At 26.7% G+C, this 57,671-nt stretch carries 66 protein-coding genes, 2 tRNA genes, 1 other RNA gene and 1 pseudogene (1 of these 70 running past the window's edge); 13 read left to right on the top strand and 57 right to left on the bottom strand.

What is annotated here, in order from left to right; all coding sequences use genetic code 11:
• The 5 genes from QZ321_RS10485 to QZ321_RS10465 form a co-directional block, all read right to left on the bottom strand.
• Positions 1 to 162 carry the 5' end (the start) of a DUF1015 family protein gene (locus tag QZ321_RS10485; protein ID WP_291748011.1) on the bottom strand. Its footprint begins 1,077 nt before the window's first position, so the window shows 162 of its 1,239 coding nt (coding positions 1-162); the start codon lies at positions 160 to 162; its stop codon lies beyond the left edge, outside the window.
• 25 nt (positions 163 to 187) lie between these two features.
• A complete protein-coding gene (locus QZ321_RS10480; protein WP_291743598.1) occupies positions 188 to 1,111 on the bottom strand; it encodes a D-2-hydroxyacid dehydrogenase in 924 nt (307 codons plus the stop codon).
• 262 nt (positions 1,112 to 1,373) lie between these two features.
• The gene (locus QZ321_RS10475) at positions 1,374 to 1,553 is read right to left on the bottom strand and encodes a hypothetical protein (RefSeq protein ID WP_291748008.1); all 180 of its coding nucleotides are present in this window, start codon (positions 1,551 to 1,553) and stop codon (positions 1,374 to 1,376) included.
• 369 nt (positions 1,554 to 1,922) lie between these two features.
• Positions 1,923 to 2,171, bottom strand: a complete 249-nt coding sequence (locus QZ321_RS10470; protein WP_291748005.1) for a pro-sigmaK processing inhibitor BofA family protein — start codon at positions 2,169 to 2,171, stop codon at positions 1,923 to 1,925.
• A 68-nt stretch (positions 2,172 to 2,239) separates the two neighbouring features.
• On the bottom strand, positions 2,240 to 2,509 hold the full coding sequence (locus QZ321_RS10465) for a DUF2508 family protein (RefSeq protein ID WP_291741996.1): 270 nt from the start codon (positions 2,507 to 2,509) through the stop codon (positions 2,240 to 2,242).
• A gap of 177 nt (positions 2,510 to 2,686) precedes the next feature.
• Between QZ321_RS10465 and QZ321_RS10460 the strand changes: the two genes are divergently transcribed.
• Complete coding sequence (locus QZ321_RS10460; RefSeq protein WP_291748003.1) at positions 2,687 to 3,535, top strand: DegV family protein; 849 nt, start codon at positions 2,687 to 2,689, stop codon at positions 3,533 to 3,535.
• 97 nt (positions 3,536 to 3,632) lie between these two features.
• Here the strand turns inward: QZ321_RS10460 and recR are convergent, their stop codons facing one another.
• The 3 genes from recR to dnaX all read right to left on the bottom strand — a co-directional run bounded on the left by recR (position 3,633) and on the right by dnaX (position 6,387).
• Positions 3,633 to 4,229 carry a recombination mediator RecR gene (recR, locus tag QZ321_RS10455; protein WP_291742001.1) on the bottom strand — a complete coding sequence of 199 codons (597 nt, stop codon included), beginning with the start codon at positions 4,227 to 4,229 and terminating at the stop codon, positions 3,633 to 3,635.
• A gap of 92 nt (positions 4,230 to 4,321) precedes the next feature.
• Positions 4,322 to 4,666: a YbaB/EbfC family nucleoid-associated protein gene (locus QZ321_RS10450; protein WP_291742004.1), complete on the bottom strand. Its 345-nt coding sequence runs from the start codon at positions 4,664 to 4,666 to the stop codon at positions 4,322 to 4,324.
• A gap of 86 nt (positions 4,667 to 4,752) precedes the next feature.
• Positions 4,753 to 6,387 (bottom strand): DNA polymerase III subunit gamma/tau, encoded by a 1,635-nt coding sequence (gene dnaX / locus QZ321_RS10445; RefSeq protein ID WP_291748000.1) that lies wholly within the window; start codon positions 6,385 to 6,387, stop codon positions 4,753 to 4,755.
• A 177-nt stretch (positions 6,388 to 6,564) separates the two neighbouring features.
• On the opposite strand from dnaX, the gene QZ321_RS10440 reads away from it, so the two are divergent.
• Entirely contained in the window at positions 6,565 to 7,356 is a 792-nt protein-coding gene (locus QZ321_RS10440) for a thymidylate synthase (protein WP_291747997.1), read from the top strand.
• Positions 7,356 to 7,847 (top strand): dihydrofolate reductase, encoded by a 492-nt coding sequence (locus QZ321_RS10435; RefSeq protein ID WP_291742013.1) that lies wholly within the window; start codon positions 7,356 to 7,358, stop codon positions 7,845 to 7,847. Before QZ321_RS10440 ends, QZ321_RS10435 begins: the two co-directional genes overlap by 1 nt.
• A 47-nt stretch (positions 7,848 to 7,894) precedes the next feature.
• On the opposite strand, the gene ppcA is transcribed toward QZ321_RS10435, so the two are convergent.
• The 6 genes from ppcA to QZ321_RS10405 form a co-directional block, all read right to left on the bottom strand.
• Positions 7,895 to 9,511 carry a phosphoenolpyruvate carboxylase gene (gene ppcA / locus QZ321_RS10430; RefSeq protein ID WP_291747994.1) on the bottom strand — a complete coding sequence of 539 codons (1,617 nt, stop codon included), beginning with the start codon at positions 9,509 to 9,511 and terminating at the stop codon, positions 7,895 to 7,897.
• Between the two features lie 410 nt (positions 9,512 to 9,921).
• An RNA gene (gene ffs, locus QZ321_RS10425) (signal recognition particle sRNA large type) lies at positions 9,922 to 10,185 on the bottom strand.
• A 3-nt stretch (positions 10,186 to 10,188) separates the two neighbouring features.
• A tRNA-Ser gene (locus tag QZ321_RS10420) sits at positions 10,189 to 10,278 on the bottom strand.
• Positions 10,279 to 10,446: 168 nt separating this feature from the next.
• Positions 10,447 to 11,220 (bottom strand): prolipoprotein diacylglyceryl transferase, encoded by a 774-nt coding sequence (gene lgt / locus QZ321_RS10415; protein ID WP_291747990.1) that lies wholly within the window; start codon positions 11,218 to 11,220, stop codon positions 10,447 to 10,449.
• Between the two features lie 27 nt (positions 11,221 to 11,247).
• A complete protein-coding gene (locus QZ321_RS10410; protein WP_291747988.1) occupies positions 11,248 to 11,685 on the bottom strand; it encodes a nucleoside deaminase in 438 nt (145 codons plus the stop codon).
• Between the two features lie 138 nt (positions 11,686 to 11,823).
• On the bottom strand, positions 11,824 to 13,068 hold the full coding sequence (locus QZ321_RS10405; protein WP_291747986.1) for a hemolysin family protein: 1,245 nt from the start codon (positions 13,066 to 13,068) through the stop codon (positions 11,824 to 11,826).
• Between the two features lie 212 nt (positions 13,069 to 13,280).
• Here QZ321_RS10405 and QZ321_RS10400 point away from each other — a divergent pair, with 212 nt between their 5' ends.
• Positions 13,281 to 14,174: a DUF368 domain-containing protein gene (locus tag QZ321_RS10400; RefSeq protein WP_291747983.1), complete on the top strand. Its 894-nt coding sequence runs from the start codon at positions 13,281 to 13,283 to the stop codon at positions 14,172 to 14,174.
• A 43-nt stretch (positions 14,175 to 14,217) separates the two neighbouring features.
• Here QZ321_RS10400 and QZ321_RS10395 read toward each other — a convergent pair.
• Positions 14,218 to 14,292, bottom strand: a tRNA-Arg gene (locus QZ321_RS10395).
• Positions 14,293 to 14,349: 57 nt separating this feature from the next.
• On the bottom strand, positions 14,350 to 15,192 hold the full coding sequence (locus QZ321_RS10390) for a staygreen family protein (protein WP_291747981.1): 843 nt from the start codon (positions 15,190 to 15,192) through the stop codon (positions 14,350 to 14,352).
• A gap of 146 nt (positions 15,193 to 15,338) precedes the next feature.
• On the opposite strand from QZ321_RS10390, the gene QZ321_RS10385 reads away from it, so the two are divergent.
• Together QZ321_RS10385 and QZ321_RS10380 are read left to right on the top strand one after the other, a co-directional pair.
• Positions 15,339 to 16,058 carry a lysophospholipid acyltransferase family protein gene (locus tag QZ321_RS10385; RefSeq protein ID WP_291747978.1) on the top strand — a complete coding sequence of 240 codons (720 nt, stop codon included), beginning with the start codon at positions 15,339 to 15,341 and terminating at the stop codon, positions 16,056 to 16,058.
• 514 nt (positions 16,059 to 16,572) lie between these two features.
• Positions 16,573 to 18,180 carry a DEAD/DEAH box helicase gene (locus tag QZ321_RS10380; RefSeq protein WP_291747975.1) on the top strand — a complete coding sequence of 536 codons (1,608 nt, stop codon included), beginning with the start codon at positions 16,573 to 16,575 and terminating at the stop codon, positions 18,178 to 18,180.
• Positions 18,181 to 18,203: 23 nt separating this feature from the next.
• On the opposite strand, the gene QZ321_RS10375 is transcribed toward QZ321_RS10380, so the two are convergent.
• The 3 genes from QZ321_RS10375 to QZ321_RS10365 form a co-directional block, all read right to left on the bottom strand.
• Positions 18,204 to 18,509 (bottom strand): hypothetical protein, encoded by a 306-nt coding sequence (locus tag QZ321_RS10375; RefSeq protein WP_291747972.1) that lies wholly within the window; start codon positions 18,507 to 18,509, stop codon positions 18,204 to 18,206.
• Positions 18,510 to 19,253: 744 nt separating this feature from the next.
• Positions 19,254 to 19,436 (bottom strand): hypothetical protein, encoded by a 183-nt coding sequence (locus QZ321_RS10370; RefSeq protein ID WP_291743833.1) that lies wholly within the window; start codon positions 19,434 to 19,436, stop codon positions 19,254 to 19,256.
• A 128-nt stretch (positions 19,437 to 19,564) separates the two neighbouring features.
• Positions 19,565 to 19,906, bottom strand: coding sequence for a zinc ribbon domain-containing protein YjdM (locus tag QZ321_RS10365; RefSeq protein ID WP_291747969.1), 342 nt, complete (start codon positions 19,904 to 19,906; stop codon positions 19,565 to 19,567).
• Positions 19,907 to 20,140: 234 nt separating this feature from the next.
• Between QZ321_RS10365 and QZ321_RS10360 the strand changes: the two genes are divergently transcribed.
• On the top strand, positions 20,141 to 20,833 hold the full coding sequence (locus QZ321_RS10360) for a YjjG family noncanonical pyrimidine nucleotidase (RefSeq protein WP_291747966.1): 693 nt from the start codon (positions 20,141 to 20,143) through the stop codon (positions 20,831 to 20,833).
• Positions 20,834 to 20,914: 81 nt separating this feature from the next.
• On the opposite strand, the gene QZ321_RS10355 is transcribed toward QZ321_RS10360, so the two are convergent.
• From QZ321_RS10355 to QZ321_RS10305, 11 genes and pseudogenes are all read right to left on the bottom strand, one after another.
• The gene (locus QZ321_RS10355) at positions 20,915 to 21,532 is read right to left on the bottom strand and encodes a PepSY domain-containing protein (protein WP_291743839.1); all 618 of its coding nucleotides are present in this window, start codon (positions 21,530 to 21,532) and stop codon (positions 20,915 to 20,917) included.
• A 120-nt stretch (positions 21,533 to 21,652) separates the two neighbouring features.
• Entirely contained in the window at positions 21,653 to 21,859 is a 207-nt protein-coding gene (locus QZ321_RS10350) for an NINE protein (RefSeq protein ID WP_291747963.1), read from the bottom strand.
• A gap of 250 nt (positions 21,860 to 22,109) precedes the next feature.
• Positions 22,110 to 22,385: a Mor transcription activator family protein gene (locus tag QZ321_RS10345; protein ID WP_291747960.1), complete on the bottom strand. Its 276-nt coding sequence runs from the start codon at positions 22,383 to 22,385 to the stop codon at positions 22,110 to 22,112.
• 234 nt (positions 22,386 to 22,619) lie between these two features.
• On the bottom strand, positions 22,620 to 22,928 hold the full coding sequence (locus tag QZ321_RS10340; RefSeq protein ID WP_291747957.1) for a DUF960 family protein: 309 nt from the start codon (positions 22,926 to 22,928) through the stop codon (positions 22,620 to 22,622).
• A 141-nt stretch (positions 22,929 to 23,069) separates the two neighbouring features.
• Positions 23,070 to 23,375 (bottom strand): annotated as a pseudogene (locus QZ321_RS10335) (hypothetical protein).
• 16 nt (positions 23,376 to 23,391) lie between these two features.
• The gene (locus tag QZ321_RS10330) at positions 23,392 to 23,730 is read right to left on the bottom strand and encodes a hypothetical protein (RefSeq protein WP_291747955.1); all 339 of its coding nucleotides are present in this window, start codon (positions 23,728 to 23,730) and stop codon (positions 23,392 to 23,394) included.
• A 154-nt stretch (positions 23,731 to 23,884) separates the two neighbouring features.
• Positions 23,885 to 25,648, bottom strand: a complete 1,764-nt coding sequence (locus tag QZ321_RS10325) for a hypothetical protein (protein ID WP_291747953.1) — start codon at positions 25,646 to 25,648, stop codon at positions 23,885 to 23,887.
• Positions 25,641 to 26,072, bottom strand: a complete 432-nt coding sequence (locus QZ321_RS10320) for a hypothetical protein (protein WP_291747948.1) — start codon at positions 26,070 to 26,072, stop codon at positions 25,641 to 25,643. Before QZ321_RS10320 ends, QZ321_RS10325 begins: the two co-directional genes overlap by 8 nt.
• The gene (locus tag QZ321_RS10315; RefSeq protein ID WP_291747944.1) at positions 26,072 to 27,217 is read right to left on the bottom strand and encodes a hypothetical protein; all 1,146 of its coding nucleotides are present in this window, start codon (positions 27,215 to 27,217) and stop codon (positions 26,072 to 26,074) included. The genes QZ321_RS10320 and QZ321_RS10315 overlap by 1 nt, the downstream gene beginning before the upstream one ends.
• Positions 27,218 to 28,647: 1,430 nt before the next feature.
• A complete protein-coding gene (locus tag QZ321_RS10310) occupies positions 28,648 to 30,084 on the bottom strand; it encodes a sucrose-specific PTS transporter subunit IIBC (protein WP_042400207.1) in 1,437 nt (478 codons plus the stop codon).
• 114 nt (positions 30,085 to 30,198) lie between these two features.
• On the bottom strand, positions 30,199 to 31,836 hold the full coding sequence (locus QZ321_RS10305; RefSeq protein WP_291747940.1) for an alpha-glucosidase: 1,638 nt from the start codon (positions 31,834 to 31,836) through the stop codon (positions 30,199 to 30,201).
• 165 nt (positions 31,837 to 32,001) lie between these two features.
• Here QZ321_RS10305 and QZ321_RS10300 point away from each other — a divergent pair, with 165 nt between their 5' ends.
• Complete coding sequence (locus QZ321_RS10300) at positions 32,002 to 32,880, top strand: AraC family transcriptional regulator (protein WP_052330715.1); 879 nt, start codon at positions 32,002 to 32,004, stop codon at positions 32,878 to 32,880.
• Positions 32,881 to 33,097: 217 nt separating this feature from the next.
• On the opposite strand, the gene QZ321_RS10295 is transcribed toward QZ321_RS10300, so the two are convergent.
• From QZ321_RS10295 to QZ321_RS10170, 26 genes are all read right to left on the bottom strand, one after another.
• Positions 33,098 to 33,595 carry a hypothetical protein gene (locus tag QZ321_RS10295; RefSeq protein ID WP_291747937.1) on the bottom strand — a complete coding sequence of 166 codons (498 nt, stop codon included), beginning with the start codon at positions 33,593 to 33,595 and terminating at the stop codon, positions 33,098 to 33,100.
• An 8-nt stretch (positions 33,596 to 33,603) separates the two neighbouring features.
• Positions 33,604 to 33,861 carry a hypothetical protein gene (locus QZ321_RS10290; RefSeq protein ID WP_291747935.1) on the bottom strand — a complete coding sequence of 86 codons (258 nt, stop codon included), beginning with the start codon at positions 33,859 to 33,861 and terminating at the stop codon, positions 33,604 to 33,606.
• An 82-nt stretch (positions 33,862 to 33,943) separates the two neighbouring features.
• The gene (locus QZ321_RS10285) at positions 33,944 to 34,171 is read right to left on the bottom strand and encodes a DUF2188 domain-containing protein (RefSeq protein WP_291747932.1); all 228 of its coding nucleotides are present in this window, start codon (positions 34,169 to 34,171) and stop codon (positions 33,944 to 33,946) included.
• A 71-nt stretch (positions 34,172 to 34,242) separates the two neighbouring features.
• The gene (locus QZ321_RS10280) at positions 34,243 to 34,365 is read right to left on the bottom strand and encodes a hypothetical protein (RefSeq protein ID WP_291747930.1); all 123 of its coding nucleotides are present in this window, start codon (positions 34,363 to 34,365) and stop codon (positions 34,243 to 34,245) included.
• Between the two features lie 209 nt (positions 34,366 to 34,574).
• Positions 34,575 to 34,970, bottom strand: a complete 396-nt coding sequence (locus tag QZ321_RS10275) for a hypothetical protein (protein WP_133015182.1) — start codon at positions 34,968 to 34,970, stop codon at positions 34,575 to 34,577.
• A 334-nt stretch (positions 34,971 to 35,304) separates the two neighbouring features.
• A complete protein-coding gene (locus tag QZ321_RS10270) occupies positions 35,305 to 37,020 on the bottom strand; it encodes a recombinase family protein (protein ID WP_366665123.1) in 1,716 nt (571 codons plus the stop codon).
• A gap of 125 nt (positions 37,021 to 37,145) precedes the next feature.
• Entirely contained in the window at positions 37,146 to 37,268 is a 123-nt protein-coding gene (locus QZ321_RS10265) for a hypothetical protein (protein WP_291747926.1), read from the bottom strand.
• A 24-nt stretch (positions 37,269 to 37,292) separates the two neighbouring features.
• Complete coding sequence (locus tag QZ321_RS10260; protein ID WP_291747923.1) at positions 37,293 to 37,436, bottom strand: hypothetical protein; 144 nt, start codon at positions 37,434 to 37,436, stop codon at positions 37,293 to 37,295.
• 91 nt (positions 37,437 to 37,527) lie between these two features.
• Positions 37,528 to 38,025: an amidophosphoribosyltransferase gene (locus QZ321_RS10255; RefSeq protein ID WP_291747919.1), complete on the bottom strand. Its 498-nt coding sequence runs from the start codon at positions 38,023 to 38,025 to the stop codon at positions 37,528 to 37,530.
• Positions 38,026 to 38,284: 259 nt separating this feature from the next.
• A complete protein-coding gene (locus QZ321_RS10250; RefSeq protein WP_291747916.1) occupies positions 38,285 to 39,685 on the bottom strand; it encodes a phage/plasmid primase, P4 family in 1,401 nt (466 codons plus the stop codon).
• Between the two features lie 566 nt (positions 39,686 to 40,251).
• On the bottom strand, positions 40,252 to 41,052 hold the full coding sequence (locus QZ321_RS10245) for a hypothetical protein (protein ID WP_291747913.1): 801 nt from the start codon (positions 41,050 to 41,052) through the stop codon (positions 40,252 to 40,254).
• On the bottom strand, positions 41,036 to 41,359 hold the full coding sequence (locus QZ321_RS10240; protein WP_291747910.1) for a hypothetical protein: 324 nt from the start codon (positions 41,357 to 41,359) through the stop codon (positions 41,036 to 41,038). The genes QZ321_RS10245 and QZ321_RS10240 overlap by 17 nt, the downstream gene beginning before the upstream one ends.
• Entirely contained in the window at positions 41,359 to 41,634 is a 276-nt protein-coding gene (locus QZ321_RS10235; RefSeq protein WP_291747907.1) for a Mor transcription activator family protein, read from the bottom strand. Before QZ321_RS10235 ends, QZ321_RS10240 begins: the two co-directional genes overlap by 1 nt.
• A 271-nt stretch (positions 41,635 to 41,905) precedes the next feature.
• Positions 41,906 to 42,256 (bottom strand): hypothetical protein, encoded by a 351-nt coding sequence (locus QZ321_RS10230; RefSeq protein ID WP_291747904.1) that lies wholly within the window; start codon positions 42,254 to 42,256, stop codon positions 41,906 to 41,908.
• Positions 42,257 to 42,275: 19 nt separating this feature from the next.
• Positions 42,276 to 42,584, bottom strand: a complete 309-nt coding sequence (locus tag QZ321_RS10225; RefSeq protein WP_291747901.1) for a DUF960 family protein — start codon at positions 42,582 to 42,584, stop codon at positions 42,276 to 42,278.
• Positions 42,585 to 42,667: 83 nt separating this feature from the next.
• Positions 42,668 to 43,291 carry a hypothetical protein gene (locus QZ321_RS10220; RefSeq protein WP_291747897.1) on the bottom strand — a complete coding sequence of 208 codons (624 nt, stop codon included), beginning with the start codon at positions 43,289 to 43,291 and terminating at the stop codon, positions 42,668 to 42,670.
• A 17-nt stretch (positions 43,292 to 43,308) separates the two neighbouring features.
• A complete protein-coding gene (locus tag QZ321_RS10215) occupies positions 43,309 to 43,602 on the bottom strand; it encodes a hypothetical protein (RefSeq protein WP_291747894.1) in 294 nt (97 codons plus the stop codon).
• A gap of 12 nt (positions 43,603 to 43,614) precedes the next feature.
• The gene (locus tag QZ321_RS10210; protein ID WP_291747892.1) at positions 43,615 to 43,953 is read right to left on the bottom strand and encodes a hypothetical protein; all 339 of its coding nucleotides are present in this window, start codon (positions 43,951 to 43,953) and stop codon (positions 43,615 to 43,617) included.
• Between the two features lie 139 nt (positions 43,954 to 44,092).
• The gene (locus QZ321_RS10205) at positions 44,093 to 45,289 is read right to left on the bottom strand and encodes an HNH endonuclease (RefSeq protein ID WP_291747887.1); all 1,197 of its coding nucleotides are present in this window, start codon (positions 45,287 to 45,289) and stop codon (positions 44,093 to 44,095) included.
• Positions 45,279 to 47,141, bottom strand: a complete 1,863-nt coding sequence (locus tag QZ321_RS10200) for a DNA adenine methylase (RefSeq protein WP_291747884.1) — start codon at positions 47,139 to 47,141, stop codon at positions 45,279 to 45,281. Before QZ321_RS10200 ends, QZ321_RS10205 begins: the two co-directional genes overlap by 11 nt.
• Before the next feature lie 249 nt (positions 47,142 to 47,390).
• Positions 47,391 to 47,870 carry a 23S rRNA (pseudouridine(1915)-N(3))-methyltransferase RlmH gene (gene rlmH, locus QZ321_RS10195; protein WP_291747881.1) on the bottom strand — a complete coding sequence of 160 codons (480 nt, stop codon included), beginning with the start codon at positions 47,868 to 47,870 and terminating at the stop codon, positions 47,391 to 47,393.
• A gap of 64 nt (positions 47,871 to 47,934) precedes the next feature.
• Positions 47,935 to 48,408 carry an Hsp20 family protein gene (locus QZ321_RS10190; RefSeq protein ID WP_291747878.1) on the bottom strand — a complete coding sequence of 158 codons (474 nt, stop codon included), beginning with the start codon at positions 48,406 to 48,408 and terminating at the stop codon, positions 47,935 to 47,937.
• Positions 48,409 to 48,542: 134 nt separating this feature from the next.
• On the bottom strand, positions 48,543 to 49,040 hold the full coding sequence (locus QZ321_RS10185; RefSeq protein ID WP_291747874.1) for an SEC-C metal-binding domain-containing protein: 498 nt from the start codon (positions 49,038 to 49,040) through the stop codon (positions 48,543 to 48,545).
• A gap of 75 nt (positions 49,041 to 49,115) precedes the next feature.
• Positions 49,116 to 49,271 carry a CxxH/CxxC protein gene (locus QZ321_RS10180; protein WP_291747871.1) on the bottom strand — a complete coding sequence of 52 codons (156 nt, stop codon included), beginning with the start codon at positions 49,269 to 49,271 and terminating at the stop codon, positions 49,116 to 49,118.
• A 31-nt stretch (positions 49,272 to 49,302) separates the two neighbouring features.
• Positions 49,303 to 50,094, bottom strand: coding sequence for an MBL fold metallo-hydrolase (locus QZ321_RS10175; RefSeq protein ID WP_291747869.1), 792 nt, complete (start codon positions 50,092 to 50,094; stop codon positions 49,303 to 49,305).
• A 17-nt stretch (positions 50,095 to 50,111) separates the two neighbouring features.
• A complete protein-coding gene (locus QZ321_RS10170) occupies positions 50,112 to 51,371 on the bottom strand; it encodes a UDP-N-acetylglucosamine 1-carboxyvinyltransferase (protein WP_291747867.1) in 1,260 nt (419 codons plus the stop codon).
• A 294-nt stretch (positions 51,372 to 51,665) separates the two neighbouring features.
• On the opposite strand from QZ321_RS10170, the gene QZ321_RS10165 reads away from it, so the two are divergent.
• From QZ321_RS10165 to QZ321_RS10155, 3 genes are all read left to right on the top strand, one after another.
• Positions 51,666 to 52,193 carry a hypothetical protein gene (locus tag QZ321_RS10165; RefSeq protein ID WP_291747864.1) on the top strand — a complete coding sequence of 176 codons (528 nt, stop codon included), beginning with the start codon at positions 51,666 to 51,668 and terminating at the stop codon, positions 52,191 to 52,193.
• 171 nt (positions 52,194 to 52,364) lie between these two features.
• On the top strand, positions 52,365 to 52,817 hold the full coding sequence (locus QZ321_RS10160; protein ID WP_291743082.1) for a dUTP diphosphatase: 453 nt from the start codon (positions 52,365 to 52,367) through the stop codon (positions 52,815 to 52,817).
• A 129-nt stretch (positions 52,818 to 52,946) separates the two neighbouring features.
• Positions 52,947 to 54,146, top strand: coding sequence for a S8 family serine peptidase (locus QZ321_RS10155; RefSeq protein ID WP_291747862.1), 1,200 nt, complete (start codon positions 52,947 to 52,949; stop codon positions 54,144 to 54,146).
• Between the two features lie 26 nt (positions 54,147 to 54,172).
• Here the strand turns inward: QZ321_RS10155 and QZ321_RS10150 are convergent, their stop codons facing one another.
• Positions 54,173 to 55,306, bottom strand: a complete 1,134-nt coding sequence (locus QZ321_RS10150) for a M23 family metallopeptidase (protein ID WP_291747859.1) — start codon at positions 55,304 to 55,306, stop codon at positions 54,173 to 54,175.
• A 240-nt stretch (positions 55,307 to 55,546) separates the two neighbouring features.
• On the opposite strand from QZ321_RS10150, the gene QZ321_RS10145 reads away from it, so the two are divergent.
• Complete coding sequence (locus QZ321_RS10145) at positions 55,547 to 56,542, top strand: DnaD domain protein (protein WP_291744259.1); 996 nt, start codon at positions 55,547 to 55,549, stop codon at positions 56,540 to 56,542.
• Positions 56,535 to 57,515, top strand: a complete 981-nt coding sequence (locus QZ321_RS10140; RefSeq protein WP_291747857.1) for an ATP-binding protein — start codon at positions 56,535 to 56,537, stop codon at positions 57,513 to 57,515. The genes QZ321_RS10145 and QZ321_RS10140 overlap by 8 nt, the downstream gene beginning before the upstream one ends.
• Positions 57,516 to 57,671 lie beyond the last annotated feature (156 nt).

The raw sequence follows: 57,671 nt of genomic DNA, 5'->3' as shown, positions 1-57,671 counted from the left end.
TAAATTAACTTCTGCCCTATCTACATGTAAAAATGAATATTCATTATCTTTAACCATTTCACGAGCTTCTTCACTATTCATTACATCATAAGGTAACGCTGCTATTTTTGACGCTAAATTTTGTACTGGCCTAAGTGCTTTAAAAGATTTTATTATTGCCATTAGTCTTCCTCCTATAACTGTAACATTAAATAGTTACTAAATTATTAGCTACAAAATCAGATATAATAGTAACTACTTCTTCTCCAATTCTATTTTGAGCTTCTTTAGTAGCTGCTCCAATATGAGGAGTTACGCTTACTCTTGGATGATTTACTAAAATTTCATTTTTAGTAGGCTCTTCTGCAAAAACATCTATTCCTGCACCTGCAACCTTTCCATTATCTAAAGCTTCTAATAAAGCTAATTCATCAACAACCTTACCCCTAGCACAATTAATTAAATAAACTCCATCTTTCATAATATCAAATTGAGGTTTTCCTACTAAACATCCTTTTTCCTTATCATAAGGTACATGTAAAGAAATAAAATCTGAAGTTTTTAAAAGTTCGTCTAACTCAAAAAATCCGTATGATAATCCATCTTGCTTACCAAACATATCATTATAAATAACATTCATGCCTAATGCTTCTGCTTTTTTAGCTAAAGACTTTCCTATTCTTCCCATACCTATAATTCCTAGTGTTTTTCCACTAAGTTCTGTACCCTCATACTTTTTCTTATTCCACTGACCTTCTCTCATAGTATAATTTGATATAGCAATAAATCTTGCCAAAGCAAACATATGTCCTATTGCTAATTCTGCAACTGAGTTAGAACTTGCATTAGGAGTATTTTTTACAGCTACGCCTTTTTCCTTAGCATAATCAACATCTATATTATCAATTCCAACTCCTGCTCTTATTATTAATTTAAGCTTGCCTCCTTCTGACTTATCTAAAATGTCGGCAGTAACCTTTGTTGCAGATCTTATAACTAAAACATCAAAATCTTTTAATACAACACCTAATTCCCCTTTATCATAATGATTATTTACTACTTCAAAACCTAATGATGTCAGCTTATTTATTGCTCCTTTTTCTAAACCATCGTTCGCTAATACTCTTATCATTTAAAAACCCCCAATTAAAATTTTATTTATTGCTTTTTGATATTTTACTACTTATTTACATTTTATACAACTATTAACTAAACTATTTTATATTTTTTTATAAACTTGAATAGTTTTTTAAAATTTTTATATTTATATTCTATTTTATAAATAAAATAATATTATAGATATTCGATAAAAATTAAAAACCACAATCTACGTTCCATATCAAAAACTTAAAATAATTTCTTATAAATAAAAAAAGAGAGCTATATTAATAGCTCTAATTATAATCCTCATCAAAAATTAAAATTGATTCTGTTTCTCTACAATATTTCACACACTTACATTGTCCTAAATGTCTAGGACACTTATAGCATAAACATCCCTTATCATCACCATTACATCTTTTCTTCTCAAACTCTGGACAGTACTTACAATTGACTCCATTTCCTGCTGGCATAATTTTTCCTCCTAAAATTAAAAGTTTAAAGTGCTTAAACTCTATACATAATTACATTTTAAATGGTTATATTAATAGTATAGACGATACATTAATTATATTAGTGTATCATTTATATATAAAGGGTGTAAACGGATGTAGTGTTTACACCCTAGTTTATTTTTAAGGTATGTAACATTTTTTATTATTTTTAATATTATATATTATGCAGAAGCTTTTCAATTATAGCAATTAGGAAAATCTTCTAACTCCCGTCTATATAAATTTAGGGAATCCTCAATGACTAAGAGGATTCCCTATATCTTTAAATAAAATTCAAAAATTTAATCCTTATATACTTAAAAATTTATAAACTAAATAAAAAATATTTTAAAAAAATAATTGAAAAATTACTAAAAATATTACTCCTGGAATTCCTAAAAATCCTGCAATAAGAGCCGTTATAGGATTAATAGTTATATAAAAATTAAAATATTCTCCTATGTAATTTGCTACATATAATAATACAATTCCTATTATTCCATTAATTAATATTTTAATAGGCCATTTTAACAACTTTATAACTAAAAATAAAATTGCTAATCCCACCAAAGCATAAATTATCATTTCACCACTCACCTAAATTACCCCCTATTTAAAATAAAATAATATATATTATATTATTTTATTTTAAATAACAATATTACTTATACTTCAACTTCTTCACTTGTTTCTATCTTTTCTCTTAAATACTGTTCTTTTGCTACAGACAATAAATAATCAAACTTTCTTTTTGCTGCTTCTTCTCTATAAATAGCAGCTTCTATTAATTGTGGATCATCTACACTATTAAACATTGATTCTGCAACTTCCATCTCTTTTATTGATTCTCGTATTTCTCTTAGTACCTTATCGCTAATTTTATCGTCATTATTATACTTTACTAGAATCATACTTAATATATTTTTTATATTCATTTTTACCCTCCTAAAAGTACTTATCTAGATACTTTCCAAATTGCCAGAATCTTATTCATAATATATTTCTATATATATTCATTTCTACAAATTATTAGCATGTATTCTGTACTTAATTCCAATTCTTTGATATAATACCTTAAATAATATTAAATTTTAATTTGGAGGTGTGTTTCTATGAGCGTAAAAATAATAGCAGATAGTACTTGTTACTTACCCAAGGAATACATAGATAAATATAATGTATCTATAGCTTCTTTAAATGTTTTACTTAATGGCACTAGTTATAGAGAAACTGACTTATCAAACGAGTGGTTTTATAATGAAATGGCTAGGTCTTCAAAAATTCCAACTTCATCTCAACCTAGCATTGAAGAATTATATAATAAAGTAGAATCATTAGTAAAAGATAATTATGATGTTGTAGGAATATTCTTATCTTCAGATATGAGTGGTACCTTTTCAACTTCTAATTTAGTAAAAAATATGATTCTTGAAAATTACCCAGATGCTAAAATTGAAATGATAGATTCTAGAAGCAATTGTATGCAAGCTGGTTTTGCTATATTAGAAGCAGCTAAGGCTGCAAGTGAAAATAAATCTTTAGATGAAGTCGTAAATATTGCAAAAAATGTTATAGAAAATAGTAGATTTATATTTGCACCCGAAACATTAGATTACTTAAAAAAAGGTGGAAGAATTGGTAGTGCTTCTGCACTATTAGGTTCATTACTTCAAATAAAACCAATACTTACAGTTGAAAATGGAAAAACAACTGTATTTACTAAAGTAAGAACAAAGAAAAAAGCTGTTGATAAAATTGTAGATACTGTACTAGAACAAAACTCAAAAACACCAATAAAAGGTATAATAGTCCATCATATAAACTGTGAAAGTGAAGGATTAGAACTTGCTGATAGATTAAAGAAAAGCTTAAATTTAGAAAGTATAAAAATTCAATCAATAGGTCCAATTATAGGATTGCATGTAGGTCCAGGAAGTATTGGAGTTGCATATCACTATTAAAAAATATATATTTATATAAAAATTAAGAGCTACATTTAACATAATTAAACTTATTAATCTTGTTAAACGTAACTCTTAATTTTATTTAAAAATATTTTTAAATTTCTTTTCTACCTTCAAGTGCTTTTGAAAGCGTTACTTCATCCGCATATTCTAAATCTCCACCAACAGGTAAACCTGAGGCTATTCTTGTAACCTTAACCTCTAATGGTTTAAGTATTCTTGAAATATACATTGCTGTAGCTTCCCCTTCAACATTGGGATTTGTTGCAATTATAACTTCTTTAATATCTGCACTCATCCTAGCAACAAGTTCTCTTATCTTAATATCCTGAGGTCCTCTACCTTGCATTGGAGAAAGATTTCCATGGAGAACATGATATACTCCATTAAACTCTTTTACCTTTTCCATTGTCATAATATCTTTAGGTTGTTCTACAACACAAATAACATTCTTATCTCTATTTGGATTTCCACATATAGCACAAGGATCTTTATCTGTAAAATTTCCACATACAGAACAGTACTTTATAGTTCCCCTAGCCTTTACTAATGCACTAGCAAATTCTTTAACCTCTTCTTCTGGTAAATTTAAAATATGCAATGTAAGTCTTTGAGCTGTCTTTTGACCTATACTCGGCAATTTTGCAAACTCTTCAATTAATTTTTCTATAGCAACTGGATAAAAATCCATAATTACACCACTTTCTATTATTCTTTTGCTAAAAAATTATTATTTTAGTATCTTAAAAAATGAAGGACTGTTTAAAAAAACAGCCCTATATCTTAAAACATTCCTGGTATATTTAAACCCCCAGTTAATTTACCCATTTTATTTGAAGTTTCTTCGTCAGCTTTCTTTAATGCTTCATTAACTGCACTTAAAACTAAGTCTTCTAACATTTCAACATCATCTGGATCTACTACTTCTTCTTTTATATTTATAGCTAAAACTTCTTTCTTTCCATTAACCTTAACTACAACAGCACCACCACCAACTGATGCTTCAAATTCTTTAGCTTCTAGTTCCTTTTGTGCTTGTTCCATATCCTTTTGAAGCTTTTGAGCTTGCTTCATTAAGTTATTTATATTTCCTCCCCCAAAACCTCCTGGGAATCCACCTCTTGCCATAAAATATCCTCCTTTAAATAACTAAATCTATTTTTTATTATATAGTATTTTTTTAATATTTACTAGAATAAAGTAACCATATGATATTATTCATCTATAAAATCAATTAAGTCCTCTCCTAACGCCTCTCTTAAAATATCTTCTGTACTTTTCCCTCTATTATCATCAGATTGAACCTTAAAATTTACTTTAAGCTTTTCTCTAAATATCTCAAAGAAAACATCGTTTATAATATCTCTATTTTTAGCTTCACTTAATCTATTTTTAGCAAACTCATTTTGATCATCAAATTCTATGGTAACTATTCCGTTAGAACAATCAACAGGCTTTCCTATCATAATTAACGAACTTATTATCATTTCTCTTCTAGCCTTAAATCTTTCTATTATGTCTTTCCAAGATTTTTTAATATCATTTATAGTAACTTTAGAATCTGAATTAACTTCAATGTTTACTTCACTACTATCTACACTCTCTTCTTTAACTATATTTTTATTAGTTTCAATATTAACTATTTTACTATTATTTATTTTTTCAATTTCTTTTGATGCAGTAGAAACTTTAATACTACCATTTCTTAAACTTTCTTCTAATTTATTTAATCTAGTTAAAATTACTTCACTAGAAGTATCATACTCTATCTTACACATCTTAATAACAGCTAATTCACAATATAATCTTGATTGTTTACTTAACTTAGCATTATTTTCTGCTTCTTGAAGTATTCTTATACATCTCATTATCTCTTCGGCTCTTAATCTTGCACCTTGCTCTTTAATTAAAGCAATATTTTCTTCAGACATATCTAAAACTTCTTCTGGATTATTTGTTACCTTTACCATAAGCAAATTTCTATAATGAGCAATTAAATCTTTTATAAATAAGTATATATCCTTTCCTGAATATATTACCTCTTCTATAATTTCTATTCCCTTTTCTACACTTCTTTGAATAACTGCATTAGCTAATTTAAATAAATGCTCATTAGTAACTAACCCTAACATACTGACTACAGTTCCATAATCAACATTTCCATTTCCCATAGAAATAGCTTGATCTAATATACTTAAAGAATCTCTCATTGCACCATCAGAAACCCTAGCAATTAAATTTAAACTTCTTTCATCAGCTAAAACATTTTGCTCATTTACTATTTTTCTAAGTCTTGCTGTTATTTCACTATTGTTTATCCTCTTAAAATCAAACCTTTGACATCTTGAAAGAATAGTAATAGGTAATTTTTGTGGATCCGTTGTTGCTAAAATAAATATTACATTATTAGGTGGCTCTTCTAATGTTTTTAAAAAAGCATTAACTGCACCAGCAGATAGCATATGAACTTCATCCATTATGTAAACTTTATATTTTGCTTCTTGTGGAGGATATTTAACATCATCAATTATATCTCTAATCTTATCAACTCCATTATTTGAAGCTGCATCTAATTCTGTAACATCTATAGCTAAACCTTCATTTATCTTTTTGCACATTTCACATTCATTACATGGCTCTCCATCTTTTAAATTAAGACAATTAAGTGCCTTTGCAAATACCTTTGCAGTAGATGTTTTACCCGTTCCTCTAGTTCCACAAAAAAGATATGCATGAGCAATTCTATTATTTAAAATTTGATTTTTTAAAGTTGTTGTAATATGTTCTTGCCCAACAACATCATTAAATGTTCTTGGTCTCCATTCTCTATACAAAGCCGTATATGCCACATTTATCACCTCTTTTGCGTAATTGTTTATTTTTTATTATACCCAACTTCTAATGATAGTTAAAGATTTTTCCCTTTTAACTATTTTTGATACTTTTCTACTATTTTTTCTTTAATATTATTTTTTTATATATATTTGTAGTAAAATAGATAATATATATTTTTAGGAGGTGTTAAGATGAGTCTTTATGATAAAAAATATCTTAGCATAGTAGAAGACATTTTAAGTAATGGATACTATGATAATAATAGAACTGGTATGCCAACATATAAATTACCTCATCAAATAATGCAATTTAATTTAGAAAAGGAATTTCCTATTTTAACAACTAAGTTTGTAGCATTTAAAACTGCTATAAAAGAAATGTTATGGATTTATAAAGATCAATCTAATGACGTAACTAAATTACAAGAACAAAATGTTCATATTTGGGATGAATGGGTTGATGAAAATAATACTATTGGTAGAGGATATGGCTATCAAATAGCTAAATTTAATCAAGTTGATAAACTTATTGAAACTTTAAAAACAAATCCACAAGATAGAAGAATGCTTATGACTATGTGGAATATAGAAGATCTTCCTCATATGACACTTCAACCATGTTGCTTTATGACTATGTGGGACGTTACTGATGGTAAATTAAATTGTATGCTTATCCAACGTAGTGGAGACATACCTCTTGGTGTTCCATTTAATACTTCACAATATGCAGTATTAGTTCACCTAATTGCACAAGTAACAGGACTTAAACCAGGATTATTTACTCATGTAATTAATAATGCTCATATATATGAAAATCAAATAGATGGAATGAAACTTCAATTAACTAGAGCTAATGATGAATATGAAGCTCCTAAACTTTGGATTAATCCTGAAATAACTAACTTCTATGACTTTACAGCAGATGATATAAAACTTATAGATTATAAATATCATCCAGCAATAAAAATGGAGGTTTCCGTTTAATGCTTTCTATTATAGTTGCTGTATCAGAAAATAATATTATTGGTGGAGATAATAAATTATTATGGCACATACCTGAAGATTTAAAAAGATTTAAAGCAATTACTTCAGGACATACAATTATAATGGGTAGAAAAACCTTTGAATCTTTGCCTGGTATTTTGCCTAATAGAAAACATGTTATAATTACTAGAGATAAAAATTACAATATAAAAAGTGATAATGTAAAAGTTATCCACAGCCTAGAAGAAGTTATCAACACATACAAAAACTCCACTGAAACTGCATTTGTTATAGGTGGAGGTGAAATTTATTCACAACTTATCCACACTGTTGATAAAATATTTTTAACAAAAGTTTTTAAATCATTTGATGGTGATACAAGTTTTCCACAGATAGATTTTAAAGAATTTAATTTAGAGTTTGAATCTGAAGTACTTACTTGTGAAAAAAATGGACTAAGATATCAATTTATTGATTTAGTAAGAAAATAATATATTTAATGAAAAATAAAAAAGTCGGTTTTACCGACTTTTTTATTTTATCCAATACTTCCTCTAACTTTACCCATTCTAATAATCCACTCATTTAAAATCTTTAACTCTTCAGTTTTACTTTGGATTATATCGGATTCTATTCCTATTAAGTGCATTATTATTGGTCTTGTAGTCTTTAGTAATGTATGATAGAAGTCATTATCATTCATAAACTCATAATCTAAACCTAAGTTTAATATTTCATTAACATACTTCATATCTTCTTTATATTCTTGTCTTGCAGTTTCATCAATTATTTTCTTACTAACTCCAGCATTTGCAAATTTAGCTGCAAATCCTAAATCTTCTTTTAACATAGGATAGAATTCTAATAATTTATCTATTCCTTCTTGACCAAACTTATCCTTTATTTCTTTAAGACCTCTACCCATACCTAAAAGCTCTGGTGGCATACCTAATGTATACATAGCTCCAGTAAATGATATTGCTCTTGGTACAGCATACTCAATAGAATTATCTATACTTAATATTTCTTTCTTCAACTCTTCATCACTTACTAAGTTTGCTATATTATCAAGATTAGCAACTTCTCTATTATATTCTAATCCTGTCTTTGCTTTAGTTAATCTATCTCTATTCTTTGGAATAAAGTCAGATACAAATGAAACAGTATTTATTACTTTTAAGAATGTAGTTAAGTAATGTTTAGATAATATTCCTATAAACTCCTTCATTAGGGATATATCTTCCTCCGAAAAGCTTCTATGTTCATACATATCAACCTTTTCTTTAAGTTCTCTAGCTGCTTGTTTAGTTTCTTCTTCACCATGGTCATATCTTAGTGCTGATTGAAAAGTAAATGTCTTTACTCCAGCATAAGTTTGTAATATTTTATCTATATTCTTTCCAGTAAAATGTCCTCTAAATGGAAGAGAACCACATCCTAATATAGGTGCTACCTCTACCCCATGTTCTATTCCCCATTTATATGCTTTATCTATAGCCATCACAACAGAAAGTACTCCTGATATTAATCCATAAGACATAGCCGTATCTGAACGTGCTATCATAAATCTTAAATAATCTATGTTATGACCCTTCTTTTCTGATATATGATAAAACTCATCTAAAATTTTATCAACATTAACTAATGCAGGAACATCTTCTACTAATGGAATTATTCTTACACTATTTTCTTCAAATTTTGCAGGATAATTTTTATTTCCTAATTCTATAACAGAATTAACCCTATCTTGGAATTCTGAAATTTCTTGTCCTGTTTCAACCATTGGAACTACAACTTCCCTAATAGCTTGTACTCCAGTTAAACTATATGCTTGTGCATTTGTTTCTACTATAGACATTATACTCATTAATTGTCTAAATACAGATTCCTTATTTGCATTTGGTATTCTAGGTGTTATCCTAACATCCTTTCCTGGAATTACCCCATTACCAATCAACCCTAATGCAACTTGAGATGTTTGATGATATGGAGTTAATTTTCCCTCAAAATCTATCATTATTTCATCTATTCCAAGTCCACCTTTATTTTGAGGTGTTAAACCTTCTATAGCTTCTGTTGGTTCTTGTTGAATTGATATGTATTTTTCTACATTATCCGGATGTTGTGTCATCATTGAATTTGGAAATTGTCTCATTTTAAATAACCCCCTTAAAATTTTTGCATTTTATATTTTTATTATATTTCATTTTATTATAATTTTTCAATAGTTTTTTATAAAAAATGCAATTTTTTAAGACTTTGACTTGCAATGATACGAATTATCAATAAAAATTATATACTTTAAAATTTAACTCAAGGAAAAAATATAAGTTAATTTATCATAAAAAAGGACAGAAAAATAGGGATATTTCAAAAGAAATTTCCCTATTTTTCTGTCCTATTGTTTTTTTGTCCTATATTGTTAATCCTATTGAAGAGTAACCGTAATTAAAAAATTTTATGATGATAATTAGATTTACCCTACCTTTAATCATCAGTATAATATAAAAATAATTATAAACATTAAAAAAGCCTTTCTTTCTAAAAGAAAGGATAATTTAAAAACCGTGCACCTCACTTCGACAGTAATCTATAAGCGTTACCTATGTAGTTAACTCAGGCAAGATTGATCCACGTCACACGCAGGGGCTGCTTATCGCTGCTTCCTTCCGGACCTGACGAGGTTCACAGTCTTACGTCGCGTGGGACCCGACCCTCAACATCACTTGCGTAGGGCAGACCAAACAGATTAAAGCCTAGGTGAGGAATTAAATCCTGCTGTAGCGGATTGCAAGTTACAGGGCACCGCTAACTCCCCATCTAGCACGGCTATGGCGGAGAAAGTGGGATTTGAACCCACGATAGAGTTTCCCCTATACACGCGTTCCAGGCGTGCTCCTTCAACCACTCGGACATCTCTCCATACCGTAAAATAAATTTAAAAATAATTTATTTTATTTTGTATCTACTATTGATACTTTTTCATTTTAACATAAATATTATTGTAGTTCAATAAAAAGATTTTTTATAATTTTTTAAAAAATAAATAAAGTAGACTAATCAAAAAAGATTCTTCCACCTTATTTTTAGTTAATTATATAAACTTTTCTTACTATTTTTATTGGCCATAAATATTATTACTACTCCAATAATAATTCCAATCAAACTAATTATCTGTGCTGTTCTTAATCCAAAGAACATTAAACTATCTGTTCTTAATCCTTCTATAAAAAATCTTCCTAAAGAATAGAGAATCATATAACTTCCTAAAACAACTCCATGTTGATTTTGCTTTTTATAAAGAATAAATATTAGTGTTCCAAAAACAATTAAATTCCATACAGATTCATATAAAAATGTTGGATGATAATAAGTTCCATCTATAAGCATTCCTTGTTGTATAAAGCTTGGAAACTTGCTTATAAATTCTTGTGAAACAGGTCCTCCATGTGCCTCTTGGTTCATAAAGTTTCCCCATCTGCCTATTACTTGTGCTAATATAACCCCAGGAATTATTACATCAATATATTCAAAGAAATTTATCTTTTTTACTCTAGTAAATATATATGCAACTAGCAATCCCCCAATAAGACCACCATGTATTGCCATACCACCATTTCTTGTATTTATTATATCAACAAATGAATGATAATTTTTATATTCAAAAGCGACATAATATAATCTAGCACCAATTATTGCAAATGGAAAGCTCCATAAAAATCCATCTGTAATAATATCAAAATTCAAACCTTTTTTCTTTGCAAGTAAATATGATACAAAAAATGCTACTAAAACACCACTTGCAATAATAATTCCATACCATCTTATTGGTACTCCAAAAATCTCAAATGCTACTGGATTCATTTCTTATTTTCTCCCCTTTTGATTTAACTATTTTCTTATCTCATAAAAAAATTTACTTATTAATTCACTACACTCTTTATTATAACACCAATTTATCTCTACATAAGAATTAAAAATATCATAATCCAATATATTTAATATCGTTCCACAGGCTCCCATATCTTTATTAAATGTCCCTATATGTAATTTAGATATTCTTGCTTGTGCTATGGCAGAAGCACACATAGAACAAGGTTCTAAAGTTACATACATTTCACAATCATTTAACCGCCAATCGTTAATTTTCTTACTAGCCTCTTCAATTGCTAAAATTTCAGCATGTGCTATTGCTGACTTTAGAGTTTCCTTTAAATTATGTGCTTTAGCTATTATCTCACCATTCTTTACAATAACTGCACCTATTGGAACTTCTCCCTTAGAATAAGCCTTCTTAGCTTCTTCTAAAGCAATTTTCATATAACTCATTTTTATCCCCTCCTTATCCCCTATATAAATTTAACCTTTTAAATTTTATATAAAATAAAAATGGCAAATGACAAATCATCCTTTACTTAAATATTTGTCACTCACCATTCTTTTTTTATTCCTAAATTTAAAGATTAATTATGTGTAAATTCTTACTTTTTTTATTCTGTTTTTGTCTACTTCTTCTACTACAAATTTAATATTACTTAAATTCACTTCTTCTTTATTTTCTGGGAATCTTCCTAGCTCTCCTATTATTAATCCCCCAACAGAATCAAACTCTTCTGACTCCATATTAACTCCAATTAAGTCACTTATGTCATCTAATCTTGCACTTCCATCAACAACATATTCATCTTCTTTAATTACTTCTATTTCATTTTCATAATCATCATATTCGTCTTCTATATCTCCAAAAACCTCTTCAATAAGGTCTTCTATAGTTACTATCCCAACAGTTCCACCATATTCGTCCAAAACTACACTAATATGATTTCTTGTCTTTTTCATTTCATTAAATAATTCTTTGATTTTCTTAAATTCAAATGTATAATAAGGTTCTCTCATATAGTCAGTCACTTTAAATCCATCTTTATTTTGACCTGCTATAATTAAGTCTTTAACATACAATACACCAACTATATCATCTATAGTTTGATTATATACTGGAATTCTTGAAAACTGTTCTTTCTTTATAACCTCTAAAACATCTTCATAAGTTGCTTCAGAATCAACAGCTACAATATCAACCCTTTGTACCATAACATCTTTAGCCTGTGCATCTGCAAAATCAAAAACATTAAAAATCATTTCTTTTTCTACATCTTCAAGAACACCCTCTTCTTCACTAACACCAACCATTGTTTTAAGTTCTTCTTCTGTTATAAATGGCTCGCTTGCTTTTGGGTCTCCACCTAATAATCTTATAAATCCACTTGATATAAAAGTAAATATACCTATAAATGGTTTAAATAGCTTTACCATTACACTAATTGGCTTACTTACCTTTAATGATACTTGTTCAGATTTTTGCTTTGCAATAGACTTTGGAGTTATCTCTCCAAATATAAGTACTAATACAGTCATTACCCCTGTTGCTATTCCAACTCCGCCTGGTCCAACTAATGAAACAAATAAAGTTGTAGCTAATGAAGAGGCTAAAATATTAACTATATTGTTACCTATTAATATTGCTCCTAGTAGTTTATTTGGGTCTTCTGTTAACTTTTCAACTAATTTAGCTCCCTTAACTCCATCTTCCACCATATGCCTTATTCTTATTTTGCTTAGTGCCATAAGTGCTGTTTCTGACATTGAAAAAAATCCAGACAATATTAGTAAAATTACAAGTACTATTATCTGCCACACTTGACTGGGTTCCAAAAAAATCACACTCCTAGTAATTTAATAAAATATTTTGATATTTATTATATCATAGGTTGCTTTCATATGATATAATTTACCAATAAATAAACATAAAATTTACATTCTTTTTTCAAAAAGATAATTAATATTTTTCCATGCAATTATACTAATTATTCTATGTATTTAGTATGTTTATTTTATACTTAACATATTTATTTTGAGGTGATATTGTGTTTATAATCAATTTTATCAGAGGCTTTTTTATGGCTCTGGCAGATAGTGTTCCTGGAGTTTCAGGTGGTACTATCGCTTTTATCTTAGGGTTTTATGATGACTTTATAGGTTCATTAAATTCTCTAATATCAAAAGATGGTATTGAAGATAAGAAAAAATCTTTAGTATTCTTAATAAAATTAGGAATTGGCTGGATAACAGGTATGGTTTTATCAGTTCTAATTTTATCTTCTATATTTAATGAACATATTTATAGCATAAGTTCATTATTTACAGGATTTATAATAGTGGCAATTCCATTAATAATGAGAGAAGAAAAAGATTCATTAGTTGGAAAATATAAAAATATTATTTTTACTATAATAGGAGCTTTAATTGTAGTTTTAATTACTTATTTTAATCCATCTGGCTCTAATGGTGGATTAAACTTATCATTAGAACATTTAAATTTTGGTACTGGTGTATTTGTATTTGTTGCTGGAATGATTGCAATTTCAGCTATGGTTTTACCTGGTATATCTGGTTCAACTTTATTATTAATCTTTGGGCTTTATACTGGAATTATAAGTGCAATAAAAGAAGTTTTATCTTTAAATTTTTCTTACTTACCTATACTTATAATTTTTGGATTAGGAGTTATTGTTGGGATATTAAGCACTATAAAAATAATTAAATTTTTATTAAAAAGATATAGATCTGCAATGATATATTTAATATTAGGACTAATGATTGGATCAATATATGCTGTATTTATGGGACCTACAACACTAGAAGCTCCAAAACCTGCAATGAATCTTTCAAGCTTTAGCTGGATATTCTTCATTATTGGAGGAGCAATAATAGTAATATTAGAAAAATCAAAAGATTTTCTTGAAAAAAGAGCTAAATAATAAAAAAACACAAGTCTTTAATTTATAAGACTTGTGTTTTTTATGGCACTCCCAACAGGAATCGAACCTGTATCTATCCCTTAGGAGGGGACTATTCTATCCATTAAACTATGAGAGCACACATTTGAAATTATATATCTATTTTATTACAACATTTAGTTTATGTCAATTTTTTCTACTTACCTTTAACATTTTTAACATTCTTTACTTTAATAACATTATCAGAAATTAAAAAAGTTATTATAAAATTATTATAAAAAGGAGTTTTCTTTCCAACCTTTAATCCAACTACTATTTCATACTCCTCGCTACAAGGTCCATAAGTATGGACTGTTTTTGCATCTATTACTTCTGCTTTTTTTAAACAATAAGGAGTACCCTTTCCAAAGGCAGTATATATTTCACTACTTATATATGAATCTAATACTGTTAATAATGCCATTTCAATTATATTATTCTTTTTCTTTTTATCATTAATAGCCTTGATATAATTTGGTGGTTGTACTGGTGGTAATATAGGAAATGGATTAAGTTTATAATTAAATAATTCATTATTAAATCTATCTAAATCATATTTATAATCATTTACTTTTCCTATTTCCTCTAAACTATCATACTCACTAAACTTTGAATTAAACTTTACTCTAATAGGTGCTTCATATAAATTTTTATTATTTTCAAATAATAAATTATCTCCAAAAACTATTGCCATTAATGCTAAACCAAGTTCTTCTCTAAAAATCTTATCTCTAGTAATTGTATTACTAATATCATCTCCATTATCAAGCTCTAAAGTAATAAGTAAATACTCCTTATCATCTTTTTCCCAACTTCCTATAACTTCATCCCTAATATTATAATCAATTTTATCTAAATCATAATTTTTACCTATTGATAAAAACAATTCTCCACTTTCATCTGAATGAGTTAAAGTATATTTTCTAGGAAATAAAAAATCCTTTATTTCTATTTCATCTTTATAAGTTACACTTAATTTTTCAGGTTGAAATTTAAACATATATATTCCCCATATAAAATTTTTCTCTTTTTTAATATATGCCACTACAAATTTTATTGATATTTTTCTTTCCTAAAACATTACCTATAACTTACATTTTATAGTATACTTTATGTAGATTTAAAATTTTGAGGAGTGACAGGATAATGATAAGAACTGTAATATGGTTTATATGGTTTGTACTGAGTTTAATAATTAGTACACCATTCATACTTAGGGTTAAATACCTAACTAAAAAAAATAGAATTAAGGAAAGTGAAGCTTTAATATATAAGTGTACTAATATTTGGGCAAAATCATTACTTAAAGTAGCTGGTGTTAAAGTTAATGTTCATGGAGTAGAAAATATTCCAAAAGACAAAACAGTATTATTTGTAGGAAATCATCAAGGTAATTTTGATATACCTATATATATAACTCAAATTCCAAAAGTTATTGGTTTTATTTCAAAAATAGAAGTTGAAAAAATTCCTATAGTAAGAACTTGGATGAATTTTTTACATTGTGTTTTTATGGACAGAAGCAACCTTAGAAAATCTGGTGAAGCAATAATTAAAGGAATTAAAAACTTAAAAGCTGGAAATTCACTTGTAATATTTCCTGAAGGAACTAGAAGTAAGGGAGGCCCTATGAAAGAATTTAAGGCTGGTAGTTTTAAATTAGCTACTAAATCAAAATGTCCTATAGTTCCAGTAACTATGGATGGTTCATTTAAAATAATGGAACATGGTAACGGTCCTTGGATTAAACCAGCTACTGTTAATCTTTATTTCCATCCAGCAATAGAAACTGTAAATTTAAGTAAAGAAGAACAAGACATGCTACCTAAAACTGTTCAAAGCATAGTAGCATCAAAACTCTCTTAAAATAAAAAAACTGTAATAAAAACTTTTATAAATTATATTAATAAAAGCTTTATATAATTAAAAGGAGTTGTATTCCTATTGAAACAAAAGTTTTCAATAGGACACAGCTCCTTTTTATTTTATAACCATATAGACATTTATATATTGTTCTGAAGGGAAATAATCATTACAAAAAAATAGAGTACATAGGCCGACCTAACTTCCCACATACTCCATGACACAATAACACAATATTTAAAATTTAAGTAATGACTATTTCTATAGCATATTTTGAACTATTTTTCGTCAAATGTCAATTATATTTTCTGTGATTTTTAAATTTTTCTAAAAATTTCATATGAAAACAATACCACTTTGTCTTATTTTGAAAATAAATAAGTATTTTATATTTTACAATAAATACTTAGTGCATTAATTATATTTTTGCTATATACTTAATAAAGTCGATTGATGAGAAATAATTATTTAAATAATTTGAAATAAATAAAAAATTTAAGAAAAAAGAGGATACTATATGACGAATTTAACATTTAATGATTTAGGCTTAAAGGAGACTTTAGTAAAAGCTATTGATGATTTAGGTTTTACTACTCCATCTCCAATTCAAGCTGAAGCAATTCCAGTTGCCCTTTCAGGCAAAGATATTATAGGTCAAGCTCAAACTGGTACAGGAAAAACAGCAGCTTTTGGTTTACCTATGATAAACAACTTAAAAATTAAGGACGCTATTGGCTCAATAATTTTAGCTCCAACAAGAGAATTAGCAATACAAGTTCACGATGAATTAGTAAAATTAACTAAGTACGAAAAATTAAACATCGTTGCTGTATATGGTGGTGCACCAATTCATCTTCAAGCTAGAGACTTAAAGAGAGCTAATATAGTAGTTGGTACTCCAGGTAGAGTTTTAGACCATATAAGAAGAGGAAACTTACCTTTATCTTCAGTAGAATTCTTAGTATTAGACGAAGCTGACGAAATGCTAAACATGGGATTCATTGATGACATGGAAGAAATAATGAAGAGCATTCCAGAAGAAAGACAAACTTTATTATTCTCTGCGACAATGCCACCTCAAATCAAAAAACTATCAAAAAAATATTTAAAAGAAGATGCTGAACATATTGCTATTGCTAGAAAAGAAATGACTGGTTCTACAATAAAACAAAACTTCTTTGAAGTTAATGGAACTCAAAGATTAGAAGCTCTTTGCAGATTAATAGACTTTGATAATCCATCAGCAGGTATTATCTTCTGTAGAACTAAAAAAGGTGTTGATGATTTAGTTGCAGCAATGCAAGCTAGAGGATACATGGTTGAAGGTATGCACGGAGATATGTCTCAAATTCAAAGAATGAAAACTCTTGCTAAGTTTAAGAATGGTTCACTAAAATTCTTAGTTGCTACAGATGTTGCTGCTAGAGGAATTGACGTTGATGGTGTAACTCATGTATTTAACTATGAATTACCTCAAGACATTGAATCTTACGTTCATAGAATTGGTAGAACTGGTAGAGCTGGTAGAGAGGGTACTGCTTACAGCATAATTACACCAAAAGAATTTGGATTCCTTAAACAAATAAAAAATGTAACTAAGGGTAACATAGAAAAAGGAACTGTACCAACAGTTCAAGAAATATATAACGCTAAATTTGAATTAATGGCTAATGAAGTTTCTTCAATAATAGAAGCTGAAGATTATTCAAAGTTTTTAAATATTGCAAATCAATTAACTGAAAATCATGATTCTGTTAAAGTAATTGCTTCATTACTTCAAAGCCAATTCAAAAATCAATTATCTTTTGATTATTCAAGTGATAAACTTGAAGCTCCTGCATCACGTAAGGAAAATGATGTTAGATTATTCTTCTCTGCAGGTAGAAGAGATGGTTTAACTATTAAGTCATTAATAAATTACATAAAAAATAATGCTAAAGTTGGTTCTTCTCAAATAAGAGATATTGATATAATGGAAAACTTTGCATTTGTTAATGTAGATAATGCAATACATAGACAAGTTCTTGAAAAATGTACTGGTGGAAAAATCAACAAGAGAAAAGTTAACGTTGAAGTTTCAACTAACAATAAGAAAAGAAGAAATAATAGAAGAAATTCTAAATAATATAAAAAAAGATAAGGAAGTAATTACTTCCTTATCTTTTTTTTAGCTCCTTCAATTAAATATTCTAAATGACTTACATCAAAATTTTCTCTCTTTATCATTTTTAGTCTTTCTTCTGCTCTTTGCAATGTTTCTAAAGCTTCCGAAAAATCTTTTCCCTTAATAGCACTTGTTGCATATTCTATTAGATAATCTATTTTTAATGTCATTTCTGCTAAATCTTCTCTACCCTCATTAACTAAATTAATTAAAAGATCATAAACCTTTGGTGAAACTTTATTTCTAGAGTCTCTTAATAAATCATTATTTCTACTAGTTATTTTAGACATGTATATAACCTCCAAAAGTATTTGTATTTATTATATTATAACTTATTTATGTAAATTTACTCATAAAAATTAAACTTTTATTTTTGTATCTTATTAGACACAAATTTTAAAATCCTTAATTAAACAAAACAACATTATATAACTATTTATGTAATTTAATTACTAAAAACTTCACTTTTGCAATTTTTATTTATATTAATTTCATAAATTTAAAATTTATATAAATGTTAAATTTAAATTCCGCTATCTCAGATAGTTAAATTTACTTTATTAAATTTAATTATTTATCATATAATACATTATATTATTATAATTAAAACAATTTTTATATTTTAAAAATATATTTTTAAAAATTTTTACTTTCAAAAAATTATCAACCCTTTATTTTCCATGATATTATTTTAAATTTTAATAATCTTCTTATTTTTAAGAAAAAAGAAATTTTTTATTTTAATTGTTTCTTTTACTTTTTATGGGTTTTAAATTGTAAAATTTTTATAATTAAATAATAAAATTAGATGGAATAATTTTTTTTACATATTATTACTTGTATATAATATACTTTAATTCTAATAAAAGTATTTGTTGTTTTTTGTAAATTAATTAGTTTTTTTAATTAATTTTATATATTATTTTTAAGATTTAATAATTTTTTACTTCCTTTAAATTTAATTATTTATTTCTTATTAGAGGTAATAAAAAAATACCTAGTTTTTATACTAGATATTTGCTATGTATTATATATTATTTAGTTTCTTGTAGCAGTTTATTTAACTTATTTTGAACTAGCCATAACTTTTTTTGTTTTCTATTAAATGCTACCATCTTGTTTTTATTATTTTTACTTTCATCAAGAAGTTTAATATATTTTTCATCTGCTATTTTTAACGCGTCTTCAATTACTAAAAGCTCCTCCCTAGTAAACATAAAAATCGCCTCCTGCTAAAGTTTTTATTGTAATTTATATTTTTTCTAATTTAAATGTATTTAAAAGTTAAATACTATATTAAATTAAATAAAGGGAGCTATTAAGAATACCTAATAACTCCATTATATTATATCTTTTTTACTACTGATGATTTTAATTTCATAGCTCCAAATCCATCAATTTTGCAATCTATATCATGGCCATCTGTTACATCATATAATAAACGTATATTTTTAACCTTTGTTCCTTGCTTTAATGCTGATGAAGCACCTTTTACTTTAAGGTCCTTTATTATAGTAACTGTATCACCATCATTTAAAACATTTCCATTTGCATCTTTTATTATGCTTGCTTCTTCTTCAGCAGCTTGTGCAGCAGCAGTCCATTCATGACCACATTCTGGACATATTAAAAGATTTCCATCTTCATAAGTATATTCTGAATTACATTTTGGACAATTTGGTAACATAATTTCATTTCCTCCATTCGTTTGTTAGGTTCTATTTTTAACAAAAAGTATTATTTACTTTATTGCATTCTTTATACTATCATAGTCTAATAATATTTACAAACTTATGAACTTTTTAATATAGATTTATCTTATTTTCTTAATTTATATATAATTAAAAATCCAAATTGTAAAATAAAAATTATTATATTATTATAAAATTAATCAAGAAAATAGTACATATGGGGGTATAATATGAAATACGAAATTATATTATTTGATGCTGATGAAACATTATACGATTTTAAAAAATCTGAAAGAGAAGCATTTAAAAATACAATGCTTAAATTTAATATAAATTATTATGAAAACTACCATTTAGAAATTTATAAAGAAATAAATTCTGCTTTATGGAAAGAATTTGAACAAGGACTTGTTACTCAGGAAGTGCTAAAAATAGAGAGATTTAAAAGATTATCAAAAGCATTAAAAATTCACTTTGATGAAAATGAATTTGCAAATTCATATATAGAAAACTTAGCTGATGCTTCATTTTTATATGATAATAGCCTTGAACTTATTGAAACTCTTAATAAATCTTTTAGACTTGCCATAGTCACTAATGGACTTACTTCTGTTCAAAATAAAAGAATTAGACAATCTAGTATAGCAAAGTTTTTTGATGCTATAGTAATATCAGAAGAAATATTAATTGCAAAACCTAATCCTAAAATTTTTGAACATACTTTAAAACTTATGAATTTCTCTGATAAAAGTAAAGTTTTAATGATTGGAGATAGTTTAAGCTCTGACATACAAGGTGGAATAAATTTTGGAGTAGATACATGCTGGTATAATCCTAATAAAATTATAAATGAAACTTCTATAAAACCTACATATGAAATTTCTAATTTTGATGAACTAAAACTTTTATTACTTAATTCTTAGAATAATAACTAAAAGATTTTCATAAATCGAAAATTATTTAAATTTTAATTTTCATATTAGTTTAATTAATATTTACATATATCATTCTATTTCATAAGATATTATATCTCCAGAATTAGCATCTATTTCATAATTATATTCTTTATTATTATAATAAAACTCTACTTCATATTTTTGAATTCCATCATCAATATCTAATTTTACCTTTTTAAAACTAACTTGATTGCTTTCTAAACCAGCATTTTGTAATGCAATTTCTTTAGCTCTTTCTAATGAAATATTAGTTGTAGGATTAATATTACTTTGGTCGTTTGTTAAAGTATTATTTGGAGTATAATTATTTTCCATATCATATTTTATAATTTGCCCGTTATATGCATTAATTTCATAATCATATTCTTTTCCATTAGAATAGAACTCTATTTCATATTTTTGAATTCCATCATCAAACTCCTTGTTTAATTTAATAAAAGTAACTTCATCACTACCTAATCCTGCATGTTCTAATGCTATTTCTTTAGCTCTTTCTAATGAAATATTACTTGTATTATCTAAATTGTTGTTTGGTGTAATAACTTTATTACTATTTTGCGTATTAGGTGGATTTTTGCCTCCACTATTCGTCATATCTGAATTTGTACATGATACTAAACTAATACTAATAATTATTATAATTAATGATATACTTAATTTTTTCATTGCTTCTCCTTGATTTTAACCTACATATTTAGATTAAAATATAATAATTTTTATTTATATTTTAACCTAAAAAAATAAGTTTTAACCTAATATAAGTTAAAACTTATTTTTAATTATATACTATACTAAAACTTCACCATTAGCATTGTTTAATTTTCCTGTAAATATTTGAACTGCATCATATATGGCCCAAGCCCAACTTACCAATATTATAGGTGCAAAAATAAATATGGCAAATATTCCTATTCCTAATTGTATAAATCCAGTTTCCTTATAGCCTAAATAAAATCTGTGTATTCCTAACTGTCCTAGTAATATTGCAAGCACTCCAGCAATTATTTTATTATTTGAACTACTTCCACCATTATTACTTACACTATTTTTTATTTGATTAGTTAAATTATTTACTCCTCCTTTTAATCTTACACCACAATTTAAACATACCTCTGCATCTTTATTTTTTACTTCTTGTCCACAGTCAGGGCAATAATTATTCCCTTGCCCTTATTCGTTCCACACTTTACACATATTACTGCCTTTGGATTGCTTAATTTTTCTCCACATTGTCTACAATACATTATTCTTTTCCTCCATTTTCCCTTATGTTCAGCTTGTTTATAACTTGTTGAACCCAATTACATGTATATCCAAGCTTTCTTGATATTTCTTTAATATTTTTTCCATTATAGTTTTTTATGATATATTCTTCTACATAAGACTTAGAATATAATCTCATTGGAAATGTTACTTGTTGACCTCTAAAGTTCTCATATATCTTCAATGTAACTTCTTCCCCTAGAATCTCTACCATCTCCTTATAAACTCCACTATAACTTTCATACTTTTTTTTCATTCATTATCCATCTTTACCTCCCTTCAACTCTAATTAAATAATAACTTGATTAAGATTTTTTGTAATGCTGATTATAATTATGATTTTCTCTTGTAAAATAACCTATAAAAATCCAAAATTTCCTTAATTATTTCCCTCTATACCTGCAGCTATAACTGTAATAACTGTACCTAGTATCTTTAGTACTTTTACAATATTCATCTTCATCACCTCCCTTCAGTATTTAGACATATACTAATATTCATTAGGAAATAGCATTGTAGAATATTCTCCACTATCTATTACATATACTTTAATCCCATAATCTATCTGAATATCTTCTAGCTCTATTTCATGTGTGCATGAGTATTCAGAAACTTCTTGACTCTGACTTATTACAATTTTCTTTCCTTCCTTTCTTATCCTGAAAACTTGTAAGTAATCCAGTTCAACATTTCCTTTATCCTTTAACTTATCAATCATGCTCCACATTATAAGTTGTAGTCTTATATCTACTTTTTCATTTACTCCTCTTGTTACATATCTGTTATTTTTCTTGAACATCTTCCTATATCTCCTTATCATTACTAGTTTTTATAGCTACATTTTCAACCATTAATACCTACATATAGAATTTCATTCATACCTTTTACCTCCCTATAACAGAAAAAGTCTTAATCACTATCTTTATAGTAATTAAGACTTTTAGCTTTTATTTATTTCTTGTTTTAACATCTCAATGAATTCATGTGAAAATACTTTTTCTCTAATTGATTCTTTTATTAGCTCTATTAGTTCTAGCTCCGTTACATCAAGACTTCTTGGAATGTATGTTTCATCTCCTCTTCTAGTTGCCTTGTAGACACAGAACCTTACTTCATCTCTCTTTAGCTCCTTGATGTGGATTTTCTCTATTGAATATGTATATAGTCCTTCTCCAACTTTTCATTGGCTTATTATCTTGCAATATTTTGTTTCCTTGATTATCTTTTCTTCACTCTTCTTACCCATGTTACCCTCCCCTATGTTATTCTATTAGGAACTTATAAAGTTCTTCTGTTGTTACTACTACTATTGCAAAATCACTTGAAAACAAAAATAGTGAAGAAGTCCAATTAACTCCCTCACTACTTTCAATTACATCAGTATATTCTGGTATCAACCCTTGTAACTTATCTTGTTTCAGTATTTCGATATCTACGATATTTTCTGCTATAAGTATATATCCACCTAAATCAGTTTCTATATCTCTATTTGCTCCATAGTTTTCATTTAGTATATCTATTGTTGCTTTTATTCTTTCAATTACTTCTGATTGTAAGTTTTTTAATTCGACCAATTGACTTTCTTTATAAACTTTTTTCATTATATATTTCCTCCTTATAAGTATAAAAACTCTTACCCGTATATCTAAATACAAGTAAGAGTTTGTCTAAATTAATAATATATATTTATAATTAGCTTAGCTATATTTAAAACATTCTTTGCTACTTTAATATATAGTTTTATAAAATTTAAAACTAATTATCTTTAACTTCATAATAAAATGGATTAAAACCACTTTTACTATCACTAACTAAATTATTTATTGAAGCATTAGTGATTAATAATTCATCACTATTCTTATCATCAAACATAAATATTTGTATATCGCTTTCATCTACTTTTTCATAAAACTTTTGTAAAATTACTCCAATAGCTCTCCTATTTATAGCATCAAACGGTTTCGAAATGTGGTCTATAACTAAAATTGGAACAACTGGATATCTATTTTCTTTAATTAATAGTTCTAAAAAGCTTAAATATCCAGATAATTGCATAAGCGTATGTCTTGCCATGCTACCTGTATAGTATTTTTCTGAATTTTCCACCTTAATATCATCATTTGTTTCAACCTCATTATTAGATATCATTGGTTGGAGAATATTCCCCTTCTTTATATACTGTATTTTGAATCCATCTAGATTAACATCATGTTTTACTAATTCAGATACTTTACCTGCTGATTTATATAAATTAGTAATACTATTTGAAATAGCTTCTACCTTATCTATATCATCTGTGTTTTGTAATATTTTTATTAATTCTTTAATTTGCTTTATTCTTTTTCTTTTTTCTTTTAAGTCTGAATCATTATACATTATATCTTCATTTAGATAATCCTCTATAATAGCTACTGCTTTAATCTTTTCATCAACATTAAATCTCTTAAATCTATAATCGTTACATAAAATCTCTTGTTTTATCACTTCTCTTTGTTTCTTCATATCTTTAATAGTAGAATCACTAATAATATACTTATTAAAAGAAATACTATTCTCTAAATCCCCTATTAAGTTTGTTATTGGCTCAATTAAATACTGCAACTCATTCGTATTATTTAAAATAATCTTTAATTTATCTAATAATATTTTTCTATTTTCCGCTTCTACACTCATCCTCTTTGAATCTACAATACGATTTTCATATATCTTAATTTGTTCATCTAAATTATTATATATCACCTCTAACTCTGCAATAGTCTTTTTACCTTCTTTTATTTTGCTATGCTCCATATTCTTAATACTTTTAATTTCATCTCTAATCTTTTCAGAATTTCTTCCATTATATATAGCTGATATATTTAACTTACATAAATTTAAGTTAACTTTATTACATATGAATTCAAATCTATTTACTGACTTTTCTAACACCTTAACTTCATTTTCAAGATTTTCAAGTTCCTTCTTTAACTCTAAAATAGTAACTAAGTTCTTATTAAATATAAAATTTAATATTTGATTTAATTTTATAGAATATTTTATATCACTACATTTATCTAAAAAGTCATTTAAAATACCTTGTCTCTTCTCTCCTAAAAAATTAAACATTGTAAATGCTCTATATGTTAAATTTTCATCGGTAAATTCTCTTAAATCTTTTAATATTGAATCTTCTTTTGAAAATATAGAATTTAATTTATCCTTATATTCTGCACTGCCTATATAATCCCCTCTCTCTTCATCTTTATAATGAAAGTAGTTTACTTCTGAATTCATAGTTCGTGTCAATACATAACTAATATTGTTATAAGAAAGTTCCATTGTAGCTTCTTTTAAAGTATCTTTATACCAATACTGCTTATTTATTTTTTCCGATGAGCCTAACATAAAATCTATAAATTTATAAAACTCAGTTTTTCCTGAACTATTTTTACCTTTAAAATAATTAATTCCATAATCAAATTTATATGTATATTCTTTATTTAAGATATCCTTCATTATCAACTTATCTATCTTAAACATTATTCATAACCTCCTTAAAAAATTGTCTGTCAGTCATTTTTTTACTTTCATTTATACATTTATCTATAAACTTTTCTACTACAAAAGTAGATTTATTACTTTTTGAAACATACCTTATTTGTTGATTTTCAAATATTAAATCACCATTTTTAATTAATAAATGAATTGCCTTAAAAATGTATTCAATCTCATTACAGTAATCCTGAAATGCACCAGATAACTTAGAAATACACTTTAACATTATATCTCTAGAGTTTTTAACACTATAAACTTCTTTAACATTAAATATATTCTTCTTTATTAAAAAAGAAAACACCAAAACTTTATTAATGCTAAGTTCTTTATGTCTTTGTAATATTCCCAATATTATATCTGAATACCTACTTATTATAATCGCTTCTGCTAATATCATATTCTTTGACATTACATATCATCCTTCCAAGAAATTTGCCTTTCTTCTTCAATGTCAGCTCTTGTTAAATATATTGCTGCTCCATATTTTATTTGCTCATTCTTCGCATATGAGTTTGGTTTACCTTTAACTTCAATAAGCCTATTTATAGGCGTATCATTATTATTTTGCTCTAATATAACTTTGGAAAATTCATAATTTTCATATGTTGTATCCTCAATTTCATCTATCTTTCTCACCCTATTATTCTCCATATAAGAACACTTTAAAGATTCATAATAAATTTTATACATAAGATGGGTTTCTATACTCTTTCTAGATAAATTACATTCATTCAATTGAATACACTCTCTAGAATTTATAACGTCTAAATCCTCCCAATCTATTGTATTATTATTTTTAAATGAGGAATAACTTATTACAGGCTCATCTTCATCTATACTCCTGCATATTTCTACTATCAACTTTATAAATTTATCATATGTACAAATAAATGGTTTTCCTCCACTTACAGATTTCATAATTTCTTCAGTAATATATCTCATTAACTCTTGTATTCTAATATAATATATAGCTTCTGGTATACCGCCTCTTTGAAATCTATCTTCATATCGATTTAATATTTCATTGTCAATTTCTTCTATAGATTTGAATTCATATTTATCTTTAATACTATTATAAATAGATTTAAATTCTTCTAAATTTCCATTGAACATATTTTTTACTATTGTAATTAAAGAATTTGCTTTTTTGTTTGAATTATTTATCTTATTAAATAACTCTTCAGCATTTGTCTCAAAAACATTATCTTCATTTCCATATTCCTCATCAGTAAATAATATGTAACTTTTAATATTGCTGTAATTTTTTTCAGTAATTATCCAATTGTATAATATTTTTTCTGCGCTTTTACTTGAAATACTTGTCCTTTTTACTTGTATTGCAATATTACCTTCTATATTTCCAATTATACATTTATAACTTTCACTATTATTATCTATTTTACTAGTTTCAAAGCTTTTTATGTTTACATCTTCTAAAGTTTCAAATTCAATCTGTTGGTTTTTTTGCAATAAAGCCATATAATATATAAATACTTTTATCTGATAAGCAAAACCAGCTAAACTCTTTATACCACTCTCACCTGTAGAGTACATAATCTATTATCCCTCTCTAATTGTAGCTTAATTTAAACTAATTTTTCCATATCTTATGATTTATAAAAAAATAATCACTTATATTATAAATTATACCATTATAATTTGTAAATTTTAACTTTATATTGGTCCTTATTAATAAAATAACTGATATTTATAATACACTTATTCTTAATATCTATAAACAATAAAAAAACTGCGATAGAACATTTATATCCTATCGCAGTTTTACTATATACTTAATTATACAATTTCAGTAAAAACCTCACTTATTTATGGTACGGTTCTCCGTATCAGTATTAAGTGAGGTTTATTTTTTTAATAATTTTCAAAATTCTTTCAATCATATATTAATGCTAATCTTCTTAAACTCGTCTCTACAGTTATCTCTCCATTATCCTTTATTTGCTTTATTTCATCTAGTAGATACTCTTTAATTTTTTTCAAAACCTATAGTATCAAAATTATAAGCTACTAACGAATATTCTTTATATTTAGTAAAGTTTTCATTTTTTATTTCCTCTAGACTACTATATTATGATTTATACTGTAAAGCTTCAATCTGTGTAATTAAATTAGCTTGCTTTTTCAATCTTTCTCTTAACTTAGTTTTTTCTTTTATTAGCTCTATTAATTCTAGTTCTGTTACATCAAGACTTCTTGGAATGTATGTTTCATCACCTCTTCTAGTGGCCTTGTAGACACAGAACCTTACTTCATCTCTCTTTAGCTCCTTGATATAAATTTTCTCTATTGAGTATTTTAATTACATTGGTATATTCTGGTATTAAACCTGTAATTTATCTTGTTTCATTATTTCGATATCTACGATATTTTCTGCTATAACTACATATCCACCTAAATCTTGCTCTACATCCCTAATACCATAATTTTTCTCTAGTATATTAACAGTATCATGTATACTTTTAATAACTTCAATTTTATACTTTTTTAATTGTTTTAATTGTTCTTTTAAATAAATTTTTCCATTTTAAACTCCTCTTCTCAAAAAAGTGTGCTACACATTGGAAAATATGTAAAAACTCTTATTTTATATATAATATATATTTATAATTAGCTTTAATTCAGATAAAACTATAATTCTATTTTCCAACATACTTCCTTATACTAAATGATTATAATTTTAACAACTCTATACATATCTTTTGTTTTATTTACTAAATATAGTGTTATCGTTATAAATTATCTTTATCGTATATTTAATAGATTTTTTATTTCTACTCACCATTAAAGAATCTTTTTAGAATCACAAATCTAACATGTATTATTCAAAATATAATAAAATACAACGGAAAAATCTTTGCATTTCAAGACTTTACCATTGTATTTCACCTTGTTTATTATTTTTAATTTTAATTTTTATACTAAATTTGTAGATATATTTTAACTCTTTCTCCTTGAATATCTCTCTAAATAGTTATACTTTTATTTTTTTTAGATAAAACTAATGTTAATATAAATGTAACCACAAAAGCTATTCCAAGCGAGATAAAGAAGTTTACTATATTTTGAGGTCTTATTGTTACAAAACCTATAATCCCTGTTGGCCCTGGAGATACATTTAATACATTTGTAAATACCGAATATGCAGAACCCAAAGCACTACCTATCATAGCAGAATAGAAGGGTGTTTTTAACTTTAAATTAACACCAAACATAGCTGGTTCAGTAATCCCTAATAATGCTGATATACCTGATGTTAATGCTATGCTTCTTAATTTTTTATTTTTTGATGTAATAATTGATGCTAATGACGCTGCACCTTGTGCTACATTGTTACAAGATGCAATTGCTAAGAAAAATGAACCTCCAGTTACTGCTATATTAGCGAATAATTGCATTTCTACTGGAAGTATACTATGATGCATTCCAGTCATTGTAAGAGGTGCATATATAAATCCTAATACTGCTCCTCCAAGGAATCCCAAAGTATTATAAAGCCACATAAGAGCATTTGTTATGATTTCACCAGCGCCTCGCATTATTGGTCCTACTACCATAAATGTTGCAAGTCCTGTAATAAATACTGTAAATAACGGAGTTAATAAGTTATCTAAGAATTCTGGAATTACCTTTCTTAAAAGCTTTTCAATCTTAGCTAAAATATACGAAGATGCAATTACAGGTAATACTGTACCTTGATAACCTACACTTTCTATACTTAATCCAAATATATTCCAAGTTGGAATTGTTCCATCAACAACTGCAGCCCCATAACTATATCCATTTAATAAATCTGGATGAACCATTATCATTCCAATAACTGCTCCTAAATACGGATTTCCTCCAAATAACTTAGTAGCTGAAAATGCTATTAATATTGGTAAAAATACATATGCTGCATTTGCAAAAGTATTTATTAGCCTAGCTAAATCTGCAATTTGAGGATATGCTTCTACTATAGATTTACCTTGAATAAACAAATCTTGCGATGTTAGCACATTATTTATTCCCATTAATAAACCACTAGCAATTAATGCTGGTAATATTGGAACGAATAAATTAGATAATGTCTTAACTAATGCTTGAAGAGGATTCAATTTCTCATCTGCTTTCTTTTTAATCTCCTCTTTGCTAGATTCTGTTATTCCTGCTAAAGCAATTATTTCTTTATATACTTCATCAACAGTTCCACTACCAATTATTATCTGAAATTGACCTGAATTTGAAAAATAACCTTTTACTATTTCAACATCTGATAACCTATCTAAATCAACTATACTTTCATCTTTTAAAACTAATCTTAATCTGGTTGCACAGTGAGCTGCACTTATAATATTATCCTTTCCACCAATTATGTCTAAAATTTCTTTTGAGCTAGTTTTTATTTTTTGCTCTGTAGCCATATTTTTCTCTCCACCTTTCTTAAAAATCGTTTTCATTAATTATATAAATTTATTTTATAGATTGGCTTTGATAATAAATCTTTAATTGATGTATTATCAATAGCCGCTCCAAAATTATTTTTTAAACTTATAAACTATTGTTTCATATGGTCTTAAACTTATAACATTGCTAAACTTTGCACTATCAGTATAATTTGTTAATAAAGTTTCATAGGAATACTCACTATATTCATTTGGTAATTCAATTTCTATATTATTACTATAGAAATTGCATATTACTAAAAGTTCTATATTTTTATACTTCCTTATATATGCAAATACCTCTTTATGATTATCTAAAATCAATTCAAAAGTCCCATATTTAATTACATCATTCTCTCTTCTTAGTTTTATTAGTTTCTTATAATAATTTAATATTGAATTTTCATCATTAATTGAATCTTCTACATTTATATAACGATAATTATCATTTATATGTAACCATGCTTTTCCTTCTGTAAAACCTGCATTTTTTTCTTTGCTCCATTGCATTGGAGTTCTTCCATTATCTCTACTCTTTGCATAAATAGAATTCATAACATCTTGCTCGCTATATCCTAAAGCTCTTCGCGCTTTATAAACATTTAAAGTTTCTATATCATTGTAATCTTTTATAGAATTAAGTCTTATATTAGTCATTCCTATTTCTTCACCTTGATAAATGTAAGGCGTCCCCTTTTGCATATGCAACATAGTAGCTAACATTTTTGCACTTTCAACTCTAAATTCTTTATCATTTCCCCACCTTGAAACTATTCTTGGAAGATCATGATTATTTCCAAATAAACTATTCCAACCTTCTTCGTATAATTCTACTTGCCATTTCTTAAAAGTTTCTTTAAACTTTATGAAATCTAAAGGTGCTAAATCCCATCTACTTTTACCTTCTTGTTTATCTAATGAAATAACTTCAAACTGGAATACCATACTTAATTCTTTTCTATTTGGTGAACTATATAACTTAGCTATTTCTGGTGTTGCTCCCCATGTTTCTCCAACAGTTAATGAGTCATATCCTCCAAAAGTTCTTTTATTCATCTCTTGTAAATATTCATGTAACTTAGGTCCATTTTTAGTTATTAGTTTATCTACATCTTTACCTATTAAATCTATAACATCTAATCTAAATCCACCTACTCCAAGTTCTAACCAAAAATTAATCATTTCATATATTTTTTCTCTTACTAAGGGATTTTCCCAATTTAAGTCTGGTTGTCTCTTATCATGTAAATGGAAATAATATTGACCCGATGCCTCATCATAAGTCCATGCTGGTCCTCCAAAATTTGATTGAAGTTCATTTGGAACACCCCCATCTACTGGGTCTCTCCAAATATAAAAATCTCTATAAGGATTATCCTTTCCTTTTATTGCCTCAATGAACCACTTATGTTTATCAGATGTATGATTAACAACTAAATCCATAAGAATTTTAATATTAAATTCTTTAGCCTTATTAATTAATTCCTTCATATCATCCATTGTTCCAAATTCATCCATTATGTCATAGTAATCGCTTATGTCATAACCATTATCTACATTAGGAGATTTATATACTGGACTAAGCCAAATTACATCTATACCTAAATCTCTTAAATAACCTAACTTTGATATTATTCCTCTCAAATCTCCAATTCCATCATTATTACTATCCATATAACTACGTGGATAAATTTGATATACTATTGAGTCATGCCACCACTTGCGCTCCATAAAATCACCTACCTATTTATAACGTTTTCTTTTATGCTAAAAATATATATTGATTTTCATTTATATCAATCTATAATTGTATTATACATACTATTTTTTTTTTAAACTTGCTCTATTTTATCCTAAAATAACATTATTTTGACTTTTTTAAGGAGGTTTATTTTTATGGCAAATATAAACTTAAAAGAAAAATCCAATCATGGAACTGCTATGTTTCCTTTTCACATATACAGTCACTTAGATTCAATAGGAAATTATTCTGTCCCTTTTCACTGGCACAATGAAATTGAAATTATATATATAGAAAAGGGTGAATTAAAAATTGATATTGATATGGTTACTATAATTGCAAAACCTGGAGATTATTTCTTTATAAATTCAGAACAATTACATCTTATTAATTCAGTAGATAATAAAGCATCTTTACATCATGCTATTGTTTTTTCACCCCAAATATTAAGTAGTTCATATTTCGACTATTGTGAAATAAATTATATTATACCTATATTAAATAATATAATTAGTTTTCCAACATCACTTCCGAAAAACAGTAAAGTTAAAAAAAAAATACTTAAAGAGATTTTAGATATGATAAATATATATAAAACTTCTAATAATGGATGGCAGTTAAATATCAAATCATCTTTATACAAGATAATTTCACTATTAATTTCTGAAGATATGTTATTAAATAAGAAAAATATTAAATCTATAAAAAAAGATTATAAGATAGATTTAATAAAAAAAATACTTAACTATATTCATGAAAATTACAATGATAAAATATATATTGAAGATTTAGCTTTAGAAGCAAATATGAATGTTCAATATTTTTGTAGGTTTTTTAAAAGTGTAATTGGAAAAACACCTGTAGAATATATTAATAGTTATAGAATCGAAAAAGCTACAGAACTTCTGCAAACTGAAACACTCTCAATTTCTAATATTGCATTAAGTGTTGGAATAGATAACTTTAGTTATTTTGTAAAGCAATTCAAAAAGTATAAAAACTGTACACCTTCCCAATACAGAAAATCTTTATAACAATAATATATTTATACTACAAATTAAAAAATCCACTAAAACATTTCTTATATTTTAGTGGATTTTATTGTTGATGCGAATCATAAATAAGCTCTCACCTATATTAATAATCCAATTTCAGTAAAAACCTCACTTATTTATGATACGGTTCTCCGTATCAATTTTAAGTGAGGTTTTTATCATAAAAGGACAAGAAAATTAATTTCTTGTCCTTTATTTATATTGATACAATCTGCTCTTTACTATACGGTACTCCTTCTTTATCTTTCCACGTTGTTGTAACCTTAAATTTATCTGGCGTTTCTGAATGTACAAATACAACTTCTTCAAAACTTTTACCTGATTCCAGAAATTCATAAGGTACTTTACTTCTCAATATAACGTCTTTACATTCTTCTGGAATTACAAAATCTACAATATAAGCAGTAGCTTTGCCAGAATTCCATATTTTCATTTTATAATTTCTTTTAGAAACCTTAACAACTCTTGCTTCAATATTTGCCTTTGTTGCTTCCTCTCGTTCCCTTTCCTTTTCTTCTAATTCATATTTTTTAAGCTTTTCCTCTATCCCATTTAACTTCTCTTGAATCTTTCCTGCTTTTCTAGAATCTATAAATGAAATTATAGATAATATAAGTGCTATTGTAGGAAATCCGTATTGAACTAAATCAATAAAAAACGCCTTAAAATTCATCCATAGTTCTATTATCTCCATACAATCTCCTATTTAAATAACTTTTTAAAGTCCTTAACTACTTCCTTCATTATTTCATCTTTAAAATCTTCAATATTAGAATTTATTACATCTGTATTTTCTTCAAAAAGTTGTTCTTTAGTTGTTACTCTTCCACAATCAGAACATTTAACTTTTACATCATCATCAGCCTCGTCAATATCTATAATATTTTCATCAATCACTGAGAATTGGTCATTTCCACAAACACTACATATTAAACTAATTTTCATTTCCATATCTTTCATAAAATCTTACTCCTAATGCTATTTTTATAATATTTACATTATAAAAATAGGTTGAGATATCTATCCCAACCTATTTATACTATTATCCTCTAGGTGGAAAATTATCATTACCATAAGAATCTTTTTCTCTTATTCTTCCGTTTCTTCCATGAATAATGAGTTCTGATTTTTGATTCCTAGCAATCTCTTTAGCAATATTAATAGCTTCTTTTTGTGTTTTAGTAGTAACAGTAGCTCTACTATTTCCAGCTCCTTTAACTTGCCAATTTCCATTTCCATTAGGTATAACATGTTGATTTTTTTTTTTCATATATATTTTCACTCCTTCTATATAATTATAGAAGAATGACTTGCTCAAACATTCATCTATGAGTCCTTAATTTATTCTACTGGTATTTTAAAAGCTTTTAAACCATAAGTTTTAGCATATATTTTTTGTCCATTTTTAGTTATCCAAGGGCGATATATATATTTCTTTTCTTCCTTGTCTTTACTATTATTCATGCTAAAACACCCCCTTATCGCAAAAATTTTACCTATCATATATACAATAAGTAAGTTATTCTTGAAAAAAAGCGATTTAACTGTTAAAATATTATTTGCAATAAATCTAAACAGTGAGCAAGTGTTGTTCGCTATTTTTCAAGAAATGAAGCTGTCTAAGCGCCAACTTAGATATTGCTTCATTTTTTTATATTAAACGGATTTTCCGTCTAATCATCATTTTCATTTTCTTTTTCTCCTAGTAGAGCTGCTTTGGTTAGGTCAAAAATCATTACTTGTTCATTTTCATACCAATCACCTAAGATACGGTAACCCTCTTCTTTTATGTTCCAATTCATAAGTCTTGATAGTGTATAAATAAAGTCTTTATTATTAATTCTTACATTTATACTCTTTATATTCTTAAAAAATTGTATTGAACCTTCTTCATTTGCATCACATATTTGTACTGCAATCATCTTTTTTTCTTCATTCATTAACAAAACTACATTTTTAGGTTTACCCATTTTTATAACAGCATTTTTTGAAAATGTTATTCCATTATCTGTTATTGATACATATGGCAATCCAGAAGTAAGATTAACTTTTTTAAATCCTTCCAACATATTCATCTCTCCTCATAATTTATTATATTTTTCCGATTTACTTTTGTCAACGTTTTGTCATTTATTTTTTATTACTTTATCACCTTAACTTTATATACCTGTTGCAATTCTATTAATCCTAAAATAAATATTTTTATCGTGTAACATTTTTGTTTCATTTTAATCATATTTTAAATCACCGTTTTAAGCTATTTCCCAAGAAATTATTAATCCTTTTTATTTATTATACAATATTTAATACTCCTTTATCCACTCTTAAGTTACACTGTGTAATAAATTAATCATTTTTTAATTATATCAATATCATATTTTCTTCATTAATTCAACTATTATTTTATATAACAATATCTAAATTCAATACGCTCATTCCAATATTTCTTAATATAAAAGAAGAAGGAGTATCCTTTATAGATACTCCTTCTTCCTTACTTATATAATCTACTAACTTATCATTTATAGTCAAGTTTATTGAATCAACTTCTCTTAGCTCATTTATTGTTATCTTAGAAATTATCATATGTAATAACTTTTTCTTCTGCTCCCTTGACTCTTTACTATTTAATAACTTACTGAAATTATCTAGTACACTTTTAATGAACTCATAAGATATTTCTTCACTTACATCATCAGCTAATGTAACTAATAATGGCTCTTTTGATTCTTTTAATACATCAGCTCTTTGATTTAGCTCATCCTTTCTAGTTAGAAATTCTTCTCTTGTTATTATGTCATCTTCATATGCTTCAAAAATTTTTCTCTTTTTCTTATCTATGTTTTCTAGCTCTTTATTTATCTTTTCTAACTCACTCTTACTTGGTTCTACTCGCTTTACTCTTTCCTTATTAATACTAGTAACTATTGCTCTAATCATATCATCATTAGATAATATACTTGAAAGCTTATTGAACACATACTCATTAGCTTTTTCTACTCTTATTGTATTTGAATTACATACACTTGTACCTTTATTCTTCCAAGCTCCACAGCAGTAGTAAACTATTCTCTTTTTTGTTCCATCAGCTAACTTATTAGTTGTTCTTGAAATTACCATACCAGCTCCACATTTAGGACATCTTAGTATTCCTGTTAGTGGATAGAAACCATCATAGACTCTTGAAGGCTTACCAGTTTTAGATTGTAACATTACCTGAACTTTATCCCAAGTATCATTATCAATTATAGCTTTATGAATTCCCTCTGATATTATTGGCTCTGGATTTATATTTCTTCTATGCTTTTCGCTCCATCCTTGTTTAAGATTATACCTAACCTTTCCTATATATACCGGATTCATTAATATATCCTTAATTGAACCTTGTGAGAAATTGTTACCTTTCTTAGTCTTACATCCTAACTTATTTAATTTATTAGTAATTGCCTTATACCCTTTACCGCTAGCATACTCATTAAATATTATCCTTACTATTTCAGCTTCCTCCTTATTTATTTCTAGTCTTGATTTTCTCCTTTTATTATTTTCAGTACCTTCCATTGGTACTAAATCATAGCCCAGAACACGGTTACCACACCATTCTCCTGCTCTAGCCTTAGCACACATAGAAACCTTTACATTCTGAGAGATTGTCCCACGTTCAAACTCTCCAATCATTGCCATCATATGCATTTGCATTCTTCCTACATGTGTAGTAGTTTCAAATGGCTCTGAATAAGACTTAAATGTAACATTATTTTTCTCTAGTAAATCCATTATTTTAAGAACATCTGCAAGCTTACGACTGATACGGTTTAACTTCCATGATATTACCATATCTACTTTTTTATCTTCTACATCTTTCAATAATGCCTTTAATGCTGGTCTATCTTTAATATTTTTACCACTTATTCCTCTATCAGAATAACACTTGAAAACTTCTAATCCATTTTTGTTACACCAATCTATAAGCAATCTTTCTTGTTCATCTATACTATAACCAGTTTCAGCCTGTTCCGTAGTACTTACACGACAATATATACCTATATTAGGAACTCTATTAATTCTTTTTATTAACTCTTGTATAGAATTATCCATTGTTACATTATTATTAATCATCTTATATTTCTCCTTCACTATTAAAATATCTAACTTATAATATATATTTATCATCTTAGTTTTTAACGGAAGATATCATTAATACTATTTAATACATATATCCTCCGTTATCACCTTACTAGTTTTTAATTTATTTCATCGTTTTTCACTGTTTCAGTTTCATCTATACTTATTGATTTTAATAAGTGATTAATTATTATTTCTGATAGTAAATCTATTATTTCATTATTTTTATTATTGCTACTCATTCTTTTTCCACCTTTACTGTATTTTTATTCATGATACTCTTTCATCCAATTTATGTACCATTCGCTATCCATTATTTCTTCTTGTTCTTTTAAAGTTATATCTTCTTCCATAATTTCTATGTATATTAATTTTTCCATATCATTTTTTACTTTATTATTAAACTCCATTTACTATACTCCTCTTGAACCTTATTTAATTAATTAAGCATTGAACTAAACTAGAACAATGCTTAATAAGTTAATATTTATTTTTCATAATTTAGTTTAATTTTATTATTGCTACAACATTATCTTCATATTTAGCATATTCAACATCAGAAAATGTAATAGAAGTTCTATTACTGAAATCTAATTGATACATATTAGTTATCTCTTTAACTATTCCTGCTGAATAAATAACTCCTTTAGACTTCAACATTTTTACATTAAAATAATTATCATTATTAGGTAGTTGTTCACCTATAGCAATTCTATTTTCTGTAAATGAAATTACTACTTTTGATGGATTATTTAATACTTCCATTATTTCATTAGATATAGTAATTCTTTTTCCAGTCTTAGCATTTATTATTGACATTGCTCCTGCTTCAGCAATACATTTATTTATAGCTTTACTTTCCGATGGTTTAAATGAATCTAAATTTATACTTTCCTTAATTTCATTAATATTTTCAATTAGTTCATTATTATTTAACTCATTATTATTATCTTTATTTTTAGGTGTAAGCTTTGGTGCTGGTCTTCTATTTACTATCATTTTATTCAATCTCCTTTTTTCTTCTTATTTTTATTGGTTTTATGTCGGGTGATTTATAGACTCATCCCTCTTTTTGCATTGCATTGGTTTTATTGGCTTTGGGCGTAGGGGCGTATTTTGCATCTTATTTACTTTATTTATAGAAAAAAAAAATATCTTTTACAGATATTTTTTAGAAAAACATTTTATTATGTCCCTACGTCCAATTCATTGATTTTACTCATTTCTGTTAGCCCTTTATTAGTCCTATCAGTATCCACTATCCACCCAGGTATCCCCTGAACACTGGATTATTTACATCATCAAATCTAAAGTCTCCAACTACTTTCACTCCTGTATGGTATCTAAAACTTCCCGACCTCTTTTGTACGCAATTTTTTATTCCAAGTTCTTTAGCATGCTCCTCGAATTTTTTCCAGAATTTCTGTACGCTTATTTTAGCTTGTCCTTCCATTCCATTTGCCTTTGCCCATGCTTTATAGCTATTATAAATTACTCTATTATCTTCTCTATGATTTTTATCCGCAGTTATAACTATGCACTCATCAAAAAACATTATGAAAGGATTTATTTCTCTTTGATATTGATTTAGCACTTCTTCAGATTTCTTAGATTCTGTAAACTTATAATTATTTTCTTTAAGTCTTTTTAATCCATCAATTGCCCATAAAAATATACCTTGTAAATCTCCTTTCAATTTATCTTTTAAATCTCTGTCTCTATCTTCTTCCTTTATTGTATTGCAGAAATTTAGAATACTAAGCCTTCTCCAGTAACCATAACTATTATCTTTGGTATGTGGTAAATTATTAGTTGATACAACTATCTTTGCTGTATTTTTAAATGAAAATACAGGCTTATTCTTCTGTTCAGCATTTATAGTATCTTCACCTGTAATCATCTTAAAGTATTGAGTATTATAACTTTTACCATTAGTTTCATTTTCGCTACTTATATTAGCAAGTTTATTATGTAAACATACTCTAGAAAATCCTTTATGTAATTCATTCAAGGGTATACTTGATATATTATCTTGACCTATACATTCACTTATCAATTCTATAAATACACCTTTTCCATTAGCTCCTGAACCATAAAGTATTAGTGCTTTTTGAGCTTTAGTTTCTGCAGTCAAAAGATATCCTGCCCATTCTTGAGCAAGTTTTTCCGATTCCTCATCCCCTTGAAAACTATCTTTTAAAAATTTTATAAACATAGGACATTCAGCATCTGGTAAGTAATTGATTGGTATTTGTATAGTACTATAAAACTCCTTATTATGTTCAATTAGAGTAAACTCTTCTAAATCATACATTCCATTTAGCATATTTATATATCTTTTATTGCTATTAAATTCACCATCATAATGAATTATTCTTTTTAATGCTTCCATGTATTCTTTTTCTCTTTTAGTACTCCATATATCTTTATAATATTTATGAAGTACATTTCTTATCTTTTGTAGTACACTTAACTCTTCAACTTTTGTCCACTTACCATTTTTATAGTTATAAAAATCTCCTTTACTATAAATCAGTTTAGAATTTTTTGAGATATATTCAGCAAACTTATTAGGACTAAAGCTTTTGAATTTAAGTGTCTTATTACATATTGTAATTCCCATGTCATCAATTTCTTTTAATTTATCTTCTAAAGACATACTTACCTCCCTTTATTTTTATCTATATCTTATCTACTTCAACTTATATCCCCTCCTTGATATTAAAATTTTCTTAAATTTGTTATACATATTATTATTACTATAGAAAGTTCTTAATAATGCTGTACATATTATTTGTTACGACTTCCCTTAACTTTCAAGTGGAATTATCAAAGCCTTGTTTTCCTTGCTTCTATCACCTTACCTTCCTTTGACCTAGGAACTCCTTACTTACATGCTATTAACTCAAACTTTTCTAGAAAGTTCTTAATTTCTCCGCATATATTATTTGTTACGACTTCCCTTAACTTTCAAGTGGAATTATCGAACCCTTGATTTCCTTGATTCTATCACCTTAACTTCATCTGACCTAGGAGTTCCTTACTCGCATGCTAATAAATCAAATTTTTCTAGAAAGTTCTTAATTTCTTTGCATATATAACTTGTTACAACTTCCCCTAACTTTCAAGTGGAATTATCAAAGCCTTGTTTTCCTTGCTTCACTCATCCTATATCGTTTTACGCTAGGAATTCCTAGTATAAAAAAAAAGAGGTTTCCCTCTTTTTTAATCTAATCTTCTTATTTTTCCATCTGAGTATACTCTATAGACATCATTTAATTCATCTAGCTCTATTATGTAAACTCCTACATTATAATATTTTCTTTCCTCTTCATCATATTGTGGTGTTTCATTAACTTCTACTCTAAGTGTATCAGAATCAACTCTAAGACTATAATCTTCTGCATACTTAATTGCTTTTTCTACAGTAAATTCTTCATCTTGTTTATTTCTCTCTTCTTCCTTTTCACTCTTTTTTTGTTCATAATATAAATCTCTAGCTTGATTATCTAATTCCATCATAGTATTCTTATCTTTTTGATTTACTTTTTGCCACTGTGGAGTCTCCTGACTTAACTCTATAGCTTCCTCGTAATTACATTCCTCAATTAATTTTTTTACATCTTCAATTTTTTCTTTAAATTCTTCTCTAGTATTTTTTACATCAGATAATTCTTCCTTTAAATTATCTATTTTTTCTCTTGTCGGCTCATAGTCTTTATAGCTTTTATCAATCTTATCTAACATTTCTTCTGCCCACTCTATATTATCATATAAATTAAACTTATTAGAAACTTGCTCATATCCATAAGCTATGCTCCATAATTTTTTAAACTCCCTGTTATTAGTTTCTCCAGCTTTAGCTCTAAGTACATTTTCAGCTTCACTTATCTCTCCATTATTTAAATACTCCTTAGCCTTATTTATAATAACTTTTACTTCATTATTAGATTTACCTATTGACCCAATTACTATGAAAGCTACTATTGCTACTATTCCTATTATTATTTTATTGCCCTTCTTCAATTTTTGTATCTCCTTCACCCTTTTTAGATTTAAATTTTTGATAAATAAATATCACAGCAGCAATTATCGCTCCTATCTTTATTAAAAACCATAAGACTGAAAAGAATCCTAGTATTATTCCTGAAAACCAATTAACTATAAACGCACTTATTACACAACATACTAACCATTCTCCAACCATTGCACCAAATCCTAAGTACCATATTTCAAATATCGTGTTTATTAATGCAAATATTCCTGTTCCTATTATTATTGTTGCTATTACTGCAATAGCTGTAGTTATTCCTCCTGCATCAAAAATATTCATTATTTTTTCCCTCCATTTATTATTATCTTATTTTTATTTATTATTGCTTGTACCCATCTCTCTGAATAATCAAGTTCTTTAGCTAATTTTCTTACATTATTACCATCATAATTTTCTTTCAAGTATCTAATTACATATTCTTTTGAATATAACCTTTTAGGAAAATTAAATTGTTGTCCTCCAAATACCTTATGTATATTTCTGGTCACATCTTCTCCTACACTTTCAAAAATAGTTGCATATACACCATTAAAATCTTCTTTACGTATATCCATATATTAACTTCACCTCCTAAAAAAATAATAACCACTTCTAAATGATTATTCATGCGAATATTTCATTGAAAAATTCATTAAAAAATATCTTTAAATTTATCAATAACCTAAAATAATTAAATATAATAACATCATAATTAATAATAAATTAATTATGATGTTAATTTGTTTCTCACTACTTCTTACTTGTTGCTTCTATTGAAGTTGCTACAACTGTTAATATTGTTCCAACTACTTTTATTACTGTTATAATATCCATGACTTTATCCTCCTATCTCTTATAAACGTATATATATGAATAACTATCTTTTACAGGTATTAGCTTTATTACATACTTACCTTCTTCAAGTTCTATATACACTAGAGTTTCTTTATCATAACCTGTCCCATTACATAGCTTTAAAACTTTATTGAAAATTTCTATCAATGTGAATTGAATGTAATTAAGTTCTTGTTGTAACTTCTTTAGGTCTATTAACTTCCTATCATTCATTTCAATTATTAACTCTCTAGGATTCCATTGATTAGATAGCCTTCCATCATAGAAATCGAACCTCATTACTCCAAGAAGTTCTTTACTATCATACTTGAAATACTTTTCTTTACTTAGCTTATTTATCATTTACTTGAACCTCCTTCAATTAGTATTCTGATGGAAAAAGCATTGTAGAATATTCTCCACTATCTATTACATATAACTTAATCTCATCATCTATATGAATATCTTCTAGCTCTATTTCATATGTGCATGAGTATTCAGGAACTTCTTGACTTTGATTTATTACAACCTTATTACCTTCTTTTCTTATCTTGAAAACCTGTAAGTAATCCAGTTCAACACTTTCTTCATCTTTTAGCTTATCAATCATGCTCCACATTATAAGTTGCAATCTTATATCTACTTCTTCATTTACCTCTCTTGTTACATATCTATTATCTTTCTTGAACATATTTCTTTATCTCCTTATTATTAATTTTTCATCTCTATCTAAAAAGTAAAAAGGTTATACCTTATCAACTAAGATATAACCTCTTAACACTCTATTTCAGAATATAAATATTTATTATATTCATCTTCATATATGGTTTCTGGAGCAAGTCCTAATAGTTCTTCAATATTACTTCCTCTAATTAAGTCATCTATTACATCTTCTTTACTTGTTTGCTCTATCCAATATTCAACTAGTGAGTCCTTATCTATTAAGGAATCAACATAAATCGCATCATCAAGAAGTTCATCTAATAACCTTCTTGCAACATCTTTTAGATTAGCTGAACTTTTATAAATTATGCTATAATCATCAATCATTACATAACCTTGTTCATCTAACTCATTACACCAATTAATAACATGACCTATTGATAATTCTTCTAATCCATTACTTTTTAGATTTTGGTACATAGAAATTATCCTGTCATCAACTTCATTTTCTCCAATTTCTTTTGCTATTTTTACTGACATACTCCAATCGTTTAGGAATTCCTCCTTTAGCTCTTTATTGCTTATACTGTTTATTAATTTTTCTACACCTCTTATTTCTTCTGTTGTTATACTCTTATATTTATCTAATACTTTCTTAATTTCTCTTATTACATATTGTTGTATTATTTCTGAATTTTCTACATTCATTATTATTATATTTTCATTACTAATCATTTCTATTTATCCTCTCTTTATTCCTTAATCAATTCTTCTTTTATAGCTTTTATGAATTCTTTTGAAAACATATTAGTTCTTATTGCCTGTACTATTAATTCTTGAAATTCTTCTTCTGTTACATCTAAACTTCTCGGAATATATGTTTCATCCCCTCTCCTAGTACACTTATATACACAAAATCTTAATTCTTTTCTTCTTAATGCTTTAATATATATCTTTTCTACAGTATAAGTATATTCATTATCAGCAACCTTAACTTGCTCTAAAATATTACAATACTTAGTCTGTTTAATTATTTTCTTATTCATCTATTTCCTCCATCATTCTAGTAGGAACTTAGAAAGTTCTTCTGTTGTTATTACTACAATTGAAAAATCACTAGAAAGCAAAAATAGTGAAGAAGTCCAATTAACTCCTTCACTACATTCAATTATGTCTGTATATTCTGCTAGTAATCCTTTTAACTTATCTTGTTTCAGTATTTCTATATCAACGATATTTTCTGCTATAACTATATATCCACCTAAGTCATTGTCAATATCTCTTTCCTTACCATAATTACTATCTAATATCTCTATTATTTTAATCATACTATCAATTAATTCTTTTGAGCAATAATTAAACTTTCTCACCTGCTCCATTGAATAAATTTTTTTCATTATTTGCACCACCTTTTAAAAATAAAAGAGTGTTACTTTTATATTCTACTAAAAGTAACACTCTTTATAATAATATATATTTATAACTTGTCCTATTTTTTAAAGTAAAAAAAAATTAAATTTATTTTATTGATATATCTTACTCTAATTGGTATCTCTTTCTAATATAGGTCACAAAACCTTTAGTAAGATACTCTTTAGGTAACTTTTTAACTGTTGTAGTTTTTTCAATAAACTCTTTTTCGCTACCATCTATTGTGTCATCAATAAGAATATCACCACTTGGCGATATTCTTATTATATTTTTATCAAACCATATATGATGGTTATTACATAGCCATAAACCATTTTCTCCATCTATTGCCCATTCTAGCTTTTGGTCAAAGTTACTTAATTTATCATTTTTAATTTCTGCTATAGGCCATATATGAGCTCCTTGTATTGATTCAGGTACAATACAATCACATAAAGCACATTTTTTTTCACCAAACTTATTAAGTAAATTATATAAATATCGTGGCGACCTCAAGCTATTGGTTTCATCAAATACTTTTTTCTCAAGTGTCATATCAGTTGGAATAATATTAATTACACCCATTTTCTCTATAGTTTTTCTTGTTCTTTTTGGTAATTCTTTTAAATCTTGTTCTAAAACCTCGTATAAAGTAACAGTTTGCTTTTTTGAAGCTAATTTTGATAAGGCATAACAAATCATCGCTGATTCATATTTACTTGCACCATAAGTTTTTCCATATATATCCACAGAGAATTTGGTGCTTTTTGTAACATAGGTGGAATTATTAGATTTATTTTTACCTTTATTGCTCTTTCTAGTATGAATTATATCATCAATCGAATTAAATGGTATAATATCATTATCTAATACATCATCATTAATAAATTCAAAACCTATTGTGCTCATTAATCTATACATAAACAAATGATAATCTGTCTCGTAATTTCCTTCTGACTCTAAAAAATAATAATATAAGTGTTTATTTTTTATTTTACTATTATAAAATAAATTAAATGCAGTTGGAACACTTTGAACACTTGAATTACGACCATTTATTCCTGATTCTGAAAAAGATATATAATTAACGTAATCATCATATAACAAAATAGCTATTCTCCCTTTATTATATCCCTTCTCCTGAAACTCATCTTCGTAATCATTATCTACAAATTGTATAGTATATTTACTTTTACTGGTTAGTTTTGTACATATCTCTTTTAATACTTGTTCTGTTAAATCATCGCTAAAATATTTCCCTGTTTGTTTTGATTTTTGAAGATTTTTCTTTATTATGAAATGTGGTATTTTTTTATTTATCATAATTTATAATTAGCACTTCCTTTCTCCTACTTCCTGATATACCTAATATTTCTCCTAGTTCTATAACTTTATAACCTCTATTAGATATCCATGATTCTAATTCAGAATTTTTTTTACCATTATGTTCTAATACATATGATAACATAAATGGTATCCCATTAGAATTTAATTTATCTGCAAATACACACATTTCTTTTTCTAATTTATCATCCCATCCATTAAATCCTCTTTTTCCATCATTGTATGACCCAGTTGTTAATTTATATGGTGGGTCCATATACACGAAAGTTTCACTATCTATGTATTCATATAAACTAGTATATTCTTGGCTTTTAAAAATATATTTATTCTCTTTGATTTTTCTTGAAAAACTTATCATTTTTTCTAATATTTTATCATTAAACCAACGTACGCCTACTGGGTTATTGAATTCATGCTTACTGTTAAAACGAATTTGTTGTTGAAATCCATACAGTATAATCGTAAATAATAATTTTGAATCACGTTTTTCTTTAGGTAATGAATTATAATAATTACGTGCTTCTATATATGCTTCTTTATTTCCTTTCTCTAATTGGAATTTTTTTATTATTTTTTTAATATACTGCAAATATTTATATGTATCATATTCACTAAAAGACCTTATAATTCCTTCTACTAAATAATTTATATCATTATACATTACTATTTGGGTATCAAAATTTATTCCTACGTTAAATCCGCCACCAAACATATCTATAAGTTTATTAAATTTAAAATTAGGGACATTTGCTTTAATTTCTTTAATAATTCTAGCTTTACTACCTGTATAATTAAGCGGAGATTCATATACTACTTCATTTACAGGTTTTTTTTCAATATAAAATAAATACTCAAAATGTTCATTAAATTTCTTTGATTTCCAATTTTGATATTTCTTATAGGATATTTTTCTACATTCATATGTATCTGGCTTTCCATACCTTTTCATACTTGCTTCAATGAAGTCTTTTGACATAAATCCATCAACACTATAACTTAATATTATATATTTTGCTTTTGTTTTTGCTAATATTTTATCAAATAATATATTAACCTTATATTCTTTTGACCAATCTGAACGCATTGGAGCTGTACTTCTTGAACCAGTTACTTTACTAATTGTAGGTGAATCATCTTTCACAAGAGTTTCCAAAAGATGATATTGAGTTCCATACTGGTTTTGAGTATAAGGTGGGTCCATGTATAAAATATCACACTCAACATCTTCAATTATATTCTCAATCTTATCATTAAATGAAATTAATGATTTAGCATCTATGCCTTTAATATCTACTTTCTCAAATACTATATTTTTTTTAGCTCTACTATCCCATTTTTTTAAATATGCCCCATATACACCTGCTGTATTAGATACTTTTGATACCGATTCAATTAGACATGCTAATAAATAACAATACTCATCATATGTTAATAAGTCCTTTTCCTTCCACAACTCTATTGTTTTTCTAAAATAATCTATACGTGCAGCATTCTCTGCTGTAAAATACATTCTCTCTGAACCTCCAGGAGAATAATTATTATAAATAAATCCATATTCACATTCATTATTTGAATTAAAATATTCGATTGGATTAAAACCTAACTTCTCAAAATTGCACTTATTTGAATTAATTCTTCCCCTTGTATATATTACTGACCATTCTAGATTATCGTTTATTATAACATCATAATAATTTTTAAATGAATCTGCTACAGTTCCTGTACCACAAAATGCATCAAAAAAACGTAAATTATTATCTAATATATCTTTATCCTCTAATAACTTTTTAATTTCATGTATAATAGACTCTTTATTGCCTAAATATCTCATTTAATTCACATCCTAACTAATTAGAATTAACATCTAATTTTTGTATTATATCATACTATAGTTACTATTATCAATTTCTCTCAAATTATAAATCTTACATGTACATTGCATAGTTCCATCTTGTATTTGTTATACATTTTATTTCTTATAACTTTATCTTTCATAATGAAAGGACTAAGTATACCTTTATTAGTTTTACTTAATCCTTTACTCTCAAAACCAAATATCCAATTTTAGTAAAAACCTCAATTATTTATGGTACGGTTCATTCTTCATTATTCTAAATGCTCTGTAAATCTGCTCTAACAACATTACCCTAAACAATTGATGAGGGAATGTCATCTTAGAGAAGCATACCTTATAATTAGCCCTTTTAATTATCTCCTTAGATAATCCCAAACTCCCCCCTATAACAAAAGCTATGTTAGAATTTCCCATAACCCCTTGAGTCTCAATAAACTTTGAGAACTCCTCTGAGGTCATTTGTTTAGCATTTAAATCCATCGCTACAACAAACATATTATCCTTTATTTTAGATAAAATAAGTTGACCTTCCTTATCCTTTATCTGTAACCCTTCCTTTTCAGATGCATTATCAGGAGTTTTTTCATCAGGCAACTCTATAATATCAATCTTACAATACCTCGTTAACCTTTTAGAATATTCATCAATTGCTTGCTTTAAATACCTTTCTTTTAATTTCCCTACAGATATAATCGTTATGTTCATAATCTTTTCCTCCTAAGTTATCTAAATATTTATAAACTTAATTTTTAATATTAATTCCTATACATTAACTTTTATAACTATCAACATCAATTATAGTTGTATCTTTTCCTATATAAGTATTTTTAGGAATAAATACTCTTAAAATATCATTTTTAAAAACAGCCCTTATATTTTCGCTATCAGCATTTCCTACATAATAATCCTCTTCTATATCTCCACCAGACTGTATTACTGCCATAGTTATATTTTTATTATTAGTATAAAACATATTCCTTTTTACCTTAATAGTTATATAATTATTTTCATACTCTAAATCAATATTTTCCTTTTTAACCCCTGGAAGATAACAATCTAAAGTATATGCCCTTTTATGCTCCTTAAAATTAATATTAACCGCAGACATATTATCTATTTCATTAATTAAGTCATTCATAAAATCGCTATTTACAAATTTATCAACTATATTGTCTATAATATCTAAACTACTAGATATAGAATTAAAAGTAGTTGAAAATATATATGGAAATATATTAAACATATAATCCTCCATTTTAACATTACTAACTACTTATAATTTATTTATAAACAAAGTCATTTGACACTAGATTAACTATATTTTTAATTAATCATCAAAAAAAGAGCCTTGAAATCAAAGCTCTTTTAATTAAAAAATTATTTTCCACAACATTTTTTATACTTTTTACCACTTCCACATGGGCAAACATCGTTTCTACCAATCTTGTTTTCATTTCTTACGCTACAAGATTCTCTGTATGCCTTTTGTATTTCTTTTCTCTTTTCTGGTGAGAATATTGCATCCCATTGTGGTAACATATATAAATATTCAGCCTTAGCTTCTAACATATTAAAATATAACTTTTCTAAGTTTATATCTAATACAATTTCATCAGTAGCTGTTAAAGCTTCTAAATCATAAGAATTATTTAAACTATCATTGATTCCATCAACAAATCCCATTATAAATTCTTCTGAAGTTTCATATTTTTTTGCAAAATCAGAAATAGTAGTTTTTATGGTTTCTTTGCTATTAGCTAATAAATCTCTATATATACTAGTTTCTATTTTAGTATACTCATTCCAAAAAGCAGCTTCTCCCTTTGTCTTAACGTATTCTACGACCATATCTGTCCATTGTTTATATAAACTCATATCCATGTCTCCTCTTTCTTTTCTTACGATTGTATAAAAATTATACTAAATATTATGTATCTTTTTCAACATATATTATTGTATCATTTTTACTTCATATTTAGCTCCTTTATTGCAGTAACTACATTTCTTTTCTAAAACTTCATTTATTACAGGAAATGTTTCTTTTTCATTTATAACTTCATCCATTGCTTCGTCTATATGTTCTTCACAAGCATATATAAATTCCATACTAATCACCTTCTAATTTTTAAATAAAAACTTATAAGGTTATAACCTTACTAGGATTATGCCTATTGGCCATACTTAAAAACACATCAGAACCAACATTAATATTATTAGCAGTTAATATATCACTAACCGTTAAATGTGCAAGTTCAGGAGTATTATTAGTATTACTTAAATGTCCTAAAACAATATTTTTTCTTAAACCATTTTTTAATATCTTAACAATAGCTTCTCCACAATCCTCATTAGATAAATGTCCATGGCTCTCTTTTATCCTTTGTTTTAAGTTATATGGATAAGGTCCCATATCCAACATTTGAGGATTGTAGTTGCTTTCTATTAAAATAACTTCAGAATTTTTTATGTTGTCTTCAATCTCTTTGGTAAAAGTACCAAAATCAGTTGCAATACTAACCATTTTCCCTTCTAAATTAATATTATATCCAACTGGAGATGCAGCATCGTGAGGAATGATAAAAGATTTTATATCAATATCTTTTACTGTAACAGTACTTCTTCTGTCCATTACCTTTATATTGTGCTCCTTTATCTTTCCAATAATACCTTCCATAGCAACCCAAGTATCATGGGGTGCATAAATTGGAATATCATATTTTCTAGATAAGACTCCTACACCTTTAATATGGTCTATATGCTCATGTGTTATAAAAATTCCATCTATATCACTTGGATTTTGCCCAATTTGTTTCAATGCTTCATCTATTTTCTTTCCAGGTAATCCAGCATCTATTAATATTTTAGCTTTTTCAGAACCTACAAAAGCACTATTTCCACTACTTCCACTATATAATGAGCAAAATTTCATTTAATATTCCCCCAAGTTTATTTTACTACTCTTCTTATGTCCGCTCCTAATGCTCTAAACTTATCTTCAATATGAGGATATCCTCTGTCAATATGCTCAATTTCAGATATTTCAGTTTCTCCATTAGCAACTAATCCAGCTATAACCATTGCTGCTCCAGCTCTTAAGTCTGTAGATGTTACCTTTGTACCGTTTAATCCCCTAACACCATCTATTATAGCTGTTCTACCTTCAACTTTAATTTCAGCACCCATTTTCCTTAATTCATCTGTGTGCTTATGTCTATTTTCCCATATACTTTCAGCAATTAAGCTTCTTCCTTCTGTAATGCTTAATAAAGTTGACATAGGTTGTTGTACATCTGTTGGGAATCCAGGATAAGGTGCAGTTTTTACACTTACTCCTCTTAATGGTTTATCAACAGTTACTCTTACGCTATCATCACCTTCTTCAACTATAGCACCCATCTCTATAAGCTTTGCTGAAATCGATTCTAAATGTTTTGGAATTACATTTTTTATAGTTATATCTCCCTTTGTAGCTGCAGCAGCTATCATAAATGTACCTGCTTCTATTTGGTCTGGTATAACACTATAATTACATCCAAATAATTTTTTAACACCTTTAACTCTTATAACATCTGTTCCAGCACCCTTTACGTCTGCTCCCATAGTATTTAAGAAATTAGCAACATCAACTACATGAGGTTCTTTTGCTACATTTTCTAACACTGTTGTTCCTTCAGCCATAGCTGCTGCAATCATGACATTTATTGTTGCACCTACAGAAACTACATCAAAGAATATATTAGCAGCATGTAATTCTTCTGCTTCAACACTTACAGCACCATGTTCTATAGTTACTTTAGCTCCTAAAGCTTCAAAACCTTTTATGTGTTGGTCTATTGGTCTTACACCTATAGGGCATCCCCCTGGTAATTCCACTCTAGCCTTTTTAAATCTAGTTAATAATGCACCAATGAAATAATATGATGCTCTCATTCTTCTTACATCTTCAGTACAAGCATTTACAGTTGTAATATCTGAAGCGTCTATTTCTAAAGTATTGTTATTTATTTTGTTTACTCTACAACCTAAACTAATTAGTATTCTTTCTAGGCAATGTACATCTTCTATATCTGGTATATTATCAATAATACATTTACCTTCAGCAGCTAAAATTGCTGCTGGCAAAATAGCAACAGCTGCGTTTTTTGCTCCGTTAATTTCTACAGAACCTTGCAATACTTTGCCTCCATTAATAATTAATGTTTCCATCCTATTCACCCTTATCCAAATTTATATATATTAATCTATCCTATAATAAAAAAAATATCCATTTTTTGTCGCATAAGACATTATTTATTTACTTGTCTTACAAATTTTTGGTCAACACTGTTAATTATAACATAAAGTATGTAGGAGTTAATAGCGTTTTTTTCTTCCAAAATTCCTTATTTTTTAAGTTTATTATAAGATATTGTTGAAATATACAAATTGTCAATTCAAACTTATATATGATATAATTTAATATAAAATCAGTATACAAAATTTAACTTGCGAGGTTATAACATGAAATATTATTTGGTAGCATTATTTGATGATGTATCTTATAAAAATTTAAGTCCAATTCAAAAAAGTTTATCAAAAAAATATAAAGGAAATAGAAATTCACCAATTCCTTATATTCCATTAGAAATAATAGAAAATCCTAATTTAGATAAACTTAATATTGTTATAGATAAAATATTAAAACCATATAAAAATTTTAAAATAGAGCTGTCATCAACTGTAAGTGTTTGCAACTCAAATAAAACTCTCAATTTAAAAATTGAAAATATCGGGTATATAAAAAAATTAGATAGATTAATAGGGGATAATCTTAAAATGTATGGGTTTAACTTAAAGGATAATAATAATGATCTTCACCTTTCTTTAGCTAATATAAATTATATTAATAAAGACAATAAAAAAGTAGATATGGAAATTGAGTATAAGCCTAACATTTCAACATTAAAAGTCAATAGATTAGAACTTTGGAAAATCTCAAACAATAGAAGAGAAACATTAATTCAAACTTATCCTTTAAAAACAATTTAATATTTTTTTAGATAAAAAGAGCTCTAGAATTTTTAGTTGCTCTTTTTTATGTTGAAATTTGTAAAAATAAAATTTAAAACTTTATTTTATGTATCCGTTTTCAAGGCTTTTCAATATATAATTATTTTTGTAAAATAATTATATTAATCCTAGTAAACGCGGAGGTCGCTTATGAATATTTTACCAATAGTGGAATTACAAAAAGAAAGAAAACATGAAATTTTAATTAATCAAAATCTCTCACAATATAAACTTTGGGCAAGAAAACACCTTGAATTACAAGTTAAATTAAGTTCATTAGCAGAAGAAACTAAGTGTTATGAATACTGGATAGATGATGGGTTAACTTTGAGTAAAGAAACTGTGTTTATTAAATATGCAGATTTTCTTACACGCGTAATTAATCTAGGTATCGACAAGCATTATATTAATAGTTATGAAGTAGTGCTTAGACCAAATGATTACTGTTTAAGCGATCAATTTTTAAATCTATACATAGATATAAACGATTTAATAATATCACCTTCTAATGACCACTTTTTCACATTACTTGAAGATGTATTAAGTTTAGGTATCACTTTAGGTTATTCAGAAGAGGAAATTTTTAATTCATTCGTATATTAATTATTTAAGTATTAAGATTTTTGATATAAATCTTAATACTTTTTTTATAATATATTTAATTTATATTACATTAACAAAAAGCTTTTAATTCATATACTATAGTAATGTGAATAATTTTAGGAGTTTTTTATGTTTTCTTCAACTAAAAAACTAGATCCTAATCTTAAAGGTCTTTTAGCATCTAGTGGTATTAAAAAATATAGAATTTTAATAAAATATAGAAATTTTCCTGATTCAATTTCCAAAAAAATAAACTCCTATAGAGGCATTATTATAAGAAAAATTGAATCATGTAATATAATATGTGCTCAAATAAAAGCTAAATCAATAGAACTATTATTAGAATATCCAGAAGTTCAATATATTTGTTTAGATCAATACCTTTCCCTATGTGGAATGAGTATACCTACAGCTAATAAGGTTAGAATTTCAAACAAACTTCCTATATATGGGCGTGGTATTGGTGTTGGCGTTATTGATTCTGGTGTATATCCTCATGGAGATTTAACTTATCCAATCAATAGAATAAGTACATTTGTTGATTTAATAAATGATATTCCATATCCATATGACGATAATGGTCATGGAACATGTACCTGTGGAATAATTGCTGGTAATGGATTAGCTTCAAATAAAATATATACTGGTGTTGCTCCTGAAGTTAATATTCATTGCTTTAAAGCATTTGATAAGCTAGGAAAAGGCTATGTTTCTGATGTTTTATTTGCACTTGAAGGATTAATTAATATGAGTGAAAGTTATAACATTAAAGTTATATGTTTACCTTTTGAAACTCTTTATTATAGTAAATTTATTTTCACACAATTTGATATATTGTTAAAAAAGGCAAGACTTAATTCAATAGTTTGTGTATTGCCAAGTGGTAGTAATAAAAATATAGATGGCTCAATTACAGGTATAGCATTAAGCACCAATTGCATTACTGTATCAGGTATAGACACAACTTCATCAGAAATAAGGTCCTATGCATATTCATCCTGTGGTGCAATAAAAAATGATAAGAAACCTGATTTTTGTGCAGCATGTGTTGATATTATGTCATTAAACTCTAATCCATCTTATATATCATACAAAAACAATACCAAAATTCATGCCCCTAAATTAAATACTTCGTATAAAAGTTTTACTGGTACATCCATAGCTGCTGCATATATCTCTGGCTTATGCGCTCTTTTATTTGAAAAATATCCAAACTTTACCTTTGAAGATATTTTATCTATATTAAAAGTAGCTTCAGTTCCACTAGATATACCTAAAAATCAACAAGGTGAAGGTAAAATAGATATAAATAAAATTTTAAAAGAATAAAAGAAACACTATTAATAGTGTTTCTTTTATTCTTTTATATATTTTATTGGGTCTACTGGTTGATTATCTACTCTAAGTTCAAAATGCAGATGTGGTCCTGTACTATTTCCTGTGCTTCCAATAGCCCCTATAATATCATCTTGATTTACAACATCGCCTACATTAACATATATCTCACTTAAATGAGCATAATATGTTTTCATATTATTTCCATGTTGTATTATTATTAAATTTCCATATCCTCCATTATTATATCCTGCATTAATTACAGTGCCCCCTAATGCGGCATTTACACTATCCCCTAAATTTTTAGCAATATCTATTCCCTTATGAACTGACTTAGCCCTAACCTCTCCAAAATACGAACTTAAATATCCTCCCTTACTTGGATTAGATAAAAATGCTATTCCATCATAATAAGGATTTTTAGTTCCTACCTTTAATACAGTATTAACAACTGGTTCAATATTTTCTATTCTAACAATATTTTCTGTACCTTTATTCAATCCATCATAAACTATTTCCTTATGAACTAAATTAATACCCCTTACCCCTTGAACTGTTTCAGTACTTCCTATATATAAGTCGCTACATTCTTCCATAACTGTTTCTGGCTCAATAAATTCAGATTCAGTTAAATCTATTTTAAATTCTAAGTCAGATAAACTTTCATTTATCACAGATGCACCATATACTTCTTTTGCAACCTCTCCACTTAATTTTAAATTTGCTAGTCTATTTTTTTCTATATCAGAATTAATTGTTCCATTTACTTCTATCGAAGTAATGTTATTAATATTAATATCTAATTCATTTATATATGAATTACATATTTCTTCTAATAATGAATATTTATTTTCAACTAATTCTGTAAGACCAATAGTATTATCAACTAAATTTATTAAATGCCCCTTTAAATTTATATTAAAAATATTATTAGAGTTAAATACATAAGTAGCATTTAACTTATTATTTTCTTCACTTTCCTTATTTAATAATTTATCACTTATAACTACTTTATTTTCTTCTAATTTAGCTGTATTTAAGCTTGCATAAACATTATTACATGGAATTATAATTAAAGTTATAACCATAACTCTCGAAGTTACTTTTACTACCTTTCTCCATATACCTTTGTTATTCTGCTCATTTAAATCCATTACTTGTTACTCCTCCTAACCTATTTTTTTAAGCACATCACTTAATTTACCCTAAATAATACATACTATACATATTTATTATTAAATTGTTATATTGAGGGTTTAGAATGGCTTTGCTATAATTAATTTACATGTATAGTATTAAAAAATTTTTCTAATACTTAAAGTTGTTTACATTAGTTAGTTTCAGTTTAATAAATAAAAACTTAGAGTCTAACTTAAGAAAGGTCGAAAAATAATATGAGCACTTTTATGCTAAAAAATAATTCATTAAATTTTACTCCAGTAAGCAATGTATTTATTGAAAAATATATGCCAAATGCTCGTGGAGAATTTATAAAGGTTTATTTATTGATGCTTAAATATAATAGCACAGGAGAACTTGGAGTAAGCTCTTCAATTTTAGCATCATCTCTAAACTTATTAGAATCAGATATAATAAATGCTTTAAATTATTGGAATGACGAAGGTGTATTAAAATTTATTCCAATAGATAAAATGGGAAACTACAATATAGAGTTTATAGATTTAGTAGAGGATTCTAATACTAAAAATAAAGAAGTAAACTTATTAGAGGCCCTAAACAAAACTTCTACTAAAGATATGCTAAATGATATCGAAATCTTATTAGGTAGACCTCTGTCCCCTACAGAAATGACAACTTATTTAGGTTGGCAAGAAGATTTTAATTTTTCATCTGAATTAATACTAATCTTACTTGAATATTGTGTTTCAAAAGGAAAAAGTGACTATAGATATATTGAAAAAGTAGCCATTGCTTGGCACAATATGAACATAACAACTATTGATGATGCACAAAATTACATAAAGAAAACTGAAGATAAGTGGGTTAAAATTCGCCATATATTAAATTACTTAGGAATAAAAAATACAGATTTAATGAAACCGCAAGAAGAAATGTTAGAGAAATGGATTATTGATTATGCCTTTCCGCTAGAGGTAATTGAAAAGGCTTGTAATATTTGTTTTCAACGTTTAAACAGATCAGATTTTAAATATATTGATGGAATTTTATCTAGTTGGAATAAAAATAAATTAAAAACATTAGCTGATATAGAGAAAAAGGAAGCTAATTATAAAAATAATCAATTTAATAGAAACTTTACTTCTAAACAACCAGAAGTTAATCCACTTAAATTTAATAACTTTGAGGCTCGTGAATACGACTATGATTCATTAGAAAAGAAATTGTTAGGATGGGATAAAGATGATTAAAGGCTATCAAGCAGAGCTTATGAATATGTATGAAAAAATTCGTACAGAAGAAAACCATAAACTAGCACAAAGGCGCGAAGAAATAAAAAATAAATATCCAGAAATATTAGAAATAGATACTACAATACAAAAACTATGCTTAAATTTATCTATGGCTGCTTTAAAAGGAATTAATAATCCTAAAGATTTAGATAATATTAAAGATGCTATTACTGATTTAAGGGCCAAAAAATATGAAATGCTAGTATCTCATGGATATAGTCCTGAATACTTAAATTTGCATTATAATTGTGCAAAATGTAAAGACACAGGCTTTATAGGAATTGAAAAGTGTTCCTGTTTTAAATCAAAGCTAGTTAAACTTTATTATAAAGATTCAGAGCTAGAAGAAGCAGTTAAAACTAATAATTTTAAAAACTTTAATATAGACTTATATCCAAATCGTAAATTAAATGATGAAAGATATACACCACGAAAAAATATTGAAGATATTTTAGATTATATAACAAGAGAATATTTACCTACATTTAAAAATAGTAATACTAATCTTTTATTTTATGGTAATTCAGGAACTGGAAAAACATTTTTATCTTGGTGTATTGCAAAAGAATTACTAGATAGAGGTTTTTTGGTTGTTTATAAAACTGCTGATGATCTTCTAAGAGCATTGAAGGATATAAAATTTAACAATGATACTGATTTAGAAAATTTACTTATTAATTGCGATTTATTAATAATAGATGATTTAGGCTCTGAACAAATAACCGATTTTTCATCTACAGAATTATTCACATTAATTAATAAAAAAATATTAAAAAATAAAAAGATGCTGATTTCTACTAATCTTACACTACCACTTATATCTAAAAGATATAGTGAAAGAATTTCTTCAAGAATAATTGGTGAATTTAAATTGTTTAAATTCTTTGCAGAAGATATTAGAATACAGCTTAATTTAAAAAGACAAAGATAAAAGTATAAATAAAAATTGTCGGCGTAAGCCGACTTTTTTTATTTTAATTTATTCTATATAATATTCTATATAATAAAAAAACTCCACAATCGCGGAGTTTTTGGAGCTTCATGTCGGAGTCGAACCAACAACCTGCTGATTACAAGTCAGCTGCTC

Origin of the sequence: uncultured Clostridium sp. (assembly GCF_910588715.1) — a bacterium.
Taxonomy (GTDB): Bacteria; Bacillota; Clostridia; order Clostridiales; family Clostridiaceae; genus Clostridium.
This window is presented reverse-complemented; position numbering and strand designations above follow the sequence as displayed.

Coding starts and splice junctions, on each gene's coding strand:
- QZ321_RS10270 (WP_366665123.1), bottom strand. CDS start 37,020: ATGATTAATAATAATGTAACAATGGATAATTCTATACAAGAGTTAATA.
- QZ321_RS10185 (WP_291747874.1), bottom strand. CDS start 49,040: ATGAGTTTATATAAACAATGGACAGATATGGTCGTAGAATACGTTAAG.
- QZ321_RS10360 (WP_291747966.1), top strand. CDS start 20,141: ATGAAATACGAAATTATATTATTTGATGCTGATGAAACATTATACGAT.
- QZ321_RS10440 (WP_291747997.1), top strand. CDS start 6,565: ATGAGTCTTTATGATAAAAAATATCTTAGCATAGTAGAAGACATTTTA.
- QZ321_RS10225 (WP_291747901.1), bottom strand. CDS start 42,584: ATGTTCAAGAAAGATAATAGATATGTAACAAGAGAGGTAAATGAAGAA.
- QZ321_RS10370 (WP_291743833.1), bottom strand. CDS start 19,436: ATGTTTACTAGGGAGGAGCTTTTAGTAATTGAAGACGCGTTAAAAATA.
- QZ321_RS10345 (WP_291747960.1), bottom strand. CDS start 22,385: ATGAAAAAAAAGTATGAAAGTTATAGTGGAGTTTATAAGGAGATGGTA.
- QZ321_RS10315 (WP_291747944.1), bottom strand. CDS start 27,217: ATGTACTCTACAGGTGAGAGTGGTATAAAGAGTTTAGCTGGTTTTGCT.
- QZ321_RS10305 (WP_291747940.1), bottom strand. CDS start 31,836: ATGGAGCGCAAGTGGTGGCATGACTCAATAGTATATCAAATTTATCCA.
- QZ321_RS10160 (WP_291743082.1), top strand. CDS start 52,365: ATGAATATTTTACCAATAGTGGAATTACAAAAAGAAAGAAAACATGAA.
- QZ321_RS10330 (WP_291747955.1), bottom strand. CDS start 23,730: ATGAAAAAAGTTTATAAAGAAAGTCAATTGGTCGAATTAAAAAACTTA.
- QZ321_RS10220 (WP_291747897.1), bottom strand. CDS start 43,291: ATGATTAGTAATGAAAATATAATAATAATGAATGTAGAAAATTCAGAA.
- QZ321_RS10265 (WP_291747926.1), bottom strand. CDS start 37,268: ATGAGTAGCAATAATAAAAATAATGAAATAATAGATTTACTATCAGAA.
- recR (WP_291742001.1), bottom strand. CDS start 4,229: ATGGATTTTTATCCAGTTGCTATAGAAAAATTAATTGAAGAGTTTGCA.
- QZ321_RS10205 (WP_291747887.1), bottom strand. CDS start 45,289: ATGATAAATAAAAAAATACCACATTTCATAATAAAGAAAAATCTTCAA.
- QZ321_RS10380 (WP_291747975.1), top strand. CDS start 16,573: ATGACGAATTTAACATTTAATGATTTAGGCTTAAAGGAGACTTTAGTA.
- QZ321_RS10340 (WP_291747957.1), bottom strand. CDS start 22,928: ATGTTCAAGAAAAATAACAGATATGTAACAAGAGGAGTAAATGAAAAA.
- QZ321_RS10460 (WP_291748003.1), top strand. CDS start 2,687: ATGAGCGTAAAAATAATAGCAGATAGTACTTGTTACTTACCCAAGGAA.
- QZ321_RS10165 (WP_291747864.1), top strand. CDS start 51,666: ATGAAATATTATTTGGTAGCATTATTTGATGATGTATCTTATAAAAAT.
- QZ321_RS10310 (WP_042400207.1), bottom strand. CDS start 30,084: ATGGCTACAGAGCAAAAAATAAAAACTAGCTCAAAAGAAATTTTAGAC.
- QZ321_RS10325 (WP_291747953.1), bottom strand. CDS start 25,648: ATGTTTAAGATAGATAAGTTGATAATGAAGGATATCTTAAATAAAGAA.
- QZ321_RS10465 (WP_291741996.1), bottom strand. CDS start 2,509: ATGAATATAAAAAATATATTAAGTATGATTCTAGTAAAGTATAATAAT.
- QZ321_RS10260 (WP_291747923.1), bottom strand. CDS start 37,436: ATGGAGTTTAATAATAAAGTAAAAAATGATATGGAAAAATTAATATAC.
- QZ321_RS10390 (WP_291747981.1), bottom strand. CDS start 15,192: ATGTTTAAATTTCAACCTGAAAAATTAAGTGTAACTTATAAAGATGAA.
- QZ321_RS10240 (WP_291747910.1), bottom strand. CDS start 41,359: ATGAATATTTTTGATGCAGGAGGAATAACTACAGCTATTGCAGTAATA.
- QZ321_RS10480 (WP_291743598.1), bottom strand. CDS start 1,111: ATGATAAGAGTATTAGCGAACGATGGTTTAGAAAAAGGAGCAATAAAT.
- QZ321_RS10140 (WP_291747857.1), top strand. CDS start 56,535: ATGATTAAAGGCTATCAAGCAGAGCTTATGAATATGTATGAAAAAATT.
- lgt (WP_291747990.1), bottom strand. CDS start 11,220: ATGAATCCAGTAGCATTTGAGATTTTTGGAGTACCAATAAGATGGTAT.
- QZ321_RS10250 (WP_291747916.1), bottom strand. CDS start 39,685: ATGTCTTTAGAAGATAAATTAAAAGAAATTGATGACATGGGAATTACA.
- QZ321_RS10435 (WP_291742013.1), top strand. CDS start 7,356: ATGCTTTCTATTATAGTTGCTGTATCAGAAAATAATATTATTGGTGGA.
- QZ321_RS10355 (WP_291743839.1), bottom strand. CDS start 21,532: ATGAAAAAATTAAGTATATCATTAATTATAATAATTATTAGTATTAGT.
- QZ321_RS10175 (WP_291747869.1), bottom strand. CDS start 50,094: ATGAAATTTTGCTCATTATATAGTGGAAGTAGTGGAAATAGTGCTTTT.
- ppcA (WP_291747994.1), bottom strand. CDS start 9,511: ATGAGACAATTTCCAAATTCAATGATGACACAACATCCGGATAATGTA.
- QZ321_RS10475 (WP_291748008.1), bottom strand. CDS start 1,553: ATGCCAGCAGGAAATGGAGTCAATTGTAAGTACTGTCCAGAGTTTGAG.
- rlmH (WP_291747881.1), bottom strand. CDS start 47,870: ATGAACATAACGATTATATCTGTAGGGAAATTAAAAGAAAGGTATTTA.
- QZ321_RS10365 (WP_291747969.1), bottom strand. CDS start 19,906: ATGTTACCAAATTGTCCAAAATGTAATTCAGAATATACTTATGAAGAT.
- QZ321_RS10155 (WP_291747862.1), top strand. CDS start 52,947: ATGTTTTCTTCAACTAAAAAACTAGATCCTAATCTTAAAGGTCTTTTA.
- QZ321_RS10300 (WP_052330715.1), top strand. CDS start 32,002: ATGGCAAATATAAACTTAAAAGAAAAATCCAATCATGGAACTGCTATG.
- QZ321_RS10230 (WP_291747904.1), bottom strand. CDS start 42,256: ATGATAAATAAGCTAAGTAAAGAAAAGTATTTCAAGTATGATAGTAAA.
- QZ321_RS10290 (WP_291747935.1), bottom strand. CDS start 33,861: ATGAAAGATATGGAAATGAAAATTAGTTTAATATGTAGTGTTTGTGGA.
- QZ321_RS10285 (WP_291747932.1), bottom strand. CDS start 34,171: ATGAAAAAAAAAAATCAACATGTTATACCTAATGGAAATGGAAATTGG.
- QZ321_RS10275 (WP_133015182.1), bottom strand. CDS start 34,970: ATGTTGGAAGGATTTAAAAAAGTTAATCTTACTTCTGGATTGCCATAT.
- QZ321_RS10145 (WP_291744259.1), top strand. CDS start 55,547: ATGAGCACTTTTATGCTAAAAAATAATTCATTAAATTTTACTCCAGTA.
- QZ321_RS10210 (WP_291747892.1), bottom strand. CDS start 43,953: ATGAAAAAAATTTATTCAATGGAGCAGGTGAGAAAGTTTAATTATTGC.
- QZ321_RS10215 (WP_291747894.1), bottom strand. CDS start 43,602: ATGAATAAGAAAATAATTAAACAGACTAAGTATTGTAATATTTTAGAG.
- QZ321_RS10295 (WP_291747937.1), bottom strand. CDS start 33,595: ATGGAGATAATAGAACTATGGATGAATTTTAAGGCGTTTTTTATTGAT.
- QZ321_RS10170 (WP_291747867.1), bottom strand. CDS start 51,371: ATGGAAACATTAATTATTAATGGAGGCAAAGTATTGCAAGGTTCTGTA.
- QZ321_RS10280 (WP_291747930.1), bottom strand. CDS start 34,365: ATGAATAATAGTAAAGACAAGGAAGAAAAGAAATATATATATCGCCCT.
- QZ321_RS10180 (WP_291747871.1), bottom strand. CDS start 49,271: ATGGAATTTATATATGCTTGTGAAGAACATATAGACGAAGCAATGGAT.
- QZ321_RS10235 (WP_291747907.1), bottom strand. CDS start 41,634: ATGGATATACGTAAAGAAGATTTTAATGGTGTATATGCAACTATTTTT.
- QZ321_RS10150 (WP_291747859.1), bottom strand. CDS start 55,306: ATGGATTTAAATGAGCAGAATAACAAAGGTATATGGAGAAAGGTAGTA.
- QZ321_RS10190 (WP_291747878.1), bottom strand. CDS start 48,408: ATGTTTAATATATTTCCATATATATTTTCAACTACTTTTAATTCTATA.
- QZ321_RS10450 (WP_291742004.1), bottom strand. CDS start 4,666: ATGGCAAGAGGTGGATTCCCAGGAGGTTTTGGGGGAGGAAATATAAAT.
- QZ321_RS10385 (WP_291747978.1), top strand. CDS start 15,339: ATGATAAGAACTGTAATATGGTTTATATGGTTTGTACTGAGTTTAATA.
- QZ321_RS10320 (WP_291747948.1), bottom strand. CDS start 26,072: ATGTCAAAGAATATGATATTAGCAGAAGCGATTATAATAAGTAGGTAT.
- QZ321_RS10410 (WP_291747988.1), bottom strand. CDS start 11,685: ATGAGTTATATGAAAATTGCTTTAGAAGAAGCTAAGAAGGCTTATTCT.
- QZ321_RS10200 (WP_291747884.1), bottom strand. CDS start 47,141: ATGAGATATTTAGGCAATAAAGAGTCTATTATACATGAAATTAAAAAG.
- QZ321_RS10375 (WP_291747972.1), bottom strand. CDS start 18,509: ATGTCTAAAATAACTAGTAGAAATAATGATTTATTAAGAGACTCTAGA.
- QZ321_RS10255 (WP_291747919.1), bottom strand. CDS start 38,025: ATGATAGTAAATAGAAGACCAGCACCAAAGCTTACACCTAAAAATAAA.